At 71.8% G+C, this 55,810-nt stretch carries 54 protein-coding genes and 2 pseudogenes (2 of these 56 running past the window's edge); 24 read left to right on the top strand and 32 right to left on the bottom strand.

Annotation, left to right across the window (positions count from 1 at the left end; translation table 11 throughout):
- A protein-coding gene (locus HNQ79_RS07770; protein WP_185028337.1) for a DUF6895 family protein crosses the window boundary here: on the top strand, positions 1-291 show its final stretch. It extends 984 nt beyond the left edge of the window; 291 of the gene's 1,275 nt are visible here — the last part of the coding sequence; its start codon lies beyond the left edge, outside the window; the stop codon is at positions 289-291.
- Positions 292-338: 47 nt separating this feature from the next.
- Here the strand turns inward: HNQ79_RS07770 and HNQ79_RS07765 are convergent.
- The 4 genes and pseudogenes from HNQ79_RS07765 to HNQ79_RS34430 form a co-directional block, all read right to left on the bottom strand.
- Positions 339-632, bottom strand: a pseudogene (locus tag HNQ79_RS07765) (DUF1990 domain-containing protein); the annotation flags it as partial.
- A gap of 32 nt (positions 633-664) precedes the next feature.
- Positions 665-1,414 (bottom strand): class I SAM-dependent methyltransferase, encoded by a 750-nt coding sequence (locus tag HNQ79_RS07760; RefSeq protein WP_185028763.1) that lies wholly within the window; start codon positions 1,412-1,414, stop codon positions 665-667.
- Between the two features lie 408 nt (positions 1,415-1,822).
- On the bottom strand, positions 1,823-2,221 hold the full coding sequence (locus HNQ79_RS07755; RefSeq protein ID WP_229923331.1) for a hypothetical protein: 399 nt from the start codon (positions 2,219-2,221) through the stop codon (positions 1,823-1,825).
- 8 nt (positions 2,222-2,229) lie between these two features.
- Positions 2,230-3,606: an amidase domain-containing protein gene (locus HNQ79_RS34430; RefSeq protein WP_185028331.1), complete on the bottom strand. Its 1,377-nt coding sequence runs from the start codon at positions 3,604-3,606 to the stop codon at positions 2,230-2,232.
- Between the two features lie 162 nt (positions 3,607-3,768).
- On the opposite strand from HNQ79_RS34430, the gene HNQ79_RS07745 reads away from it, so the two are divergent.
- Complete coding sequence (locus tag HNQ79_RS07745) at positions 3,769-4,284, top strand: RNA polymerase sigma factor (protein ID WP_185028329.1); 516 nt, start codon at positions 3,769-3,771, stop codon at positions 4,282-4,284.
- 289 nt (positions 4,285-4,573) lie between these two features.
- On the opposite strand, the gene HNQ79_RS07740 is transcribed toward HNQ79_RS07745, so the two are convergent.
- The 4 genes from HNQ79_RS07740 to HNQ79_RS07725 form a co-directional block, all read right to left on the bottom strand.
- Positions 4,574-5,785 (bottom strand): GGDEF domain-containing protein, encoded by a 1,212-nt coding sequence (locus tag HNQ79_RS07740; RefSeq protein WP_185028327.1) that lies wholly within the window; start codon positions 5,783-5,785, stop codon positions 4,574-4,576.
- Positions 5,786-5,914: 129 nt separating this feature from the next.
- Positions 5,915-6,727: an enoyl-CoA hydratase/isomerase family protein gene (locus HNQ79_RS07735; protein WP_185028325.1), complete on the bottom strand. Its 813-nt coding sequence runs from the start codon at positions 6,725-6,727 to the stop codon at positions 5,915-5,917.
- Between the two features lie 132 nt (positions 6,728-6,859).
- On the bottom strand, positions 6,860-8,107 hold the full coding sequence (locus tag HNQ79_RS07730; RefSeq protein ID WP_185028323.1) for an adenylate/guanylate cyclase domain-containing protein: 1,248 nt from the start codon (positions 8,105-8,107) through the stop codon (positions 6,860-6,862).
- Positions 8,108-8,515: 408 nt separating this feature from the next.
- On the bottom strand, positions 8,516-9,388 hold the full coding sequence (locus tag HNQ79_RS07725; RefSeq protein ID WP_185028322.1) for a biotin--[acetyl-CoA-carboxylase] ligase: 873 nt from the start codon (positions 9,386-9,388) through the stop codon (positions 8,516-8,518).
- 146 nt (positions 9,389-9,534) lie between these two features.
- On the opposite strand from HNQ79_RS07725, the gene HNQ79_RS07720 reads away from it, so the two are divergent.
- The 4 genes from HNQ79_RS07720 (at position 9,535) to HNQ79_RS07710 (ending at position 12,332) form a co-directional block, all read left to right on the top strand.
- Positions 9,535-11,127 (top strand): acyl-CoA carboxylase subunit beta, encoded by a 1,593-nt coding sequence (locus HNQ79_RS07720; protein ID WP_185028320.1) that lies wholly within the window; start codon positions 9,535-9,537, stop codon positions 11,125-11,127.
- Between the two features lie 38 nt (positions 11,128-11,165).
- Complete coding sequence (locus HNQ79_RS07715; RefSeq protein WP_185028761.1) at positions 11,166-11,372, top strand: acyl-CoA carboxylase epsilon subunit; 207 nt, start codon at positions 11,166-11,168, stop codon at positions 11,370-11,372.
- A gap of 144 nt (positions 11,373-11,516) precedes the next feature.
- A complete protein-coding gene (gene mmpB, locus HNQ79_RS33520; RefSeq protein ID WP_260421530.1) occupies positions 11,517-11,645 on the top strand; it encodes a morphogenic membrane protein MmpB in 129 nt (42 codons plus the stop codon).
- Positions 11,646-11,717: 72 nt separating this feature from the next.
- The gene (locus HNQ79_RS07710) at positions 11,718-12,332 is read left to right on the top strand and encodes a Maf family protein (RefSeq protein ID WP_185028318.1); all 615 of its coding nucleotides are present in this window, start codon (positions 11,718-11,720) and stop codon (positions 12,330-12,332) included.
- Here HNQ79_RS07710 and HNQ79_RS07705 read toward each other — a convergent pair.
- Positions 12,313-12,903 carry a hypothetical protein gene (locus HNQ79_RS07705; RefSeq protein ID WP_185028760.1) on the bottom strand — a complete coding sequence of 197 codons (591 nt, stop codon included), beginning with the start codon at positions 12,901-12,903 and terminating at the stop codon, positions 12,313-12,315. The two genes, HNQ79_RS07710 and HNQ79_RS07705, sit on opposite strands and share 20 nt — an antisense overlap.
- Before the next feature lie 393 nt (positions 12,904-13,296).
- Between HNQ79_RS07705 and HNQ79_RS07700 the strand changes: the two genes are divergently transcribed.
- Together HNQ79_RS07700 and HNQ79_RS07695 are read left to right on the top strand one after the other, a co-directional pair.
- Positions 13,297-15,051, top strand: a complete 1,755-nt coding sequence (locus HNQ79_RS07700) for an acetyl/propionyl/methylcrotonyl-CoA carboxylase subunit alpha (protein WP_185028315.1) — start codon at positions 13,297-13,299, stop codon at positions 15,049-15,051.
- 369 nt (positions 15,052-15,420) lie between these two features.
- Positions 15,421-16,005, top strand: a complete 585-nt coding sequence (locus HNQ79_RS07695) for a TetR/AcrR family transcriptional regulator (RefSeq protein ID WP_185028758.1) — start codon at positions 15,421-15,423, stop codon at positions 16,003-16,005.
- Between the two features lie 132 nt (positions 16,006-16,137).
- Here the strand turns inward: HNQ79_RS07695 and HNQ79_RS07690 are convergent, their stop codons facing one another.
- Positions 16,138-17,118, bottom strand: a complete 981-nt coding sequence (locus HNQ79_RS07690; RefSeq protein ID WP_185028313.1) for a DeoR/GlpR family DNA-binding transcription regulator — start codon at positions 17,116-17,118, stop codon at positions 16,138-16,140.
- 158 nt (positions 17,119-17,276) lie between these two features.
- Positions 17,277-18,716, bottom strand: a complete 1,440-nt coding sequence (locus HNQ79_RS07685; protein ID WP_185028311.1) for an NAD(P)H-quinone dehydrogenase — start codon at positions 18,714-18,716, stop codon at positions 17,277-17,279.
- Between the two features lie 307 nt (positions 18,717-19,023).
- Here HNQ79_RS07685 and HNQ79_RS07680 point away from each other — a divergent pair, with 307 nt between their 5' ends.
- From HNQ79_RS07680 to HNQ79_RS07670, 3 genes are all read left to right on the top strand, one after another.
- Entirely contained in the window at positions 19,024-19,461 is a 438-nt protein-coding gene (locus HNQ79_RS07680) for a gamma-glutamylcyclotransferase family protein (protein WP_185028309.1), read from the top strand.
- A 223-nt stretch (positions 19,462-19,684) separates the two neighbouring features.
- Positions 19,685-20,494, top strand: a complete 810-nt coding sequence (locus HNQ79_RS07675; protein ID WP_185028307.1) for a purine-nucleoside phosphorylase — start codon at positions 19,685-19,687, stop codon at positions 20,492-20,494.
- Positions 20,495-20,934: 440 nt separating this feature from the next.
- Positions 20,935-22,614: a phospho-sugar mutase gene (locus HNQ79_RS07670; protein WP_185028305.1), complete on the top strand. Its 1,680-nt coding sequence runs from the start codon at positions 20,935-20,937 to the stop codon at positions 22,612-22,614.
- A 134-nt stretch (positions 22,615-22,748) separates the two neighbouring features.
- Here HNQ79_RS07670 and HNQ79_RS33515 read toward each other — a convergent pair whose 3' ends face one another.
- Complete coding sequence (locus HNQ79_RS33515) at positions 22,749-22,877, bottom strand: hypothetical protein (RefSeq protein WP_260421529.1); 129 nt, start codon at positions 22,875-22,877, stop codon at positions 22,749-22,751.
- Positions 22,878-22,976: 99 nt separating this feature from the next.
- Here HNQ79_RS33515 and HNQ79_RS07665 point away from each other — a divergent pair, with 99 nt between their 5' ends.
- The gene (locus HNQ79_RS07665; protein WP_185028303.1) at positions 22,977-23,411 is read left to right on the top strand and encodes a VOC family protein; all 435 of its coding nucleotides are present in this window, start codon (positions 22,977-22,979) and stop codon (positions 23,409-23,411) included.
- 168 nt (positions 23,412-23,579) lie between these two features.
- Here HNQ79_RS07665 and HNQ79_RS07660 read toward each other — a convergent pair whose 3' ends face one another.
- Genes HNQ79_RS07660 through deoC form a run of 3 tightly spaced genes read right to left on the bottom strand, consistent with a single transcriptional unit; the run spans position 23,580 to position 26,923 of the window.
- Positions 23,580-24,533 carry an aldehyde dehydrogenase family protein gene (locus HNQ79_RS07660; protein ID WP_185028301.1) on the bottom strand — a complete coding sequence of 318 codons (954 nt, stop codon included), beginning with the start codon at positions 24,531-24,533 and terminating at the stop codon, positions 23,580-23,582.
- The gene (locus HNQ79_RS07655; protein WP_185028299.1) at positions 24,526-25,956 is read right to left on the bottom strand and encodes an aldehyde dehydrogenase family protein; all 1,431 of its coding nucleotides are present in this window, start codon (positions 25,954-25,956) and stop codon (positions 24,526-24,528) included. The genes HNQ79_RS07660 and HNQ79_RS07655 overlap by 8 nt, the downstream gene beginning before the upstream one ends.
- A gap of 4 nt (positions 25,957-25,960) precedes the next feature.
- On the bottom strand, positions 25,961-26,923 hold the full coding sequence (gene deoC / locus HNQ79_RS07650; RefSeq protein WP_185028297.1) for a deoxyribose-phosphate aldolase: 963 nt from the start codon (positions 26,921-26,923) through the stop codon (positions 25,961-25,963).
- A gap of 270 nt (positions 26,924-27,193) precedes the next feature.
- Here deoC and HNQ79_RS07645 point away from each other — a divergent pair, with 270 nt between their 5' ends.
- Positions 27,194-27,877: a PH domain-containing protein gene (locus HNQ79_RS07645; protein ID WP_185028295.1), complete on the top strand. Its 684-nt coding sequence runs from the start codon at positions 27,194-27,196 to the stop codon at positions 27,875-27,877.
- A 70-nt stretch (positions 27,878-27,947) separates the two neighbouring features.
- On the opposite strand, the gene HNQ79_RS07640 is transcribed toward HNQ79_RS07645, so the two are convergent.
- A complete protein-coding gene (locus HNQ79_RS07640) occupies positions 27,948-28,400 on the bottom strand; it encodes a hypothetical protein (protein ID WP_229923332.1) in 453 nt (150 codons plus the stop codon).
- 138 nt (positions 28,401-28,538) lie between these two features.
- On the opposite strand from HNQ79_RS07640, the gene HNQ79_RS07635 reads away from it, so the two are divergent.
- Positions 28,539-29,237, top strand: coding sequence for a uridine kinase family protein (locus tag HNQ79_RS07635; protein ID WP_229923333.1), 699 nt, complete (start codon positions 28,539-28,541; stop codon positions 29,235-29,237).
- Between the two features lie 215 nt (positions 29,238-29,452).
- Here HNQ79_RS07635 and HNQ79_RS07630 read toward each other — a convergent pair whose 3' ends face one another.
- A complete protein-coding gene (locus HNQ79_RS07630) occupies positions 29,453-30,301 on the bottom strand; it encodes a SigE family RNA polymerase sigma factor (RefSeq protein WP_185028291.1) in 849 nt (282 codons plus the stop codon).
- A gap of 192 nt (positions 30,302-30,493) precedes the next feature.
- Here HNQ79_RS07630 and afsQ1 point away from each other — a divergent pair, with 192 nt between their 5' ends.
- The 5 genes from afsQ1 to HNQ79_RS07605 all read left to right on the top strand — a co-directional run bounded on the left by afsQ1 (position 30,494) and on the right by HNQ79_RS07605 (position 34,312).
- The gene (afsQ1, locus tag HNQ79_RS07625) at positions 30,494-31,171 is read left to right on the top strand and encodes a two-component system response regulator AfsQ1 (RefSeq protein ID WP_185028289.1); all 678 of its coding nucleotides are present in this window, start codon (positions 30,494-30,496) and stop codon (positions 31,169-31,171) included.
- Positions 31,168-32,700, top strand: coding sequence for an ATP-binding protein (locus HNQ79_RS07620; protein ID WP_185028287.1), 1,533 nt, complete (start codon positions 31,168-31,170; stop codon positions 32,698-32,700). Before afsQ1 ends, HNQ79_RS07620 begins: the two co-directional genes overlap by 4 nt.
- Positions 32,700-33,317 (top strand): hypothetical protein, encoded by a 618-nt coding sequence (locus HNQ79_RS07615; protein WP_185028285.1) that lies wholly within the window; start codon positions 32,700-32,702, stop codon positions 33,315-33,317. Before HNQ79_RS07620 ends, HNQ79_RS07615 begins: the two co-directional genes overlap by 1 nt.
- A gap of 121 nt (positions 33,318-33,438) precedes the next feature.
- Positions 33,439-34,011: a VanZ family protein gene (locus HNQ79_RS07610; RefSeq protein ID WP_373312508.1), complete on the top strand. Its 573-nt coding sequence runs from the start codon at positions 33,439-33,441 to the stop codon at positions 34,009-34,011.
- Between the two features lie 100 nt (positions 34,012-34,111).
- A complete protein-coding gene (locus HNQ79_RS07605; protein ID WP_185028282.1) occupies positions 34,112-34,312 on the top strand; it encodes a PspC domain-containing protein in 201 nt (66 codons plus the stop codon).
- Positions 34,313-34,410: 98 nt separating this feature from the next.
- On the opposite strand, the gene HNQ79_RS07600 is transcribed toward HNQ79_RS07605, so the two are convergent.
- Both HNQ79_RS07600 and HNQ79_RS07595 read right to left on the bottom strand, forming a co-directional pair.
- Entirely contained in the window at positions 34,411-34,737 is a 327-nt protein-coding gene (locus tag HNQ79_RS07600; protein ID WP_185028280.1) for an ATP-binding protein, read from the bottom strand.
- A gap of 178 nt (positions 34,738-34,915) precedes the next feature.
- On the bottom strand, positions 34,916-36,070 hold the full coding sequence (locus tag HNQ79_RS07595; protein ID WP_185028278.1) for an adenosine deaminase: 1,155 nt from the start codon (positions 36,068-36,070) through the stop codon (positions 34,916-34,918).
- 102 nt (positions 36,071-36,172) lie between these two features.
- Here HNQ79_RS07595 and HNQ79_RS07590 point away from each other — a divergent pair, with 102 nt between their 5' ends.
- Together HNQ79_RS07590 and HNQ79_RS07585 are read left to right on the top strand one after the other, a co-directional pair.
- Complete coding sequence (locus HNQ79_RS07590; RefSeq protein WP_185028276.1) at positions 36,173-36,922, top strand: alpha/beta hydrolase; 750 nt, start codon at positions 36,173-36,175, stop codon at positions 36,920-36,922.
- Positions 36,923-37,003: 81 nt separating this feature from the next.
- Entirely contained in the window at positions 37,004-38,110 is a 1,107-nt protein-coding gene (locus tag HNQ79_RS07585; protein ID WP_185028275.1) for a calcium:cation antiporter, read from the top strand.
- Here the strand turns inward: HNQ79_RS07585 and HNQ79_RS07580 are convergent.
- Positions 38,100-39,116: a LysR family transcriptional regulator gene (locus tag HNQ79_RS07580; RefSeq protein WP_221507450.1), complete on the bottom strand. Its 1,017-nt coding sequence runs from the start codon at positions 39,114-39,116 to the stop codon at positions 38,100-38,102. The genes HNQ79_RS07585 and HNQ79_RS07580 overlap by 11 nt on opposite strands.
- Before the next feature lie 62 nt (positions 39,117-39,178).
- Between HNQ79_RS07580 and HNQ79_RS07575 the strand changes: the two genes are divergently transcribed.
- The 3 genes from HNQ79_RS07575 (at position 39,179) to HNQ79_RS07565 (ending at position 42,578) form a co-directional block, all read left to right on the top strand.
- Positions 39,179-40,513 carry an MFS transporter gene (locus HNQ79_RS07575; RefSeq protein ID WP_185028272.1) on the top strand — a complete coding sequence of 445 codons (1,335 nt, stop codon included), beginning with the start codon at positions 39,179-39,181 and terminating at the stop codon, positions 40,511-40,513.
- Between the two features lie 201 nt (positions 40,514-40,714).
- A complete protein-coding gene (locus HNQ79_RS07570) occupies positions 40,715-41,368 on the top strand; it encodes a L,D-transpeptidase family protein (RefSeq protein ID WP_373312519.1) in 654 nt (217 codons plus the stop codon).
- 76 nt (positions 41,369-41,444) lie between these two features.
- Entirely contained in the window at positions 41,445-42,578 is a 1,134-nt protein-coding gene (locus tag HNQ79_RS07565; protein ID WP_185028268.1) for a sigma-70 family RNA polymerase sigma factor, read from the top strand.
- 39 nt (positions 42,579-42,617) lie between these two features.
- On the opposite strand, the pseudogene HNQ79_RS33510 reads toward HNQ79_RS07565, so the two are convergent.
- The 12 genes and pseudogenes from HNQ79_RS33510 to HNQ79_RS07515 form a co-directional block, all read right to left on the bottom strand.
- Positions 42,618-42,800 (bottom strand): annotated as a pseudogene (locus HNQ79_RS33510) (STAS domain-containing protein); the annotation flags it as partial.
- Between the two features lie 97 nt (positions 42,801-42,897).
- The gene (locus HNQ79_RS07560) at positions 42,898-44,208 is read right to left on the bottom strand and encodes a mannosyltransferase family protein (protein ID WP_185028266.1); all 1,311 of its coding nucleotides are present in this window, start codon (positions 44,206-44,208) and stop codon (positions 42,898-42,900) included.
- 348 nt (positions 44,209-44,556) lie between these two features.
- A complete protein-coding gene (locus HNQ79_RS07555; protein WP_185028264.1) occupies positions 44,557-45,846 on the bottom strand; it encodes a thymidine phosphorylase in 1,290 nt (429 codons plus the stop codon).
- Between the two features lie 103 nt (positions 45,847-45,949).
- A complete protein-coding gene (locus HNQ79_RS07550) occupies positions 45,950-46,366 on the bottom strand; it encodes a cytidine deaminase (RefSeq protein WP_268253549.1) in 417 nt (138 codons plus the stop codon).
- Positions 46,363-47,643: an ABC transporter permease gene (locus tag HNQ79_RS33505; RefSeq protein WP_229923334.1), complete on the bottom strand. Its 1,281-nt coding sequence runs from the start codon at positions 47,641-47,643 to the stop codon at positions 46,363-46,365. Before HNQ79_RS33505 ends, HNQ79_RS07550 begins: the two co-directional genes overlap by 4 nt.
- Positions 47,640-48,752, bottom strand: a complete 1,113-nt coding sequence (locus HNQ79_RS07545) for an ABC transporter permease (protein ID WP_185028262.1) — start codon at positions 48,750-48,752, stop codon at positions 47,640-47,642. The genes HNQ79_RS33505 and HNQ79_RS07545 overlap by 4 nt, the downstream gene beginning before the upstream one ends.
- Positions 48,749-50,368, bottom strand: coding sequence for an ABC transporter ATP-binding protein (locus tag HNQ79_RS07540; protein WP_185028748.1), 1,620 nt, complete (start codon positions 50,366-50,368; stop codon positions 48,749-48,751). Before HNQ79_RS07540 ends, HNQ79_RS07545 begins: the two co-directional genes overlap by 4 nt.
- Positions 50,369-50,643: 275 nt before the next feature.
- Positions 50,644-51,690, bottom strand: coding sequence for a BMP family lipoprotein (locus tag HNQ79_RS07535; protein ID WP_185028260.1), 1,047 nt, complete (start codon positions 51,688-51,690; stop codon positions 50,644-50,646).
- Positions 51,691-51,962: 272 nt separating this feature from the next.
- Positions 51,963-53,195, bottom strand: coding sequence for an amidohydrolase (locus tag HNQ79_RS07530; RefSeq protein ID WP_373312509.1), 1,233 nt, complete (start codon positions 53,193-53,195; stop codon positions 51,963-51,965).
- A gap of 136 nt (positions 53,196-53,331) precedes the next feature.
- Positions 53,332-54,450 (bottom strand): hypothetical protein, encoded by a 1,119-nt coding sequence (locus HNQ79_RS07525; protein WP_185028258.1) that lies wholly within the window; start codon positions 54,448-54,450, stop codon positions 53,332-53,334.
- Positions 54,451-54,455: 5 nt separating this feature from the next.
- Complete coding sequence (locus tag HNQ79_RS07520; protein ID WP_185028256.1) at positions 54,456-55,397, bottom strand: N-acetylneuraminate synthase family protein; 942 nt, start codon at positions 55,395-55,397, stop codon at positions 54,456-54,458.
- 11 nt (positions 55,398-55,408) lie between these two features.
- On the bottom strand, positions 55,409-55,810 hold the end of the coding sequence (locus tag HNQ79_RS07515; RefSeq protein WP_185028254.1) for an acylneuraminate cytidylyltransferase. 984 nt of this gene lie beyond the right edge of the window; 402 of the gene's 1,386 nt are visible here — the last part of the coding sequence; its start codon lies beyond the right edge, outside the window — the gene reads right to left on this strand; it ends in the stop codon at positions 55,409-55,411.

Genomic DNA, 55,810 nt, shown 5'->3' with positions numbered 1-55,810 from the left:
CGAAGGAACCGCCCCCGGGAGCGCACTGCCGCGCACGGCCCGGCTGTGCCGCCCGCCGAGTCCGACCACATGCGGGCCTGGGCGCACGAGGTCACCACCAGCGCTGCTTCCTCCCCGCCCGGCCTGCAAAGGGCATGGGCCGCCCAGCTCGACTCCCTGCTGGTCGTGGCCGCCCAGGACCGCGCCCTGGAACTGCTGGCTGACCTCCTCCACGCCGCCACCGCCCTCGGCCGGGCCGACCGCCCCGTCCCCCGCAGGGCGGCGGAACTCCTCGCCGCCTGGACCCACTGACTCCACCGCGTCCGCCGGGACGGCGACGGCCCCCGCCGACCCGGCAGCTACTCCCCCGTCCGGGCCGCCCCTCGTCGCGCGTCCCGGCGCACCGCGCGCCGCAGCACCCGCCCACAGCGCCGCGCGTACGCGGCCTGGAACAGCGGCACCAGTGGCCCGGCTGCTCGGGCGTACCAGGCGACGGGGCGGCTGAACGCCCGGACGGTCAGCCACACGCTGCCGTCCGCCTGGTCCGTTTCGACGAGGAACACTTCCTCGCCGCACTCGGGGTGGCCGGGCAGCGTCCCGTACCCGAATCCGGCGCGGCGCTCCTCGTCCACCGTCCACACCACCCGGCACGGCGTGCTCCGGCGCCGGCGGGGGTGGTGAAGATCTACCCGTGCACGCGCCGGAACAGGGCCGTCCACAGGAAGCTCTCGCCGAAGTGCGGGGAGTCGGCGGGCTCGTCGCGCATGCGGCGGATCTCGACCTCCTCCAGGCCCGGGACGGCGGCGAAGATGCGACGGAGGGACTCCGCGGAGTAGGCGAGGCCGCCGTGCAGGTGGGGGCGGTCGGCGCGGTAGAGGTCCGCGTCGGGGATCTCGCTGCCCATGCCGCCCTCGCCCGCCGCGAAACAGGTGAGGGAGAAGTACCCGCCGGGCGCCAACAGACGTTCCAGCATGGCGAGATAGCCGATGCGGCGGTGCGGCGGCAGGTGGTGGAAGCAGCCCGAGTCGTGGATGACGTGGTACGGGCCGGACAGGGGGGCGGAGGCCTGGGTGAGCGCGAACGCGTCGCCACAGGTGAAGCTGATCCGGGACGCGATCTCCGGGCCCGCCTCGCGGGCGCGGTCCTCGGCCCAGGCGATGGCCTTCGGGGAGAGGTCGACGGCGTCCACGTCGTAGCCGGCGGCGGCCAGGAGGAGAGCGTTGCGGCCGGGGCCGCAGCCCAGGTCGAGCGCCTCGTCGCCGCGGCCGTGCCCGAAAAGTCCGCCGTGCAGGTACGAGGCCAGGTTCTCGTCGGGCTTCGGGACGAAGAAGGGGACGGGCCGGTCGCGGTCCGCGTAGAAGCCGTCCCACCAGTCGGACGCCCCTTCCGTCCACCGGTCCGTCTCGGGGGCGAACAGCCCGTCGAGGAGGGCCATGACGTCGTCTGCGGTACGTATGGAACGGTTGCGGTCGTGCTTCACCCAGACCCCCGAAGTGTGCGGTGCGGTAGGGGTCAATTCTAAGCCCGCAGCCCGTAAATGCCCAGGTGGGAGGGGGTGTTGGGGTGCGGGGCGGGCTCGCGTACGGAAGGTGGGCGGCCTCCCGTGCGGCACGACCGCCGTACCCCCGGCGGTCGCGGACAACATGCCGCCCCGGCCCGCCCCGGGCCGTTACGGGGCCTTGCTGGGCGGCGGCGCGGTGGATGTTTTCCCGGGTCCGCCGGGAGGGCGGAAGGTCCGGAGTCCAGGAGTCGGCGCTCGGTGCCGGTTCGGCGGCAGGGGGTCCGTCCCCGCCACCGAGAACCACGTGTTCATCGTCCCGAGCGCCAACTCCCCGGCGCCTGCCTACTTTTTCGTGCTGCCGGTCACCGACACGACGAACCGCCCGTCGACCTCAAGGACAGCAAGGTCGGCGATCGGTGCCGATGCGGGTCCGAGGGCGAACCGATGCTCGGCCCCCATCCGGTCCCCGCGGCGCTCACGGACATCGAGCGCGTCCGTACCTCCGGCGGTGTCGAGCTCGGCGACCCATGCGACCGCCTCATCGACGCTCTCGCCCTTCTGGAGGTATCGGCAGACTTCCTCCTCGGACTTGTTCTGGGCCGTCGCCGCACCCAGGAACTGCCGCACTGCCTCCTCGCCGGACTTCGCACCACTCCCGCAGCCGGTCCTTCCGCAGGCCGTTGCCGTTGCCAGCAGGCCCACCGACGCCACGAGGGCGAGCCAAACCGGCAGACGGCCCATGGTCCTGCTCACACCTTGTTTGCCCACCATGTCCTTCCCTTGCTGTTCATCGCGGTGAACGGCTTGTTCTTGGTGTTGGACGTGTGATACGAGAGCAGCGGGACTCCGCGACTGTGCCCGGTGGTCACCATCGAATGCACCATGTTGTTGTAGCTGGTGCTGTTCGCATACTGAAGGATGTCACCGACTCGCAACTGGTAGACGTTCGACCATCCGGTTGCCCGCTTGGACTCGATCCGCGCGAAGCGGAAGAAGTTGGGAGCGCCGGCCCACGTCCACGAAGCACGTATTCCGACGTTCCCGGTGTACCACCAGTTGCCGTCGCTGCGGTACCAGCCCAGGTCGTGCTTCCAGCCTCCCGCTTTGAGCGACTGCGACACGAAGTTGGTGCAGTCCTGCGACCACTCGTGGTACGAGCGGTTGGGGCTCAGTGCGTGTTTCAGGGCGTAGTTCTTCACCTTGGTCCGGTTGGCCGCGCTCAGTGCCCGGGTCTCGAACCCGCCCGGTGTCTCGTCCTTGGCCAACGGCTTCGTCGAGGACGGTGCGACCGCCGGATCGGACGCGGGGACGAGTGGTGCCTTCAGACCGGGGTCGGTGAACTCGGCCGGATCGAACTTCGGCACACTGTCGAAGTCGAGCAGTTCGGCGGGAACCTGATCGAACTGCACTGCTTCACCGTCAACGGCGAAGAACTGGCCCGGCCGCAACGTGCCGAGCGGTGCGTCGATCACCGCGTACGGCTGCAGTTCCTCCCACACCTGGCCGTCGCCCAGTGTCCTTGCGATGTGCAGCGTGACGAACCGGACGCCACCGTCGGTCACCACGCGCTCGATCGACGCGTCGACATCGGTGACCTTGATCCTGCCGTCGGCGTGGAACTCTTCGGCGACATCGCCCATCCTGCTCGCCTCAGCAGCGAGGGAACGGAGCGCGCGAGGTTCAGCGGCGAGCCGTGACACGTCTTTGCCCACGGATCGCTGAAGTCCGGCGGCGGACGTGTTCTGCTTCTCGACGTAGATCTTGCGGTTGATGTGCTCGACGGCGCCGGCGAGGTCGGCCGCTGCCAGCGTGACGCCGCGCGAGTCCCTCAGAGGCTCGGCCGACGCAGTGGAGACAGTGGCCGTCAGCAGCCCAGTGAGCAGCGTCAGCGCGCCTATCAGTGCGACGCCGGCCCTGCCCCTCGGCGCGGCCTCTTCTGCGTGGACCTCGGACTCCTGGGTGTCGCCTCTTCGTGTTCGATTCAATTGCTTCACTTCATCCCCCGTGGGTCGGAGCCCCCCATTCACCTCGATGGGGGTGGCTTCGAACCACCTGATGTCACCGGATCGAAAAATCCCACAGGCCCGGCCGAATGAATCACCGGCTGCGCTGCCGGTTACGAACACCGGTGCGTCGAGGGCTTGTTACGCTGCCGAAGGGGGGAACGCATCCCTGAATGCGGCCTGCCGGTCGGTCTCCCAGGGGCACGTGGCATCCAGGGGGATGCTGCCTCGGCACGGCCTCCTTCAGCGCGATGTGTCAACGGACGCGCTCGGGGGAGGCGCCGGATGAGGGACGTTTTCTATAGCGAGTTCTTCGCAGACATGCTTCCGAAGGTGCACCGTTTCATCCGGGCGAGATTCCCTTCCGGGCTCGCCGAGGACCTGGCCAGCGAAACGATGTTGACCATCTGGCGCAAAGAGGTGCCCGTTCCCACCGACGACGTGGGCTTACGGCAGTTGCGCACCTTGACCTACAAGATCGCTCTGGGGCACATCTCCAACGCGGAGAGGAAGGGTGCCCGAGAATCGGGTGCGCTCCAACAGGGGATGCTCCGATGCATTCCTGGAGTCGACCCCACGTACGAGGCGGTCGTACCGGTGGTCCTGGCCGAGGCGATCGCCCAACTCGACCACAACGACCGCCAGGCGGTGAACCTGATGATCGCCGGGTTCCGTACCGCGGAGATCGCGGAGATCCTCGGGATCACCGAGAAGGCGGCATCCATGCGCCTGGCGCGTGCGCGGAAACGACTTGACCGCAGGCTCGTCACAGGTGAGGGGGAGGGAGAGGGCACCGCATGATCCTGAATGCGGGGGCGGGCCCGCGGACCTGCTGCGGCCCCGAGGCGTGCGGTGCGGTGGGGCGATCCGTCAGCGCGCAGGCCATAGCCGCCTTGGTGAACGGGGCGTTGGGGCGCGGCGTGGGACTCGTACGCTGAGTCAGGCCTCCCCGGCAGGACGACCACCGCACCCCGCGTGAACGAGTCGCGCTGGGCCCGGCGTCCTCGGTCCGGCGCGCGACGCCCGCCGCCCCTTCGCGCGGACCGGGCCGTTCCAGGCCCCGCCGCCCCCGGTACGGACCGCGCCCCGGCTACCGCCCGTCGCGACCCGCCGCGCCGCGGAAACGTCGGCGTTCGCCCGTTCCGCGTTCCTGCGGTGTCTCGGCCAGCGGGATGACCTCGCCGTCGCGCCCCGCCACCACCGGCTTCGCCGAGCGGGCGGCCTTGGCGCGGTACTGGGCGGCGTCCGCCAGTCGGAAGAGGCGGCGGGCGGAGGTGATCTCGCCGATGGGGTCGCCGGTGGAGGCGATGCCGCAGGCGACGCCGTCGCCGAACTCCAGCTCGGCCGCGCGGTGGCAGAGTTCGTCGGCGACCCGGACCACCTCGTCGGCCGTCGGGCCGACGGTCAGGAGGCAGAACTCGTCGCCGCCGAGGCGGGCGGCGAGCGTGCCGGGGAGCATGGCGCCGCAGCGCGAGAGGACGCAGCCGAAACGTTCCAGCAGGCGGTCGCCGGTGGCGTGGCCGAGGGTGTCGTTGACCCATTTGAGGCCGTTCACGTCGCAGACGGCCAGGCTGACGACGGCTCCGGTGTCCCGGTGCGCTTCGAGGGCCTCGTCCAGGCGTATGTCGACGGCTCTGCGGTTGGCGAGACCCGTCAGGGGGTCGGTGAAGGCGAGTTTGCGGACCTCCTCCAGGCGTTCGGTCTGGACGATCCCGGCGGCGATGACCGAGGCGAGCACGGTCGCGAAGTCGGCGTCCGCCCGGTCGAAGACCGGCTCGCCGACGGCGCGGGCCACGTACAGCTCGCCCCACGCCCTGCCGTGCAGCACGACCGGTGCGACGACGCAGCAGCCGCGGCCCCGGCGGCGCAGGGCGGCGACCCTCCCCCACACCCCGAACGGCGCGGGGGACGGCCTCCGGCGTCGGTCTCCCCGGTCGCTGCCCCCGCCCTTTCCGGACCCGGTGTCCGGGTCGCGGTCGCCGTCCGCCGTCTCCACCCACGCGTCCGGCTCGCCGCCCCCCGCCCACTGCTCGTGCAAAAACTCGGTGATCTCGGGGAACTGGTGGACGGGGTACGTCTCGTCCTCGGGAAACTCCTCTTCGCCCGGCGCGCGCTCGCCCTCGTTGACCAGGACCCGCAGCCGGCCCGCCTCCCGTTCCCATACGGAGAGCGCGGCGAAGCTGCCGCTGAGCGCATCCCGTGCCCCCAGCGCGGCCGCCCGCCAGCTCTCGCGGGGCGTGTGGGCGGCCGCCATCGCCTGCGCCAGCGCGACCACGGCCCTCACACGCACGTTTTCACCCATTAGTACAGGTTAGGCATGTTTTGCCTGATCCCCCGCTCGGGAGGGGCGGTCCGGGTCACCAGGAGGCCGTACGGGGGCCACCGAGGACGGGACCGGACCGCACGGGTGCGCGCACGGCCGCCGCGGGCGTCACTCGCCGGGCCACTGCGGCTTCCGCTTCTCGTTGAACGCCGCCACGCCCTCGGCCCGGTCGCCCGAGAACGCCACCGAACGCCACGCCGCGTCCTCCACCTCCAGGCCCGCCCGCAGGTCCAGGCCCTGGCCCAGCCGCATGGCCTTCTTCGCGGCCCGCAGCCCGACGGGGGAGTTGGCGGCGATCCGGGCCGCCAGCGCGAGGGCCTCCTCGCGCGCGTCGCCGCCGTCGGGGGCGAGGACGTCGACCAGGCCCAGCTCCGCGGCCTCCGCCGCCGCCACCCGGCGCGCGGTGAACACCAGCTCCGCCGCCCTCGCCGCACCCACCCGGCGCGGCAGGAGCTGCGTGCCGCCGCCGCCGGGCAGGACGCCCACGGACACCTCGGGAAGCCCGACGACGGCCGACGCGTCGGCGACGATGACGTCACAGGCCAGGGCCAGTTCGTAGCCGCCGCCGAGGGCGAAGCCGTGGACGGCGGCGACGGCGGGCATGGGGAGGTCGAGGACGCCGGTGTACGCGGCGCGGGCGGCCGGGCGCTGGCGGACGAGTTCGGCGTCGGTGAGGGAGTTGCGCTCCTTGAGGTCGGCGCCGACGCAGAAGGCGCGGTCGTTCGAGGAGGTCAGGACGGTCGTACGGACGGTGGGGTCGGCCGCGAGGGCCGCGCACGCCTCGGTGAGGGAGGCGGCCATCGCACTGGACACCGCGTTCATCGCCTTGGGGCGGTCCAGGACCAGCTCGGCGACGTGACCGCCGTCGCCATGACGTCGTACCGCTACGAATTCGCCGTACCGCTGCTCGTCGCCGCTCATGCCGCACCCTCCGGTTAACGATCGTTTCCCGGGGATCTTAGGCGCGCCGTCGGCCGGTCAGGAAGGGGGCGGCCGGGCGCCCGGCGCAGGGCGCGGGCGGGCGGGGCGCGGGCGGCCGGCCGGGGGTGACCGTCAGGAGGGGTCGGGCTTGGCGCGGCGGGCCAGCATCCACGGTTCGACCATGCCGAGGCCGCGGACCGGGCGCTGCCACATCGGCTGGAGGCCGAAGCGGTACGTGGGCGACTCGGTGCCCTCCTTCTCCGCCTTCTCCGCCTCCGCGGCGGCCTCCGCCTCCGAGACGGGGGCGTCACCGGTGCGGGACAGTTCCTCGGCGAGCGCGCCGTCGACCAGGACGGTGTCCTTGGGCGCTATCGAGGTGAGCCGGCTCGCCAGGTTCACGGTGGTGCCGAAGACGTCGCCCATGCGGGTGGTGACCGTGCCGAAGGCGATGCCGACGCGCAGGGCGGGCATCGTCTGGTCGTTGGAGAGGGTCTCGATGAGGCGCAGGGCGATCTCGGCGGCGGTGCCCGCGTCGTCGGCGCAGTAGAGGACCTCGTCGCCGAGGGTCTTGATGAGGCGTCCGCCGTGGGCGGCGACGAGGTCGGCGCACGTGGTCTCGAACGCTTCGACGAGTTCGCCGAGCTCCTCCTCTTCGAGACGGCGGGTGAGACGGGTGAAGCCGACCAGGTCCGCGAAGCCGACGGCCAGACGGCGGTCCACCATCTCGTCGTCGTCGGCGGCCTGCACGACCCGGCCGGTGGCGGCGGCGAGCTGGCGGCGCCACACGTAGACGAGGAACTCCTGAAGTTCCGGGAGGAGCAGCTCGACCAGCGGATACGTCACCTCGGTGCGCGTCATGCCGGGCTCGGGAGGCTCGGTGAGGCCCTCCAGGAAGCTGTCGATCTGCCATTCGGCCAGCCGGGCGGTGGTCTGTCCGGTGGAACGGGCGACCTGAACGGCCATCGGCTCGCTGAGCAGGCCCGCCTCGACGAGGCCGGCCAGGCGGCGCAGGGCGAGAACGTCCGCTTCGGTGAGCGCCTTGGCCTGGCCGATGTCCGGGAAGCCCATGGCGCGCCAGAAACGGGAGGCGAGGTCCATGGAGACACCGGCGGTGCGGGCGGCCTGGAACGCGGTGTAGCGCCGCTCGGCGCCGAGGATGAGCTGCTCCAGGCGGATCGCGAGGGGATCGTCCGAGGGCTCGGCGGTGTGGTCGACCTCGTGGAAGACGGGGGGCGGGGGCGGGGTCTTGTAGACGTCCGGGGGGCGCTGCGGAGTCGCCGGAGTAGGGGACTGAGGGTCCTGGGGACCCCCGGGACTCCGGGGGGCCTCGGGGCCGGAGGGATCCGCGTCCCCGTCGGACGTAGTGCCGTCGACGGTCACCTGCCGCCTCCTGCCCGTTCCCTGCGCACTGCCCGCACTGCCCTACCGCCGCCTGTCGATCTCTCGCGACCCGTCCTGTGGCGCCCGGTCACGGACCGCGTGACGCGGGTCGCCTCAACGATACGGCAGATGTGCCGTGGCTCACTCCCCGCGCGGGGGGCCGGTGGGGCGGGTGTCGTCGGGCGGGGTCGCGGGACCGGCCGTGCGGTTTCCGGCGCCCGCACCGACCGGGCGCGCCCCGCCCGGGGTCCCGCCCCGGGTCCCGGCCTCGTTGCTGACCCCGTCGGCGCCACCGGCCCCGTCACTCGTCCGCTTCCGCTCCCGGCCGCGCTGCCCGTCCCGGCTCCGCTGCTGGTCCCGCCTCCGCCTCTGCTCCCGCTGCCGGTCCCGCCACTCGTCCCGCCTCCGCTACTGGTCCCGCCCCGCGCGCAGGTGCACGATGTCGCCGGCGCCCACCGGCTGCTGCACGCCCTCCGCCGTGCCGATGACCAGCCGGCCGTCCCCGTCCACGGCGACCGCCTCGCCGGTCAGGACGTGGCCGCCCGGGAGTTCCGCGCGGACCGTGCGGCCCAGCGTCGCGCAGCCCGCCGCGTACGCCTCCTGGAGGCGGCACGCCGCCGGGTCGCCGCCGGCGTCGCGCCACTCCCCGTACCACTGCTCGATCGAGCGCAGGACGGCCCGCAGCAGGGTGTCCCGGTCGGTGGAGACCGCCCCGGCGAGGGCGAGCGACCCGGCGGCCGGCACGGGGAGCTCGTCGGCACGCAGGGAGACGTTGAGCCCAACGCCGATCACGACTCCGTCGCCCACGCGTTCCGCGAGGATGCCGCCCGCCTTCCGTTCCTCCCCGTCGACGGTGACCAGGAGGTCGTTGGGCCACTTGAGTGCCGTGTCCACCCCGGCCTCCCGGCTCAGCGCGGCGGCGACGGCGACGCCGGTGAGCAGCGGCAGCCAGCCCCAGCGCTCCCCCGGAACGCCCTCCCCCGGCTTGAGCAGTACGGAGAAGAAGAGTCCCGAGCGGGCGGGCGCCGACCAGGTGCGGTCGAGGCGCCCGCGTCCGTGCGTCTGCTCCTCGGCGACGAGCACCGCGCCCTCCGGGGCGGAATCCCCGCGTCCGGCGAGGTCGCTGTTGGTCGAGCCGGTCGCGGCGACCACGTCGAGCGAGGTCCACAGCCCGCCTTCGCGGACCAGCGCGCGGCGCAGGGCCGGCTCGTTGAGGGGGGGCCGGTCGAGGTTGTTCCAGCGGTCCGGCCGGGGGGTGTCTGAAGCATCGGGAGGCGTCATGCAACCCAGCGTAGGTGTGGCAAACGACGCACTGCCGACCAGCGGTCCCGCGGCTACGCTACGGGTCAGTAGCCGTCCGTACCGTCGCCGTTGACGCCTGGCCCGCTTGGCGCGTCGACGCAGTCGAAGCAGGGAGCCGCATCCCCGTGTCCGCACCGCAAGAGCCGCAGAACGCCGACATCCACACCACCGCGGGAAAGATCGCGGATCTCAGCCGCCGCATCGAAGAGGCCACCCACGCGGGGTCCGAGCGCGCGGTGGAGAAGCAGCACGCCAAGGGCAAGCTGACGGCGCGCGAGCGGATCGCACTGCTCATGGACGAGGGCTCGTTCGTCGAGCTCGACGAGTTCGCCCGGCACCGCTCCACCAACTTCGGCATCGACAGGAACCGCCCGTACGGGGACGGCGTGGTCACCGGTTACGGAACCGTCGACGGCCGCCCGGTGTGCGTGTACTCGCAGGACTTCACGATCTTCGGCGGCTCGCTCGGCGAGGTGTACGGCGAGAAGATCGTCAAGGTCATGGACTTCGCGCTGAAGACCGGCTGTCCGGTCGTCGGGATCAACGACGGCGGCGGCGCCCGCATCCAGGAGGGCGTGGTCGCGCTCGGCCTGTTCGCGGAGATCTTCCGGCGCAACGTCCACGCGTCCGGTGTCGTGCCGCAGATCTCGCTCATCGTCGGCCCGTGCGCGGGCGGCGCGGTGTACTCCCCGGCGATCACCGACTTCACGGTGATGGTCGACCAGACCTCGCACATGTTCATCACGGGTCCCGACGTCATCAAGACGGTGACGGGCGAGGACGTCGGCTTCGAGGACCTGGGCGGCGCGCGCACCCACAACACGACGTCCGGGGTCGCGCACCACATGGCGGGCGACGAGAAGGACGCCATCGAGTACGTCAAGTCGCTGCTCTCCTACCTGCCGTCGAACAACCTCTCCGAGGCCCCCGCCTTCCCCGAGGAGGCCGACCTGGAGACCACGGACGAGGACCGCGCGCTCGACACGCTCATCCCGGACAGCGCCAACCAGCCCTACGACATGCACACGGCGATCGAGCACGTCCTGGACGAGGGCGAGTTCCTGGAGACCCAGGCCCTGTTCGCACCGAACATCCTCACCGGCTTCGGCCGCGTCGAGGGCCACCCGGTGGGTGTCGTCGCCAACCAGCCGATGCAGTACGCCGGTTGCCTGGACATCAACGCGAGCGAGAAGGCCGCGCGGTTCGTCCGCACCTGCGACGCCTTCAACGTGCCCGTGCTGACCTTCGTCGACGTGCCGGGCTTCCTGCCGGGCGTGGACCAGGAGTACGGCGGGATCATCCGGCGCGGCGCGAAGCTCATCTACGCGTACGCGGAGGCGACCGTCCCGCTCATCACCGTCATCACCCGCAAGGCGTTCGGCGGCGCGTACGACGTCATGGGCTCCAAGCACCTCGGCGCGGACCTCAACCTGGCCTGGCCGACCGCGCAGGTCGCCGTCATGGGCGCCCAGGGCGCGGTGAACATCCTGCACCGCCGCACCATCGCCGCCGCCGAGGACCCGGACGCCACCCGCGCCGAACTGATCGCCGACTACGAGGACACCCTCCTCAACCCCTACGTCGCGGCCGAGCGCGGCTACGTCGACGCGGTGATCATGCCGTCCGACACCCGCGCCCACATCGTGCGCGGCCTGCGCCAGCTGCGCACCAAGCGCGAGTCCCTGCCCCCGAAGAAGCACGGCAACATCCCGCTCTAGTAGCTCCGGAAAGGCAGTTGGTGACCATCATGGCCGACATGATCAAGGTCGTACGGGGCAACCCGACCCCGGAGGAGCTGGCCGCCGCACTGGCGGTGGTCCAGGCCCGCGCCGCGGCCTCGGGCACCGCGGCGCCGGGACCGGCCGCCCCCCGCCCCGCCTGGTCCGACCCCTCCCGGGTCGCCGCCCACCGGCTGCCGCAGCCGGGACCCAGCGCGTGGGGACGCACGTACTGGCCGTCCTAGCCGGGGCCCCTCCTGCCGGGCGGCCGGTCCGGCTGGGTGGGGCCGCCCCGCCGGAGGAACCAGGGGGAATTAGTCATTCCGCACCGGGGCGCCTGAGTACACGTACTCAGGCGCCCCGGGCCTCTGCGTCGCACCATCGAAGACATGCTGTGGTCCGACCCGGAGAACGAGCCGCCCGAGGAACTCCGCGACATGCAGGCCATGCTGCGTCGCGCGGGACTGGTCCTGGCGCTGGCGATGGTGGTGGCGATGATCGTGCTCGGTCTGCACTGAGGCCCCGGTAGTCGGCGAGCCGGTGCAAAGGCCTCGTACGGGCCACGACGGCGGCCACGCCCCCCTCGTACGATGACCCGCATGACTGAACAGCGCCGCCGCCTCGTCCTCGGATCCGCCTCCCCCGCCCGGCTGGGACTGCTGCGGCAGGCGGGGCTCGCCCCGGAGGTGATCGTCAGCGGTGTCGACGAGGACGCGCTGAGCGCCCCGACGCCGGGCGAACTGGCCCTCGTCCTGGCAACGGCGAAGGCGGACGTGGTGGCCGCGCTCCCGGAGGCCGCCGGAGCACTGGTGATCGGCTGCGACTCCGTACTGGAACTGGACGGGCAGGCGCTCGGCAAGCCCGACGACGCCGAGGACGCGACGGCCCGGTGGAAGGCGATGCGGGGACGGTCCGGGGTGCTCAGGACCGGGCACTGCGTCATCGACACGGCGAGCGGACGCCGGGCGTCCGCCACCGCGTCGACGGTCGTACATTTCGCGGAACCGTCGGACGCGGAAATCGCCGCGTACGTGGCGAGCGGCGAACCCCTCTACGTGGCGGGCGCCTTCACCCTCGACGGCCGCTCGGCGCCGTTCGTACGTGGCATCGAGGGCGACCCCGGCAACGTCATCGGGCTGTCGCTGCCGCTGCTGCGGAACCTGCTGGCCGAACTGGACGTGGCGATCACGGACCTGTGGGCCTGAGTCCGGGTCCGGCGGGTCCGGGAGGCGCTGCGGGGCCGGTCGGTCCGGGAGGTACCGCGGGGCGGGTCGGTCCGGGCGGTGCCGCGGGGCGGGTCGGTCCGGGAGGTGCCGGCGGTCCCGCGGGCTCCAACTGCCCACCGGGGCGGCTCGGTTCCGGGGGCGCAGCCTGCCCGTCCGGGTCGCGCTGCCCGTACAGCAGCAGGCACAGCACGATCAGCCCCAGCACCGCCATCGTCCAGCCGAACGCCCACCAGCCCACCAGGCCGACCGCCGCCGCGCCCAGCACCCCGTGCGCCACCGCGCAGACGATCAGCAGGATGCGGGCGAGCCGGGCGGGCGCCCGGTCCCGGAGGGCCGCCCGCAGCAGGAACACACCGCAGGCGGCGAGGAAGAGACCGGCGAGGCCGCCCAGAACCCAGGCACCGGCCGCCGTCGCCCGCGGGTCCGTGCCCGCGAGGGACATCGACTGGCCGTCGACGACCCGGCCCAGTACGTAGTGGACGAAGACGACGCCGACCGCCTCCAGGAACAGGACGAGCGCTGTCGCCGCCGCCACCGGCCTGCGTACCATCACGCGACCACCCACTTCCGTACGGGAGTTCTCGAACGCGCACGCTACTCACTGGTAATGCTCACGACAAGGGTCTACGGGCGCCCCCGCACCGGTCTCCGCGGGTACGACCGGACCCCGCTTGCCGCAGGGCAAAGTTTGCGCGACGCCTTCGTAGGGACTCCACAAAGAAACCCCTCCCCCCACTGGCCACCAGAACAGAGACCTTGGCCACATCACGGGGTTACTGTGCGATGAGGTAACCCGTCGTACCGTGGTGCGACAAGGGATTTCGCGACTCGAGTGCACCTCGAATCACGCTCCGTGTGGGCAAGCTCACCATTGGGGACGGGTCGTATGGCCGTGTAGGCAGTCCCTAAACTCAGCTTGTTTCACAAGGAGGAGGGAGTCATCGTGCGCAAGGTGCTCATCGCCAACCGAGGCGAAATCGCTGTCCGCGTCGCCCGAGCCTGTCGGGACGCCGGGATCGGGAGCGTAGCGGTCTACGCCGATCCGGACCGGGACGCTCTGCACGTCCGCGCGGCCGACGAGGCGTTCGCCCTGGGCGGTGACACCCCGGCCGCCAGCTACCTGGACATGGCCAAGGTGCTCCAGGCCGCGAAGGACTCGGGCGCGGACGCCATCCACCCGGGCTACGGATTCCTCTCCGAGAACGCGGAGTTCGCGCAGGCCGTCCTCGACGCGGGCCTGACCTGGATCGGCCCGCCGCCGCAGGCCATCCGCGACCTCGGCGACAAGGTCGCCGCCCGGCACATCGCGCAGCGCGCCGGCGCCCCGCTGGTCGCGGGCACCCCCGACCCGGTCTCCGGCTCGGACGAGGTCGTCACCTTCGCCCGCGAGCACGGCCTGCCCATCGCGATCAAGGCCGCCTTCGGCGGTGGCGGTCGCGGTCTGAAGGTCGCGCGCACGCTGGAGGAAGTGCCGGAGCTGTACGACTCGGCGGTACGCGAGGCGGTCGCCGCCTTCGGCCGTGGCGAGTGCTTCGTGGAGCGCTACCTCGACAAGCCGCGCCACGTCGAGACCCAGTGCCTGGCCGACACCCACGGCAACGTCGTCGTCGTCTCCACCCGTGACTGCTCCCTCCAGCGCCGGCACCAGAAGCTGGTCGAGGAGGCCCCGGCGCCCTTCCTCACCGCCGAGCAGAACGCCGAGCTGTACGCCTCCTCCAAGGCGATCCTGCGCGAGGCCGGTTACGTCGGCGCGGGCACCGTCGAGTTCCTGGTGGGCGCGGACGGCACGATCTCCTTCCTTGAGGTCAACACCCGTCTCCAGGTCGAGCACCCGGTCACCGAAGAGGTCTCCGGCATCGACCTGGTCCGCGAGATGTTCCGCATCGCCGACGGCGAGGCACTGGGCTACGACGACCCGCCGGTGCGCGGACACTCCTTCGAGTTCCGCATCAACGGCGAGGACCCGGGCCGCGGCTTCCTCCCCGCTCCCGGTACGGTCACCAACTTCGCCCCGCCGAGCGGCCCGGGCGTACGCCTGGACGCCGGCGTCGAGTCGGGTTCGGTCATCGGCCCGGCATGGGACTCGCTCCTCGCCAAGCTGATCGTCACCGGTGCGACGCGCGAGCAGGCGCTCCAGCGGGCGGCGCGGGCGCTCGCTGAATTCGAGGTCGAGGGCATGGCCACGGCTATTCCCTTCCACCGCGCGGTGGTTGCGGACCCGGCGTTCACCTCGGACCCGTTCACCGTCCACACCCGGTGGATCGAGACCGAGTTCGTCAACGACATCCCGGCGTTCACCGTGCCGGGATCCGAAGGCGACGAGGACGAGTCCGGTCGCGAGACGATCGTCGTCGAGGTCGGCGGCAAGCGGCTGGAGGTCTCGCTGCCGTCCTCGCTGGGGATGTCGCTGGCCCGTACGGGCCTCGCGGCGGGCGCGAAGCCGAAGCGCCGGGCGGCGAAGAAGTCCGGCTCCGCGGCCTCCGGCGACAGCCTTGCCTCGCCCATGCAGGGCACCATCGTCAAGGTCGCCGTCGAGGAGGGTCAGCAGGTCAACGAGGGTGACCTGATCGTCGTCCTCGAAGCGATGAAGATGGAACAGCCGCTGAACGCGCACCGGTCGGGCACGGTGAAGGGCCTGTCGGCGGAGATCGGCGCTTCCGTCACGTCCGGCGCCCTGATCTGCGAGATCAAGGACTGACCCACCCCCCTCTCCCCACGGCCCGCCCCCACCGCAGGAGGCGGGCCGCCCCCTTCCCCACCCCACCCCCGTAGCCCTCTTGGCCGACGAGAGCCCCCTTGGCCGACGGGGCCGCGCGCCGTAGCCCCCTTGGGCGGCGGGGGCCGCCCCCGGGGGCGGAACGGGCGGGCAAGGGGGCGGCCCCCACCGGACGGTGCCGCCCCCGCCCCGCGCCCTGCCACTCCACGTACGCCCGGGACCCGTACCCCCGGCCCCCCGCACGCCTCACCCCCGCACAACCCCAATGGCATGCTGGACGCCATGGCGACCACCAGTCCCCCCACAACCCCCATCACCGCGACAGCGACAGCGAGCCCCATGCCCCGCCCCATGCGCGCCGACGCCCGTCGCAACCACGACCGGCTGCTCGCCGAAGCCCGCGCCGCCTTCGCCGCGCACGGCACCGACGCCTCCTTGGAGGAGGTCGCCCGCCGCGCAGGCGTGGGGATCGGGACGCTGTACCGCCACTTCCCCACCCGGTACGCCCTGATGGGCGCGGTCTTCCAGGGCGCGGTCGACGAACTCGTCGCGCGCGCCGAGGGCTTGACCCACGCGAGCGCCCCCTGCGAGGCCCTCGTCGCATGGCTGCGCGCCATCATCACTCATGCGGGTGAGTACCGCGGCCTGGCGCGCGCGCTGATGGCGGAGTGCGGCACCGACAATCCCGCCTCGGCGATGGCCTCGTGCAGCATCCCGATGCGGGAGGCGGGTACGGCGCTGCTGGCCCGCGCCCAGCGGTCCGGCGCCGTACGCCCCGACGTCCCCATCCGGGACCTCATGCAGCTCACCAACGCGATCGCGCTGGCAGCCGAACAGTCGCCGGACGACCCCGAGTTGGCCGACCGGTTGCTGTCCCTGGCGCTGCGCGGCCTGCGCCCCCGCACGGAAGAGGACGGGCCGGCGTCACAGCCGTAAGCGGCCTCCGGTACGAGCTACGGCGCCCGCCCCAGCAGCCACCGCGTGAGCAACGCCCGCCCGCACCGCAGCGGACCCGTACCGGCCACGGAGACCCGTACCGGCCACGGCGGCCCCGCACGGGGCAGCCGCTCAGCGCCGACGCATATCGGCCACTCTCGCCCGCTCACCGGCCGCCGCCTGCTGCTCGCCGAGACTCGCAGCACTGCGCAGCGGACCGCCGGGCGCCCCCGGATGCATGCGGCGCTGACCCGGCAGAGGCGTCTCCCGGCGCGGCTGCTGACGCCCCGCCGGGACGCCGTCGCCTCCGGGCGCGGACGCCCCCGCACCGCCCGCTCCCGCGACGGCGATCTGCACGCCCTGGTCGGCGAGCGCCTGCAACTCCGTTGCGGCGCGCTCGTCGTGCGGCGGCGGCTCGTCGGTCACCAGTCGGGTGATCAGGTCGGTGGGCACCGTCTGGAACATGGTGTCGGTGCCCAGCTTGGTGTGGTCGGCGAGGACCACCACCTCCGCCGCCGCCTGGACCAGAGCCCGGTCGACGCTCGCCGAGAGCATGTTGGAGGTGGAGAGGCCGCGTTCCGCGGTGAGGCCACTGCCCGAGAGGAAGGCGCGGGTGACCCGCAGTCCCTGGAGGGACTGTTCGGCACCGCTTCCCACCAGCGCGTAGTTGGAACCCCGCAGGGTTCCGCCGGTCATGACGACTTCGACGCGGTTGGCGTGCGCCAGCGCCTGGGCGACCAGGAGGGAGTTGGTGACGACGGTCAGCCCGGGGACCCGGGCGAGCCGTCTCGCCAGCTCCTGCGTGGTCGTACCGGCGCCGACGACGATGGCCTCCCCCTCCTCCACGAGTCCCGCGGCGAGGTCGGCGATGGCCGTCTTCTCCGCGGTCGCGAGGTGGGATTTCTGCGGGAAGCCGGATTCGCGGGTGAACCCGCCCGGCAGTACCGCACCGCCGTGCCGGCGGTCGAGGAGTCCTTCTGCCTCCAGCGCCCGCACGTCCCGCCGTACGGTCACTTCGGAGGTCTGGACGACGCGGGCGAGCTCACGGAGCGAAACCGCCCCGTTGGCCCGCACCATTTCGAGGATCAATTGGCGACGTTCTGCAGCGAACACGAAACTGACAGTAACCTGAGCGGCCGATAGTTTTCAGCAGTTTGCGCCGATTAACAGAAGTTGGTCACAAAGAGTGCCCGGTAGTGGTATAGGGGTGCGGGCCGGAGCATGTCCCGCCCCGGCCCGCGGCCGTCACCCTGCGCTACCGCCCGTTCGGCCTAGCTGTCGCCCGCCGTCTTGCGGGACTGCAGCTGCCGCGCGACCTCGGCGATCGAACCCGACAGCGACGGGTAGACCGTGAACGCCTTGGCGATCTGCTCGACGGTGAGGTTGTTGTCGACGGCGATCGAGATCGGGTGGATCAGTTCGCTGGCGCGCGGTGCGACGACCACGCCGCCGACGACGATCCCGGTGCCGGGGCGGCAGAACAGCTTCACGAACCCGTCCCGGATGCCCTGCATCTTGGCACGCGGGTTGCGCAGCAGCGGGAGCTTGACGCCGACCGCGTCGATGCGGCCCTCGTCGACGTCGGCCTGGGTGTAGCCGACGGTGGCGATCTCGGGGTCGGTGAAGACGTTGGAGGAGACCGTCTTGAGGTCCAGGGGCGCCACCGCGTCACCGAGGAAGTGGTACATCGCGATACGGCCCTGCATCGCGGCGACGGAGGCGAGCGCGAAGACGCCGGTGACGTCACCGGCCGCGTACACGCCAGGCGCGGAGGTGCGCGACACCCGGTCGGTCCAGATGTGCCCGCTGTCCTTGAGCTTGACCCCGGCCTCCTCCAGGCCCATGCCGGCGGAGTTCGGGATGGCGCCGACGGCCATCAGGCAGTGCGAACCGGAGATGACGCGGCCGTCGGCGAGGGTGACCTCGACGCGGTCGCCGACCCGTTTGGCGGACTGGGCCCGCGAGCGCGCCATGACGTTCATGCCACGCCGGCGGAAGACGTCCTCCAGGACGGCGGCGGCGTCGGGGTCCTCGCCCGGCAGCACGCGGTCGCGGGAGGAGACGAGGGTGACGCGGGAACCGAGGGCCTGGTAGGCGCCCGCGAACTCGGCGCCGGTCACACCGGAGCCGACCACGATCAGCTCGTCGGGGAGTTCGTCGAGGTCGTAGACCTGGGTCCAGTTCAGGATGCGCTCGCCGTCCGGCTGCGCGTCCGGGATCTCGCGCGGGTGCCCGCCGGTGGCGATCAGCACGGCGTCGGCCGTGAGCCGCTCCTCGGTACCGTCCGCCGCCGTCACGACGACGGTGCGCGAGCCGTCGTCGGCCTGCCGGCCCTCCAGACGGCCGTGGCCGCGTACGACCCGGGCACCGGTCCGCGTGACGGACGCGGTGATGTCGTGCGACTGGGCCAGCGCGAGGCGCTTCACCCGTCGGTTGACCTTGCCGAGGTCCACGCCGACGACGCGCGCGGACTGCTCCTCGGGCGGGGTGTCGTCGGCCACGAGGATGCCCAGCTCCTCGTACGAGGAGTCGAAGGTCGTCATCACCTCGGCCGTGGCGATCAGGGTCTTGGACGGTACGCAGTCGGTCAGTACCGACGCCCCGCCGAGTCCGTCGCAGTCGACGACGGTCACCTCTGCGCCGAGCTGGGCGCCCACCAGGGCCGCCTCGTACCCGCCGGGTCCGCCGCCGATGATCACGATCCGGGTCACGAAAAGTCCGCCTCGCGTTCGCTTGAGCCTGAGTCTGGGTGTCGCTGGGGTGCGCTGACTCCGCCCGGCCCGTCCTGCCTGCCCCGGCCGGGGTCCCGGGGGGTCGCCCCGGAGGAGTGCAGTACGTACGTCATTGTCCCGTACCCGGGAGCGGACTTCGCCCCGGGGCCCGCGTACGGGAACCAGGAGGGGCGTACGAGCGTTGTCATGCCCCCCATGTTCACCCCGCGCACGCCCCGGCCCTCCGCCCGGCACGAGATCAGCGGCGTCCGTACGCGAGCGTCGGGCCTCCCGTACCCTCGGAGCCATGTCGCTCTACGCCGCGTACGCCGGCAACCTCGACGCGCGGCTGATGTCCCGCCGCGCACCGCACTCGCCGCTGCGCGGCACCGGCTGGCTCAACGACTGGAGGCTGACCTTCGGCGGGGAGCAGATGGGCTGGGAGGGGTCGCTCGCCACCGTGGTCGAGGCGCCCCGCTCGCAGGTCTTCGTCGCCCTGTACGACCTCGCTCCGATGGACGAGGACTCCATGGACCGGTGGGAGGGCGTCGGCCTGGACATCTACCGCCGGATGCGGGTGCGTGTGCACACGCTGGAGGGCGAGGAAGCCACCTGGATGTACGTCCTCAACGGGTACGAGGGCGGCCTGCCGTCGGCCCGCTACCTGGGCGAGATCGCGGACGCGGCGGAGTCGGCGGGCGCGCCCCACGACTACGTGATGGAACTGCGCAAGCGCCCCTGCTGAGCCGCCCGGCCGGACGGTCCGCGGCACGCGTGCGCCCCGAACCGGGTGTGGCCAACCGCACCCGGACGGCCCAACGCCCTCGACGGCCCCCGATTCCCGGGCGTCGACGCCCCTTCCCGTACGGCCGGGGCGCGCGCTTTCGTACGAATGCACAAGCCTGCCCCGGCAGGTCCGACGAGCAGACATCTACGCGCGTAGGGCCAAAGCGGCTACCCTTCTGCGCGTGAACGCATCTGTTATTTCGGACCCCCAAGCCGCCGCCGACTCCGCGGCCGCGCGCCTGCGTGAGCTCACCGGCGCCGAGACCCATGACGTCGCCCTCGTGATGGGCTCCGGCTGGGCGCCCGCCGTGGACGCGCTCGGCGTCGCCGAGGCCGAGTTCCCGGTCACGGAGCTGCCCGGCTTCCCGCCCCCCGCCGTAGAGGGTCACGGTGGCAAGATCCGCTCGTACAGGATCGGCGACAAGCGCGCGCTGGTCTTCCTCGGGCGTACGCACTACTACGAGGGCCGCGGTGTCGCCGCGGTCGCACACGGTGTCCGCACCGCCGTCGCGGCCGGCTGCAAGACCGTCGTCCTCACCAACGGCTGCGGCGGTCTGCGCGACGGCATGCGCCCCGGCCAGCCGGTCCTCATCAGCGACCACCTCAACCTGACGGCCGCCTCGCCGATCATCGGCGCGAACTTCGTCGACCTGACCGACCTGTACTCGCCGCGTCTGCGGGCCCTGTGCAAGGAGGTGGACGAGACCCTGGAGGAGGGCGTCTACGTCCAGTTCCCCGGCCCGCACTACGAGACCCCGGCCGAGATCAACATGGTCCGTGTCATGGGCGGCGACCTGGTGGGCATGTCCACGGTCCTCGAAGCCATCGCGGCTCGTGAGGCGGGTGCGGAGGTGCTCGGCATCTCCCTGGTCACCAACCTCGCCGCCGGTCTGTCGGGCGAGCCCCTCAACCACGAAGAGGTCCTCCAGGCCGGCCGCGACTCGGCGGCCCGCATGGGCAGCCTGCTGGCGCGGGTGCTGGAGCGCATCTAGCCGGGCCGGGGGCGCGGTTCGCGGGGAATAGTCCTTGCCGGGCCGCACCCCGGGTCCGGCCGCCCCGCCCGGGCCGGACCGGGGCCGGGCCGGGTTCGGGGCCGGTGCGGACCGCTCCTCCGCCTCCGCCGGGCGGCGGGCCGGGCCACCGGCCGTGGGCCGCTCCGCGGGTTCGGCCCCTCCCCGCCCCTTCCCGAAACCGCTCGCCGCGGGTCGGGGGCCCTCTGCGCGGGTCCGTGGTGGCTGGACGCGCAGTTCCCCGCGCGCCTCAAGCGGGCCCGTGCAGAGCGGTGCGTGGCCGTAGTGACCAAACTTCCCCGTCCCGTGGCGAGCGGTCCGGCGGAGGGGCGGGTAGGGGACCGGAACCGACGACCGCCCCGCCCTGTCCCGCCACCGCCCGGTGACCACCGGACTTCCCGTTCTTTCCCGAAAGGCGACCCGTGCTCCAGGACACCCCCTCAGACCTTCTCGCCCGCGCCAGCGCCTGGCTCGCAGAGGACCCCGACCCCGAGACCCGCGAAGAGCTCGCCGAGCTCATCGACACCGGGGACACCGCCGAGCTGGCCGCCCGCTTCTCCGGCACCCTCCAGTTCGGCACCGCCGGGCTGCGCGGCGAGCTCGGCGCGGGGCCCATGCGCATGAACCGTGCCGTCGTCATCCGCGCCGCCGCCGGTCTCGCGGCGTACCTGGCGAAGCAGCCGGGCCATCCCCGCTCGTCCGACGACCTGGTGGTCATCGGGTACGACGCGCGCCACAAGTCCGCCGACTTCGCACGCGACACGGCGGCCGTGATGACGGGCGCGGGCCTGCGCGCCGTACTGCTGCCGCGTCCGCTGCCCACCCCCGTACTGGCCTTCGCCATAAGGCACCTGGGCGCGGTGGCGGGTGTGGAGGTCACCGCCAGCCACAACCCCCCGCGCGACAACGGCTACAAGGTCTACCTGGGCGACGGCTCGCAGATCGTGCCGCCCGCCGACGCGGAGATCGCCGCCGAGATCGACGCCGTCGCCGTCCTCGCCGACGTACCGCGTCCCGACGACGGCTGGACGGTGCTCGACGAGGAGGTCCTGGAGGCGTACCTGGCCCGTACGGACGCGGTCCTGGCCCCCGGTTCGCCGCGCGGCGCCCGTACCGTCTACACGGCCATGCACGGCGTCGGCAAGGACGTCCTGCTGGCCGCCTTCGCCCGCGCGGGCTTCCCCGAGCCGGTCCTCGTCGCCGAACAGGCCGAGCCCGACCCGGACTTCCCGACCGTCGCCTTCCCCAACCCGGAGGAGCCCGGCGCGATGGACCTCGCCTTCGCGACGGCCCGCCGTACCTCCCCCGCCCCCGACCTGGTCATCGCCAACGACCCGGACGCGGACCGCTGTGCGGTGGCCGTTCCGGACGGCTCCGTCGAGGGCGGCTGGCGCATGCTCCGCGGCGACGAGGTCGGCTCGCTCCTCGCCGCCCACCTCGCCCGCAAGGGCGGCCTCGCGCCCGACGCGGTCTTCGCCGAGTCGATCGTCTCCTCCTCCCTCCTGGGCCGCATCGCCGCGCACGCGGGCATCCGCCACGAGGAGACCCTCACCGGCTTCAAGTGGATCGCCCGGGTCGACAACCTGCGGTACGGGTACGAGGAGGCCCTCGGCTACTGCGTGGACCCCGAAGGCGTCCGCGACAAGGACGGCATCACCGCCGCCCTGGCCGTCACCGAACTCGCCTCCGAGCTCAAGGAGCAGGGCCGCACCCTCCTCGACCTGCTCGACGAGCTGGCGGTCACGCACGGCCTGCACGCCACCGACCAGCTCTCGGTACGGGTACAGGACCTGAGCATCATCGCCGACGCGATGACCCGCCTCCGTACGGCTCCCCCGGCCCACCTGGCCGGTCTGCCGGTCGTCTCCGCCGAGGACCTGAGCCGGGGCACGGAGTCGCTCCCGCCGACGGACGGCCTGCGCTACCACCTGACGGGCGCGCGCGTCATCGTCCGGCCGTCCGGCACCGAGCCGAAGCTCAAGTGCTACCTGGAGGTCGTCGTCCCGGTCCCGGACGCAGCCGCTCTCCCGGCGGCCCGCGCCCAGGCGGCCGACATCCTGGCCGCCATCAAGCGCGACCTGTCGGCGGCGGCGGGCATCTGACCTCCTGCCCCGTTCCGCCTCCCGAAGTCCCGCCCACCGGCCCGCACCGGAGGGCGGGACTTCGCGTTTCCCGCGCCCCGGTTCCGGCCCGGATCACCCCCGCGCGACGCACCGTGCGGCTCCCGACCAGGGGGCTACTTCCGGCCCTTGAGCTTGTGGAACAAGAAGATCACTCCCGCCACAACGAGGACCAGGAACAAGAAGACCGACAGAAGGGTCATCACCACTGGCCCCGCGTCGTCGGAACTCTCCGCTGTCGTCATGGAGCCCGGGTACCCCCGGCCCTCCGGCCGAACCGCCGAGAGTCGGCCACCGCGACCGCACCGCGCGGAGCGGCACGAGGGTCCTGTTATCGTGCGCCGATGTCAACGATCAGGCAGATCCAAATCACCTTCGACTGCGCGGAACCCACGCGGCTCGCCGCCTTCTGGTGCGAGGTTCTGGGGTACGTCCTTCCCCCGGTCCCGGAGGGGTTCGCCACCTGGGAGGAGCACCAGCACTCGCTGCCGTTGGAGGAGCGGGAGGTCTACTTCGCGTGCAGCGATCCCTCCGGCGCGGGACCGCGCGTGCTCTTCCAGCGCGTTCCCGAAGGGAAGACGGTGAAGAACCGGCTGCACGTGGACGTACGGGCCGGTATCGGGCTCGTGGGTGACGAGCGTCTGGCCACCCTGGAAGCCGAGTGCGCACGACTCGTCGCGCTCGGCGCGGTGCACCTGTACACGATGCGCGCCGACGGCGAGAACGAGTCCTGCGTCGTGATGCAGGACATCGAGGGCAACGAGTTCTGCCTCGACTGAGGCGCGCGCCCCTCGGGGTGCCCGCACCGCGAGGATCCGTGCGTACGGGGTCCCGCACGCGCGGCCCCGTACGGCGAAAACGAAGCCCCGCTCCCCTGGCGCAGAAGGAGCGGGGCTTCGGCCGTGCGCCGGCGTCCGTACCGGTGCCCCGGAGTCCGGGTCGGACGGTCAGTACGCCGAGCCCGACGCGCCCAGCGAACCCGTCGGGTGCCAGACCGTCTTGGTCTCCAGGAACGCGGTGAGGCGCTCCGTGCCCTGGGGCGCCGTCCAGTCCGTCGCGGACGACGGGCGCAGGACGCGCTTCAGGTTGTCGGCCGCGGCGATCTCCAGGTCGCGTGCCAGGTCGGTGCCCGCGCCCGCTCCCGTGAGGTCGATCGCGTTGACGTCCTGGTGGGCGGCGAGGGAGGGAGCGATTTCCGCGGCCCTGCCGGTGAGGATGTTGACGACGCCGCCGGGGAGGTCGGAGGTCGCCAGGACCTCGCCCAGGGTCAGGGCGGGAAGCGGGGACTTCTCCGAGGCGACGACGACCGTGGTGTTGCCGGTCGCGATCACGGGGGCGAGCACGGACACCAGGCCCAGGAACGACGAGTCCTGGGGGGCGACGACCGCGACCACGCCGGTCGGCTCCGGGGTGGAGAGGTTGAAGTACGGGCCCGCCACCGGGTTCCCGCCGCCCGCGATCTGGGCGATCTTGTCGGTCCAGCCCGCGTACCAGACCCAGCGGTCGACGGCCGCGTCCACCACGGCCGCGGCCCTGGACTTCGAGAGGCCCTCGGCGTCGGCCACGTCGCGCACGAACTGGTCGCGGCGGCCTTCGAGCATCTCCGCGATGCGGTAGAGGATCTGGCCGCGGTTGTAGGCGGTCGCACCGGACCACGGGCCGAAGGCCTTGCGGGCGGCGACGACCGCGTCCCGGGCGTCCTTGCGGGAGGAGAGGGGGGCGTTGGCCAGCCACGTCCCCTTGCTGTCTTGCACTTCGTACACCCGGCCGCTCTCGGAACGCGGGAACTTCCCGCCCACGTACAGCTTGTAGGTCTTGAAGACGCTCAGACGCCTCGCGTCGGACTGCTTCGCGTCGGACTGCTTCGCGTCGGACTGCTTCACGTCGGTCGACTCAGACATCGAGGTACGCCTCCAGGCCGTGGCGACCGCCCTCGCGGCCGTAACCCGACTCCTTGTAGCCGCCGAACGGCGACGTGGGGTCGAACTTGTTGAATGTGTTGGCCCAGACGACGCCCGCCCGGAGCTTGTTCGCGACCGCGAGGATGCGCGAGCCCTTCTCCGTCCAGATGCCCGCGGAGAGGCCGTACTGGGTGTTGTTGGCCTTGGCCACCGCCTCGTCCGGGGTCCGGAAGGACAGGACGGACAGCACCGGGCCGAAGATCTCGTCGCGGGCGACCGTGTGCGCCTGGGTGACGTTCGTGAAGAGCGTCGGCGCGAACCAGTAGCCGGAGGACGGGAGTTCGCAGGGCGCGGACCAGCGCTCGGCGCCCTCCGCCTCGCCCGTGTCGGCGACGGCCTTGATACGGGCGAGCTGCTCGGCGGAGTTGATCGCGCCGATGTCGGTGTTCTTGTCGAGCGGGTCGCCCAGCCGCAGGGTGGACAGCCGGCGCTTCAGCGCGTCCAGCAGCTCGTCCTGGATCGACTCCTGGACCAGGAGGCGCGAGCCCGCGCAGCAGACCTGGCCCTGGTTGAAGAAGATGCCGGTGACGATGCCCTCGACGGCCTGATCGATCGGCGCGTCGTCGAAGACGATGTTCGCGCCCTTGCCGCCCAGTTCGAGGGTGACCTTCTTGTTCGTGCCCGCGACCGAGCGGGCGATGCCCTTGCCGACGGCGGTCGAGCCGGTGAAGGCGACCTTGTTGACGTCCGGGTGGCCGACCAGGGCCGCACCCGTGTCGCCGTAGCCCGGAATGATGTTGACGACGCCGCGCGGCAGACCCGCCTGGCGGCAGATGTCCGCGAAGAAGAGCGCGGACAGCGGGGTGGTCTCGGCGGGCTTCAGGACGACCGTGTTGCCGGTGGCGAGCGCCGGGGCGATCTTCCACGCGAGCATCAGCAGCGGGAAGTTCCAGGGGATGACCTGGCCGGCGACGCCGAGGGGGCGCGGGTTCGCGCCGTAACCGGCGTGGTCGAGCTTGTCGGCCCAGCCCGCGTAGTAGAAGAAGTGCGCGGCGACCAGGGGGAGGTCGGCGTCCCGGGTCTCCTTGATCGGCTTGCCGTTGTCCAGCGTCTCCAGGACGGCCAGCTCGCGGCTGCGCTCCTGGATGATGCGGGCGATGCGGAAGAGGTACTTGGCGCGCTCGGAGCCCGGCAGCGCGGACCACTTCTGGAAGGCCCTGCGGGCGGCCCGGACCGCGCGGTCCACGTCCTCCTGGCCCGCGAGGGCCACCTCGGACAGGACCTCTTCGGTGGAGGGGGACACGGTCTTGAAGACCTTGCCGTCCGTGGCCTCGACGAACTCGCCGTCGATGAACAGGCCGTAGCTCGGCGCGATGTCGACGACCGCGCGGGACTCCGGCGCGGGTGCGTACTCGAAGGTCATGGGATCAGTCCACCGTCACGTAGTCGGGGCCGGAGTAGCGGCCCGTGCTGAGCTTCTGACGCTGCATCAGCAGGTCGTTGAGGAGGCTGGAGGCGCCGAAGCGGAACCAGTGGTTGTCCAGCCAGTCCGCGCCCACGGTCTCGTTGACCAGTACCAGGAACTTGATCGCGTCCTTGGTGGAGCGGATGCCGCCGGCCGGCTTCACGCCGATCTGGATGCCGGTCTGCGCGCGGTAGTCCCGTACGGCTTCCAGCATCAGCAGCGTGTTGGGCGGGGTGGCGTTGACCGCGACCTTGCCCGTGGAGGTCTTGATGAAGTCCGCGCCGGCCAGCATGCCGAGCCAGGAGGCGCGGCGGATGTTGTCGTACGTGGACAGCTCACCGGTCTCGAAGATCACCTTGAGCCGGGCGCGGTCCCCGCACTCGGCCTTCACGGCGACGATCTCCTCGTACACCTTCAGGTAGTGCCCGGCGAGGAAGGCTCCCCGGTCGATCACCATGTCGATCTCGTCCGCGCCCGCCTCGACGGCGTCGCGCACGTCGGCCAGCTTGACCGGGAGGGCGGCGCGGCCCGCCGGGAAGGCGGTCGCGACGGAGGCGACCTTGATACCGGTTCCGGCCAGGGCCTCCTTGGCGGTGGCCGCCATGTCCGGGTAGACGCAGATCGCGGCGACCCTCGGGGTCGTGCGGTCGGTGGGGTCCGGGTGGGCGCCCTTGGCGCACAGCGCCCGGACCTTGCCGGGGGTGTCCGCGCCTTCGAGCGTGGTCAGGTCGATCATCGAGATGGCCAGGTCGATGGCGTACGCCTTGGCCGTGGTCTTGATCGAGCGCGTACCGAGCGCGGCGGCGCGGGCCTCCAGGCCGACGGCGTCGACGCCGGGCAGCCCGTGCAGGAAGCGGCGCAGTGCGCTGTCGGACGCGGTCGCGTCGACAAATGCGGATGCGGGAGCGGATGCAGAGGTGGGCATGGTCACCACTGGAGCATATCTACGCGCGTAGCGACCTGTACACCCCGTAGGGAAAGGAGGTGCCACCCCGTAGGGAAAGGAGGTGCCACCCCATGGGCCGAGAAGGTGTCACCCCGCAGGGAGAAGAGGCGCCGCCCCGGAGGGAACGCGGTGTGGCCCGAAGGGAAGGCGGTCCTCACCGCCCCGCGAGCGCACGCCCGCCCCGGGCCGCACCGTGACCGGAGACACAGGAGCTTCGGCCTCGAACGGACGTCAGGCAGAATCGGCCCCATGACAAGCAGCGGTCCCTCTCCCTCCCCCGGCAGCTCCGGCGGCTCCGGCGGCTCCGGCGGCTCCGACGAGTCGACGGGCTACGCCGACCGCGTCTTCCGTTCGGGTGCCAACGTCTTCTGGGGCGTCCTGATGCTCGCTGTCGCCGCCTGGCTCTCCGTCGACGCGATGCTCAAGACGGACGCGCACACGATGGGGGCCGTGCTCGCGGGGCTGGCGTTCGCGGTTCCGCTTGTCGTGGCGTTCCTGCTGCGCCCGGCCGTGTACGCCAACGAGGACCGGCTCCGGATCCGCAACCCGTTCCGGACGATCGTGCTGCCGTGGGGGGCCGTCGACGCGATCCGTACCGGTTACACCAGTGAGGTGCTGGCAGGCGGCGCGAAGTACCAGCTGTGGGCCGTCCCGGTGTCGCTCCGGCAGCGCAAGAGGGCGGTCCGCACCCAGGCGAAGGCCACCGCATCCGGGGAGCTGCACACCGGCCGCGCGCCGCTCGGCCGGCCCTCGCGGGGCGGCGACAGCCACGTCGCGTCGAGCGACCAGCGGGTCATCGACCTCCAGGACCTCGCCGAGCGCAACGCCGCCCGCCCGTCCGCGCAGGGCGAGGCATCGGTGCGCTGGGCGTACGAGATCATGGGGCCGTGCCTGGCGGGGCTGATCGCGCTGGTCGTGCTGCTCGCCGTCTGACGGACGGGGTGCGCGCCTGCCCCTGACCCCACGCGGGGCCAACCCCGGCGGCGGCCCCGTCCTCTCCCGCTCAGCCCGGCAGAAGGCCCAGGGCCCGGCCCGCCACCGGCAGGTCCTTCGTTGCGCCGCCGTTCGCCAGCGGGGCCGTCACGAGCCCCGTATGGACCGGCCGGAAGTCGGCGAGCTGGGTGCCGATCGTATTGTTCAGCGGGTCGGCGCTGGTGCCCGCCAGCGGGTCGAGCTGCACGTTCTTGGCGGGTCCGAGGCCGCCGGCCGCGGAGTGGGTGAGCGCGCCCACCAGAGCCTGACCGGCGGTCGGGGCGGCCTCGGTGCCGTCGGCCGGCTGGCCGACCCCGGCGGGCAGCGCCGCGTCTGGGGCCGCCTGGGCCGCGCCCGCCCCGGCCGCCAGGGCCGCGCCGACCGCGGCCACGGTGAGTCCGGCCCGCAGGAGGGAGCGGCGCGGCGGTCGCGGGGCTGCGTGACGTGGTGCCTGTGCCATGAGTGAGTCGCCCGTCTGCGTCATGGATCGAGTTCCGGAGCGGCACCGGAACGAAGATCAAGTGATCATCTGCGTACGCAGAGTAGTTGACGAGCGGTGCGGTGCACCAACGACTCCGCCCGGGGAGACCTCCACGGGGCTCATGCCGCACACTTGTCTCCCGTGAGCTCTTCTCCTCCGACGGCCCGCGTCGTCCTCCTCGCGGGTCCCTCCGGCTCCGGGAAGTCGTCCCTCGCCGCACGCGCCGGTCTGCCCGTACTGCGCCTGGACGACTTCTACAAGGAGCACGACGACCCGACGCTTCCGCAGGTCGAGGGCAGTACGGACATCGACTGGGACTCCCCGCTGTCGTGGGACGCGGACGTGGCGGTGGCCGCGATCCTGGAACTGTGCCGTACGGGCCGGACGACCGTCCCGGTGTACGACATCGCCACCAGCGCACGGGTGTCCGAGGAAGCGCTCGACATCGCCCGCACGCCCCTGTTCGTGGCGGAGGGCATCTTCGCGGCGGACATCGTGGCGAGGTGCCGCGAACTGGGCGTCCTGGCGGACGCGCTGTGTCTGCGGGGGCGGCCCTTCACGACGTTCCGGCGGCGGCTGCTGCGGGACGTGCGGGAGGGGCGCAAGTCGGTGCCGTTCCTCGTGCGCCGCGGGTGGCGGCTGATGCGGGCCGAGCCGGGGATCGTGGCGCGGCACGTGGCGCTGGGCGCGCATGCCTGCGGCAAGGACGAGGCGCTGGGGCGGCTGGCGGGAGCGGCGGCGGGCCGCTGCCCCGGCGCCGGACGGGCGAGCGTGGTCCCGGACGCGGCGAGCCAGGCCCCGGGGGCGGGCGTCGGCACGCTGGCGGAGCCGACGGCGTAGCACCGCCGCGCACAGGCTCCGACACCGGCCGGTCCCCCCAGAGCCCCGCTGTCGAAAGCACTGCGGGCACGCGAAAGCGGGACCGCGTCGGACCCCCCGGCCGACGTGGCCCCGCTTCGCTCTCCCGCACCCCCGTGCTCTCGCCGTCTCCCCCGAAACGACGACCCCCGTCGTGCCCTCGGCGACCCGTTCGCGCCGTGGGGCACCTCGTGCCCTCAGGCGACCAGTTCGCCGAAGGACTCTTCCTCGTCACGGCCGAAGCTGAGGACCTCGTCCTCGCGCATCCGGCGCAGGGAGCGCCAGATGCTGGACTTCACCGTGCCGACACTGATGTCGAGGATGTCCGCGATCTCGGGATCGGTACGGCCCTCGTAGTAGCGCAGGACGAGCATCGTGCGCTGGAGTTCGGGGAGCCGGGCCAGGGCCTGCCACAGGACGGCGCGCAGTTCGGTGCCGCGCATGGCGTCCGTGTCGCCGACCGTCTCCGGCAGCTCCTCCGTCGGGTACTCGTTCAGCTTGCGGCGGCGCCACGCGCTGATGTGCAGGTTGGTCATGGTGCGGCGGAGGTAGCCCCCGACCGCCGCCTTGTCACTGATCCTGTCCCAGGCGCGGTACGTCGAGAAGAGGGCGCTCTGCAGCAGGTCCTCGGCCTCGAAGCGGTCGCCGGTCAGGTGGTAGGCGGTTGCGTACAGGGAGGCGCGGCGCTCCTGGACGTAGGCGGTGAACTCCGCCTCCGCCGCCGTCGCGGGTACCCGCTCCCCCGTGCCCTCCCCGTACGTCGCCCGTGCCGCTGCCGGCGCTCCCCCGAACGCCCCCCCGGCAGCCGCTCCCCCGTTCCCCCCGTTGGTTCCCCCCTTGGTCCCCCCGTCGGTCCCCCCCGGGCCCGACGTTCCCCCCGGCACGTCCACGGTCGTCATGTACTGGCTGTACGACGACGTCCGCGAACGCCCGGCACCACGACCACACCCCCGAACGGTCACGGCGCCGGACTTCTCGACGCTCCGTACGACGTCGTGGAGACGCGTGACAACTGCGCTTGAGTTGGTGCTGTGCAGTGCGTTCATCTCGCGCCCCCCGTCGGTGGAGTCCGTAGCGGTCCGTGTGAGAAAGAGCTTGCCCGTGCAGTTTCATCGGGCTGTCCGGCGACTGTCACAGGCGCGTCACAGGGGCGGTCATGACGAGTGGCGTTACCACCCGTGGCGATGGGAGCGCTCCAACTGTCGAAGTCCTGCGCCCGGATGGGCCAGAATGAGCGCGTGCCCTTCCTGTTGCTGATCGAGGACGACGACGCCATCCGTACGGCGCTTGAGCTGTCGCTCACCCGCCAAGGACACCGTGTTGCCACGGCGGCAACCGGTGAGGACGGCCTGAAGCTGCTGCGCGAGCAGCGGCCCGACCTGATCGTGCTGGATGTGATGCTGCCAGGGATCGACGGCTTCGAGGTGTGCCGGAGGATCAGACGCACCGATCAGCTGCCGATCATCCTGCTCACCGCGCGCAGTGACGACATCGACGTGGTGGTCGGTCTGGAGTCCGGGGCCGACGACTACGTCGTGAAGCCGGTGCAGGGGCGGGTGCTCGACGCGCGGATCCGGGCCGTGCTGCGGCGCGGCGAACGGGAGGCCAACGACGCCGCCTCGTTCGGGTCCTTGGTGATCGACCGGTCGGCGATGACGGTGACGAAGAACGGCGAGGACCTGCAACTGACGCCGACCGAGCTGCGGCTGCTGCTCGAACTGAGCCGACGGCCGGGTCAGGCGCTGTCCCGGCAGCAGTTGCTGAGGCTGGTGTGGGAGCACGACTACCTGGGCGACTCCCGGCTGGTCGACGCGTGCGTGCAGCGGTTGCGGGCGAAGGTCGAGGACGTGCCGTCGTCGCCGACGCTCATCCGTACGGTCCGTGGTGTGGGCTACCGGCTGGACAGTCCTTCGTGAGTACGGCTCTCAAGCGTGCCCTGCTGGCCGGGCTGCGCTGGACCAGTTTGCGGCTGCGGCTGGTGGTGGTGTTCGCGCTGGTGGCGCTGACGGCCGCGGTGTCGGTGGCGGGGATCGCCTATTGGCTGAACCGCGAGGCCGTACTGACGCGCACCCAGGACAGTGCCCTCGACGACTTCCGGCAGTCCATGCAGAGCCGCGTCGCGTCCCTGCCCCTCAACCCCACCCAGGCCGAACTGCAGCGCACCGCCGAGCAGATGTCGGCGCTGAGCGCGCGTCCCGGGTACAGCGTGCTGCTGGTGGACAGCCGTGACGACGGCAAGCCCGTGGTCGGCTACTCCGACCTCGACGAGTTCACCCTCGACAACGTGCCGCCCAAGCTCCAGGAGCAGGTGAACAGGGAACAGCCGGTGTCCGGCGGCAATGCGCACCCGTACCACCTCTTCTGGATGCGTACGCAGCTGGACGGGGCGCCGTACCTGGTGGGCGGGGCGAAGGTCATCGGGGGCGGGCCGACCGGGTACATGCTGACCTCGCTCAAGCAGGAGCGGGACGATCTGAACTCGCTGGCCTGGTCGCTGGGGATCGCGACCGGTCTCGCCCTGCTCGGCTCGGCGCTGCTCGCCCAGGCCGCCGCCACGACCGTACTGAAGCCCGTGCAGCGGCTCGGGGACGCGGCGCGGCGGCTCGGGGAGGGCAAGCTGGACACCCGGCTGCGGGTCTCCGGTACCGATGAACTGGCCGACCTCTCACGGACGTTCAACCGGACGGCCGCGCAGCTGGAGAAGAAGGTCGCGGACATGAGCGCCCGGGAGGAGGCGAGCCGTCGCTTCGTCGCGGACATGTCGCACGAATTGCGGACGCCGCTGACCGCGATCACGGCGGTGGCGGAGGTGCTGGAGGACGAGGCGGACAGCCTCGACCCGATGATCGCTCCCGCCGTGCACCTGGTGGTGAGCGAGACCCGGCGGCTCAACGACCTCGTCGAGAACCTGATGGAGGTCACCCGCTTCGACGCGGGCACGGCGCGGCTGGTCGTCGACGACGTGGACGTGGTCGACCAGCTCACGGCCTGCCTGGACGCGCGTGCCTGGCTGGACGCCGTCGAGCTGGACGCGACGCGGGGGCTGATGGCACGGCTCGACCCGCGCCGGCTCGATGTCATCCTGGCGAACCTGGTCGGCAACGCCCTCAAGCACGGCGGTTCACCCGTCGGGGTCTCGGTGCGGGCCGACGACGGCGAGCTGGTGATCGAGGTACGGGACCACGGCCCCGGCATCCCGGCGGAGGTCCTCCCGCATGTCTTCGACCGCTTCTACAAGGCGAGCGCCTCGCGGCCCCGGTCCGAGGGCAGCGGGCTCGGCCTGTCCATCGCGATGGAGAACGCGCTCATCCACGGCGGCACCATCACGGCCGCCAACTGCCCGGACGGCGGCGCGAAGTTCACGCTCCGGCTGCCCCGGGACGTGTCGCCGGAGCCCGGACCGGACTCCGGTCCGGACACCGCTGCGGTACGGGAGGGAAGCTGATGGCGCGGTCGGCAGGGGTCGGAGCACGGGTACGGCGGGCGTCGGCGTTGGCGGGCACGGCCCTCGCCTTCGCGGTGGCGGCGTCGGGGTGCGGGATCCGGAGCACGCAGGTGCCGGTGAACGCGGGGCCCGCGCCGTCCCGGGTGTCCTGCGACGTCCCCTCGAAAGCGGCGTCCGCACCGTCGGAGGCGGGGTCCACGGTACGGGTGTTCCTGGTGTGCGGGGCCGGGCTGGTGTCCGTGCAGCGGGTGGTGGGGGTGTCCGCCGAGACGATGACGGCCGACCGGATGCGGGCCGCGCACGCGCTCCTCGACGAGTTGCAGAAGGACCCGTCGCACGAGGAGAAGCAGGCCGGTTTCAGTACGGACGTACGCGGGTCGCTGACGGTCTCCGCGGGCCGACGCGGGGACCCGCCGGGAGCGCTGCGGCTCAGCCGCGAACCCGACGACCTGCCGCCGCACGCGCTCGCCCAGATCGTGTGCACGTACTCGGGCAGCGCGGCCGACGACGGGGGCGGCTCCGTGGAACTGGGCGGCCCCGCCGAGGACCCGCCCCGCAAGTACCAGTGCACGGCGGCGCTGAAGGCCCGCCCGGAAGCGGCCCCGGACCCGCGGTGACCGGGCGGGGGCCGGGCCGGCCCACGGGCCCGGCCGAGCTGCACCGCCCCCGGTGACCGTGCGCCGCGTGCCACACCCGTGGCAGGGAACCGTTCCCCGTGCGCCCCGCGTCTTGGGGGTCGTGCGTCCAGCTCCGATCGGCAGTGCCGTCACCCGCTTCCGCGCGACGGGGAGACTCCTCCTCCTCGCGCATCTGCTCTTCGTCGCCTGGGTCGCCCTGCGTCCCCTCGACGACGTGCTGTGGGTGACCGCACCCAATCTGCAGCCGCTGGCCGGCATCCGGGCCGATCTCGCGCTGGGCCCCGTCGAGGGGGCCCGCCGGATCGGCGAGGGCCTGCTGCTGCTCGCCCCGCTCGGCGTACTGCTGCCGATGGCGGGCGGCCGCCTCCAGGTCCCGCCGTTCGTGTCCCTCGTGCGTACGGTCGCGGCCGGGGCGTTCCTGTCGCTCGGCATCGAGCTGTGGCAGACCGGGGTGCCGGGCCGGGTCGTGGACGTCGACTCGCTGCTGCTGAACACCGCCGGCATCGCGCTCGCCCACCTCGCCGTCGTACCGCTGACCCGGGCCAGGCTGCGGCGCAGGTGGGAGGCGGCCCGGGGGGCGGCTCGTACCCGGGTAGGGGGTGCGCCCCTGACGGGGGAGGACGCGGGGGCAGGGACGACCCCGAGGATTCCCAGGGTCCACGTCGCCCCGTAGAGCGATGCCCGGAGAGTGCGCGGGCAGGAGTATGGAGACATCGGGAGCACTTACCGCGCTCCCCCGCTCTGCACCTACGAAGCTCGTTAAGGAGCCCGCCATGACCGCACTTGCCCGACCCCGCGACGGCCGTGTGATCGGTGGAGTGTGCGCAGCGCTGGCCCGGCGTTTCGGCACCTCCTCGACCACGATGCGCGTGATCTTCCTGGCCTCGTGCCTGCTGCCGGGGCCGCAGTTCCTGCTCTACCTGGCACTGTGGATCTTCCTGCCGGCCGAGCGGACCTCGAAGACCGCCTGGTGACGAGGGCCGCCCGGTGACACCGGCCCGCCCGGTCATGCCGAAGGGGCGCGCCCCCCATTGCGGGAGGCGCGCCCCTTCGTCGTGTCGCGTGCGCCGGATCAGCCGCCGAGACCCGGCAGGCCGCCGGTGGGCAGCGCGCTGGTGGGCAGACCGCCGAGGAGACCCTTGCCCGGGATGGCGCTGTCGCTGACCGCGGCGGTGGGCTTGCCGAGCGCGTTCGTGCCTGCCTTCAGCGCTTCGGGGCCGCCGGCGGGAAGCGTACTCGCGGCCTGCTCCACGGGGAGGGCGGCGGTGACGGTGGACAACGTGCCGGCGGCGTCGGGGAGCGCGGGGGCGGCAGCCGCGGTGGCAGAACCGGCGGCGGCGGCGACGAAGGCGGCACCGAGGGCGGCGGCACCGATGCTCTTGGCAGCAGACTGCTTCATGAAAACAACGTCCTCAGGGGAATTCGGGGAGTTGAGCGGCTCTGCAAGCTAGTCAGAGGTCCTGTCGCCCCGCAAACACCCCGCGGCCGGGGGTTGATATCCCCGGCCGCTTGTGCGAGACGTCTGCGCTCCTTTGTTCCGCACAGGAAAGCCGCTGTTCACCGCGGTCGTTCGGGGCCTACTGGAAGAGCCACTGCGACTTCAGTTCGGCATATCCGGGCTTGATGACGTCGCTGATCATGGCGAGACGTTCATCGAAAGGAATGAAGGCGCTCTTCATCGCATTGACGGTCGTCCACAGCATGTCGTCGAGCGTGTACCCGAAAGCACCGATCAGGTGCTCGAACTCGCGGCTCATGCTGGTGCCGGACATCAGACGGTTGTCGGTGTTGACCGTCACCCGGAACTGGAGCTTGCGCAGCAGGCCGAAGGGGTGATCGGCGTACGAGGTCGCCGCGCCCGTCTGCAGGTTGGAGGTGGGGCACATCTCCAGCGGGATGCGCTTGTCCCGTACGTACGCGGCCAGGCGGCCCAGCTTGACGCTGCCGTCCGTCTCGTCGACCTCGATGTCGTCGATGATGCGGACGCCGTGGCCGAGGCGGTCGGCGCCGCACCACTGGAGCGCCTGCCAGATCGACGGCAGGCCGAAGGCCTCGCCCGCGTGGATGGTGAAGTGGTTGTTCTCGCGCTTGAGGTACTCGAAGGCGTCGAGGTGGCGGGTGGGAGGGAAGCCCGCCTCGGCGCCCGCGATGTCGAAGCCGACGACGCCGGTGTCCCGGTAGCGGTTGGCGAGTTCGGCGATCTCCAGGGCGCGCGCGGCGTGCCGCATCGCGGTGAGGAGGGCGCCGACGCGGATGCGGTGGCCGTTGGCGCGGGCCCGGCGCTCGCCCTCGCGGAAACCGTCGTTGACCGCTTCGACGACCTCTTCGAGGGTGAGGCCGTTCTCCAGGTGCTGCTCGGGCGCGTACCGGACCTCCGCGTACACGACGCCGTCCTCGGCGAGGTCCTCGGCGCACTCGGCGGCCACCCGGAAGAGGGCGTCGCGGGTCTGCATGACGGCGCAGGTGTGCGCGAAGGTCTCCAGGTAGCGCTCCAGCGAACCGGAGTCCGCGGCCTCGCGGAACCAGATGCCGAGCTTGTCGGCGTCCGTCTCGGGGAGGTTCTCGTAACCCGTCTCGCGGGCGAGCTCGACGATCGTGGCGGGGCGGAGGCCGCCGTCGAGGTGGTCGTGGAGCAGCACCTTCGGTGCCCGGCGGATCTGGTCCGCGGTGGGCGTGTTGAGGGGCTGTCCCGCCGTCTGCTGCGTGGTCTGCTTCGTGGTCTGGCTCGTCATTGAGGCACTGTAGCCCCTACGCGCGTAGACAGCACCGGTCGATACGTAACAGTGACCGTGCGGGCGGGTGGTCCCGGACGCCGGTTCTGAGACTGTTCTGTCATGACACAGCAAGTCGCGCCGGGGCCGACCCCCCGGCTGGGGCGGGCCGTCGGGGCGCCCGGGGTGCCGGGCGGAACCGTGGGCGGCGTCGTTCTCGTACTTCCCGCGGGCGCGCCGGAGTCCTCGCGGGGGCCGTCCGCCCGGGCCTACGCGGCGGCCCGCCCGCTCGCCCGCCGGGTCGCCGGGGCCGGGGCCGCGGACGGGCTCGTCGCCCATGTGGTGCGGTACCGGGGACGCGGATGGAACGGGGAGGCGGCCCGGCTCGCGGCGGACGCCCGGTGGGCGGTGGAGGAGGCGGTACGGCGCTACGGCGACGTGCCGGTGTGCCTGGCGGGGCTCCACATGGGCGGCCGGGCGGCCCTGCGGGCGGCCGGTCACCCGGCGGTCACCTCGGTGGTGGCGCTGGCCCCCTGGCTGCCGGACGGCGGCGAGGAGGATCCGGTGCGGCAGCTCGCCGGGCGGCGGGTGCTGATCGCGCACGGGACGGACGACGGGCGGGCCGACCCCGAGCTGTCGTTCCGGCTGGCGGCGCGGGCGAAGAAGGCGAACCGCGACGTGTGCCGGTTCGAGGTCCACTCGGACGGGCACGGCATGCGGCAGCACCGGGCGGAGGTGCGGGCGCTCGTCGCGGACTTCGCGGTGGGCTCGCTCTTCGGACGGCCGTACGCCCGGCCGCTGGCGGACGCACTGGCGGCCCCGCCGCCGCTGGGGCTGCGGATGCCGCTGGCGCTGGGCTTCGGGCAGAGGTAGGGCCGGCGCCCCGTCCGACTCCTGGGGCCTGCCCGGCCCTCCGACGCGCACCGCCCGCGCCCTTCTGCCACTGTCGGATCCATGAGCAGCACCTCAGCCCGCCTCCGCGTCCCCCACTGGTCCGGCGTCGTCCCCGTCCTGGCCGTTGTCCTGCTCGCGTTCTCCTGGGGGCGCGAGGGCATGGCGGGTCCCGTCGTCGCGCTCCTGGCCTGCTTCCTGGGCGGGGCCGTCCTCGCCGCCGTGCACCACGCGGAGGTGGTGGCGCACCGCGTCGGCGAGCCCTTCGGGTCGCTCGTACTGGCCGTCGCCGTGACCATCATCGAGGTCGCGCTGATCGTCACCCTGATGGCCGACGGCGGCGACAAGAGCGCCTCACTCGCCCGGGACACGGTCTTCGCCGCCCTGATGATCACCCTGAACGGCATCGTGGGCATCTCGCTGCTGGTGGGCGCCCTCAAACGGCGGGTCGCGGTCTTCAATCCGGAGGGGACGGTGGCCGCCTTCGGGGCGGTGGCCACCCTCGCCGGGCTGAGCCTCGCCCTGCCGACGTTCACGACGAGCACGCCGAAGGCCGAGTTCTCGACGACGCAGCTGGTCTTCGCGGCACTGGCCGCCGTGGTGCTGTACGGGTTGTTCGTCGTGACCCAGACCGTGCGGCACCGCGACTACTTCCTCCCCGTCACCCACGAGGGCAAGGTCATCGCGGAGGACGAGCACGCCTCCCCGCCGGCCGCCAGGACCGCGATGCTCAGCCTCGGGCTGCTCGCGGTGTCCCTCGTCGCGGTGGTCGGGCTGGCCAAGGGCGTGTCGCCCACCATCGAGTCCGGGGTGGCCGCCGCCGGGCTGCCCGCGTCCGTGGTCGGCGTCGTCATCGCGCTGCTGGTGCTGCTGCCGGAGAGCATCGCGGCGGTACGGGCGGCCAGGCGCGACCGGGTGCAGACCAGCCTCAACCTCGGTCTCGGGTCGGCGATGGCCAGCATCGGGCTGACCATTCCGGCGGTCGCGATCGCGTCGATCTGGATGGAAGGGCCGCTGCTGCTGGGACTCGGGCCGACGCACATGGTGCTGCTGGCGCTGACCGTGGCGGTGGGCACGCTGACCTTCGTACCGGGGCGGGCGACACCGTTGCAGGGCGGCGTGCACCTGTCGCTGTTCGCGGCCTACCTGGTGCTGGCGGTCAGTCCGTAGCGGCCCCCGCCGGGCCCGTCGCGGGCTCGGGTGCGGTCGCGGGTTCGGGCGCGGCCTCCGGCAGCAGGCGTCCGCGCCGCGACAGCAGGAAGCGTTTGAACGCGGCGACGGGCGGGGTGTCCGGGTGCCCGTCCAGCCAGGCGACGCCGATCTCGCGGGCGGCGCGCGGGGCGGTGACGGTGAGCTCCACGACCCCGGGGCGGGCGACCGCCGGAGGTGGCAGCAGCGCCACGCCGAGCCCGGCGGCGACCAGGCCGCGCAGGGTCTCCGCCTCCTCGCCCTCGAAGGCGACCCGGGGGCGGAAGCCCGCCTGCGCGCACAGGTCGTCGGTGATGCGGCGCAGCCCGTAGCCCGGTTCGAGGGTGACGAAGGTTTCGTCGGCGGCCTCGGCGAGGCGGACGCGCTTGCGGACGGCGAGGCGGTGGTCGTCGGGCACGACGAGACGCAGCCGCTGTTCGTCGAGGCGGCGGGCCACCAGGTCGGGGGCCTCGGGGACGGGCGAGGTGAGGCAGAGGTCGAGGTCACCGGCGCGCAGCCGTTCCAGCATCGCCTCGCCGTAGTTCTGGACGAGCTGGAAGCGGATGTGCGGGTGGTCGGCACGGAACGCGCGGATCAGGGCGGGGACCGTTTCGGAGCCCATGGTGTGCAGGAACCCGAAGGCGATCTTCCCCGAGGTGGGGTCGGCGTCGGCGCGTACGGACTCGGCCGCCTTCTCGACCTCGGCGAGGGCGCGTTCGACCGTGGTGAGGAAGGTGCGGCCGGCCGGGGTGAGGGAGACGGTGCGGCCCTTGCGGGCGAACAGAGTGACGTCCAGGTCCTGTTCGAGCCGGACCATCGCGCGCGAGAGGGTCGACTGCGGGACGCCCAGCTCGTGCGCGGCGCGGGTGACGTGCTCGTGACGGGCGACCGCGGCGAACTGCGCGAGGCGCGGGGCAAGTACCTGCTGGATGTCTTCTTCGTTACTGTTCGGTGACACCCGACTCTGTGAGCTCGGCTTATGCAACATGGCATGAAGTATCGCGTGTTTGTGCATTGGACGCATGAGAAGGCACGATCTAGGTTTCAGGCATGCCTTCCGCCAGTAGTACGGCGTCCATACCTGTGGTTGTGGGCGCCGATCCTTCCGTTTCCTTTGATTCCTCTGCACAGAGGGGGTCGAGCGAGCCCGTGGACCCGCGGCTCGCTCCCTCCTCCCCCGGTTTCCGCAGGATGAGCTTCGCGCTCTTCGCGGCCGGGATGGCGGCCTTCGCGCTGCTCTACTCCACGCAGGCGCTGCTGCCCGCGATCTCCGCCGATCTGAACGTGACCGCTGCGCAGGCGAGTTGGACGGTGTCGGCGGCCACCGGCGCGCTCGCTCTGTTCGTACTGCCGCTCAGTGCGCTCTCCGAGCGGTTCGGGCGGCGGACCGTGATGACGTACGCCCTGGTGGTGGCCGTCGTGGTGGCGCTGGTGATCCCCTTCGCGCCGGACGTCGAGTGGCTGATCGCGCTGCGCGCGGTGCAGGGTGCGGCGCTGGCCGGGCTGCCCGCTTCCGCGATGGCCTACCTGGCGGAGGAGGTACGGCCGAAGGCGCTGGTGGCGGCGATCGGGCTGTTCGTGGCGGGCAACTCGCTCGGCGGGATGAGCGGGCGGATCGTGACCGGCTGGGCCGCCCAGCTGTGGGGCTGGCGGGCCGCGCTGGCCGCCGTGGGACTGATGGCACTGGTGTGCGCGGTGGTGTTCCGGCTGCTGCTGCCGAAGGCGCGCAACTTCCGCCCCGGCAGCCTCGACCCGCGGGCACTGGCCAAGACCGTCGGCACGCACCTCTCCGATCCGCTGCTGCGCAGGCTTTACGCGATCGGCGCGCTCTTCATGACCGTCTTCGGCGCCGTCTACACGGTGATCGGCTACCGGCTGGCCGAGGCGCCCTTCAGCCTCCCGCAGGGCGTCGTCGGCTCGGTCTTCCTGGTCTACCTGGTGGGAACGGCGTCCTCGGCGGGCGCCGGCACGCTGGTGGCGCGCACCGGGCGGCGCGGGGCGCTGTACCTGGCGGTGTCCACCACGGCGGTGGGGCTGCTGCTGTCGCTCTCGCACTCCCTGGCGGGCGTGCTGGCGGGGCTGGTGCTCATCACGGCGGGCTTCTTCGCCGGGCACGCGGTCGCCTCCTCCTCGGTGAGCCGCACCGCGAAGACCGGCCGCGCGCAGGCGTCGGCGCTCTACCAGTCGGCGTACTACCTCGGTTCCAGCGTCGGCGGCACCCTCGGCGCGGTGGCGTTCCACGCGGGCGGCTGGGAGGCCACCGTCGGCCTCGGCCTGCTGGCCGTCGTCGGCGTCGCCTCGATCACGCTGTACGGGACGCGCTGCGCGCGGGTGGAGCGGCGCTCCCTCGTGGTGGCCGGACGGAGCGCTGTCACGAATTCGTGACACTTCAACTCCCTTGTCGGTACAACGCATTGGCTTCCCCGCCCGTCTGAACGGGCAGGAAACGTGCAGTACGGCACGCACGCGCGTGCTGCACGACAGGGGAGAGGGAAGTCCATGGGGGACAACAACGGAAGAGTCGGCACCGTACGGCTGCGGCACGCGCTCCGCACCCGGACGGGCATCGCCGCGGGGATCGCCGCGATGGTGGTCCCGGTGGCACTGACGGTGGGGGCCGCCGCCCCCGCCCAGGCGGCGCCGTCCTGCACGGCGGGCACGGGGCCGTACCAGAAGCAGGTGGAGCGGTTCCTGGGGCTGAAGGCGGACGGCAGGCAGTCCGCCGCCGACTGCCGTGCGATACGGGCCTTCCAGTCCAAGCACGGCATCACGCCCACCGCCGGGTACGCGGGCTCCGTGACCTGGGGCGCGATGGACTTGATGAACAAGCAGAAGGCCGCCGGGCGCAACCCGAACGCGGCCGGCAGGTGTCCGACCAACAAGGGCCGCATCGCCTGCGTCGACCTGACACGGCAGCTGTCCTGGATCCAGGACGGCAAGAAGCTCACGTACGGCCCGGTCCCGGTGCGCACCGGCCGCGACGGCAACGAGACCAGGACCGGGTCGAAGCGGATCTACCAGCGGACCCTGAACCACTGGTCGTCGCTGTACAAGGTGTGGATGCCGTACTCGCAGTTCTTCGACGGCGGGATCGCCTTCCACTCGGTGACCAAGTCCATGTGGAACCCGCCGGGATCGCGCGGCTGCGTCAACATGCGGCCGGGCGACGCGAAGGCGTACTGGAACCTGCTGAAGCGCGGTGACGACGTCTTCGTGTACGGGCGCAAGCCGGGTACGTGACAGGGCGGTTCACCGCATTCGGCAGCCGCTGTCAGACCCCTCCCGTAGAGTTTCACCACACAGCAGTGGTGGGTGGATGAACGGGTGGGGTGGACCTGTGAGTGATGTTGCGACGCCAGGAGTGGAAGCACAACTGGAGGACTACCGGACCGAGTTGACCGGTTACTGCTACCGGATGCTCGGCTCCGCCTTCGAGGCGGAGGACGCCGTGCAGGACACGATGGTGCGCGCGTGGCGCAGTCAGGACCGGTTCGAGGGGCGTTCCTCGCTGCGGTCCTGGCTGTACCGGATCGCCACCAACGTATGTCTGGACATGCTCGGCAGCAGCAAGAAACGGGCCCGCCCGATGGACTTCTCCGATCCCAAGCCGCTCGCCCAGGCGCAGCTGAACCCGCAGCCGGAGGCGGCGTGGCTGGAGCCGGTCCCCGACGGGCGGGTACTGAGCCCCGTCGCGGACCCGGCGGAGACCGCCGTGGCCCGCGAGTCCGTACGGCTGGCCTTCGTGGCGGCCCTCCAGCACCTGCCGCCCAAGCAGCGCGCGGTGCTGATCCTGCGCGAGGTGCTCGCGTGGAAGGCGAGCGAGGTCGCGGAACTTCTGGAGACGAGCGTCGCCTCGGTCAACTCCGCGCTCCAGCGGGCACGTGCCACGCTCGCCGAGTCGAAGACGGGCGAGTCGGACACCGCCAAGCCGATGGACGAGGAACAGCAGAAACTCCTCGAACGGTATGTGGCGGCCTTCGAGGGCTACGACATGAAGACGCTGACGGCGCTGCTCCACGAGGACGCCGTGCTCTCCATGCCCCCGTTCGACCTGTGGCTGGTCGGCGCCGCGGACATCACCGGCTTCATGCTCACGCACGGTGCGGCGTGCAACGGCTCGCGGATGCTGGCCACGGTGGCCAACGGCACGCCCGCGTTCGCCCAGTACCACCCGACGCCCGCCGGACACTTCGAGCCGTGGGCGCTCCAGGTCATCGAGATCTCAGACGGCCGGATCTCCCACATCAACACGTTCCTCGACACCAAGCGGTGGTTCCCGCTGTTCGACCTCCCGGCCAGGATCGAGGCCGACGGCACTCCGGGTCCGCCCGCCGTCCCCGGGGGGATCTCCGGATTCGAGGCCGCCGCCGCGGCTGCTGCCGGGGGCGGTGCTGCCGGTGGCGCCGGTGCTGCCGGTGGCGTCGAAGGTGAGGCCGACGAGGTCCAGTAGGCCGGTCAGTTCACGGCTGGGGTGCGCCAGATGGAAGCGGCACCCCAGCCTCCGGGCGGTCAGCCGCATCCGGGTCAGCGCCTCCACGGCGGCCAGCCCGGGGTCGGTGAGGGCGGAGACGTCGCAGTGCAGTTCCGTCGCGCCGGTGACCAGGAGGTGTGCGCGCAGCCGCTCGCACAGGTGCGGTACGTCGGCCCTGGTCACCGGCCCGACGAGCGCCATGGGGTGATGCGTCGATGAGTCTTCCACGGGGGTAGGACCGGGCGGACGGCCAAAACTCATCGGCAGGAGCGGACCGGCGTCCACCCGGGTGGACCTGTCAGCCCGTCCAGCGGCCCGACAGGTACGACACGGCGAAGATCATCATGAGCGGCGCCGCCACCATCACGTACGCCGTCTTCACCCGCGGACTGCGCACGCTCCACGCGGCGAGCAGCGTCCACAGCGGCCACCACAGGAGGGTGGCTCGGGGCACGGACGTGAACCAGTACGAGGTGCCGAGCGCCCACAGGCTGAGGGCGAGGTACACGGCCTCGGGCCAGCGGCGCAGCCACAGCAGCACCCCGAGCAGGACGAGGCCGACGACCATGGCGAGCAGTTCCGCCTGCCACATGTAGGCGTACCCGGTGGGGTAAGCGCCGTCGAACGCGGCCCGCCAGGTGGTGGCCCAGGACTCCCAGGGGGCGTGGAACTGGCGGTACCAGCCGCGTTCCTGGGCGTGCTTCCAGGCCATCCAGTCGCCGGTGTGCGCATACAGGTAGGCGCTGTAGAGCAGGGCGGGCAGGGCGGGCAGCAGCGTCCAGGGCAGCGGCCGCCAGGCCCTCGCGGAGCGGGCCCGCCACGCGGTGATCAGGAAGTGCACGCCGATGGCCGCGGCGACGAAGAGCCCGGAGATCCGCACGCCGGTGGCGAGTGCGGTGAGCAGCCCGGCCATCGCCCACTGGTGGCGCTGCGCGGCCAGCCAGGCGGGCAGCGCGAACGCGAGGAAGAGCGCCTCGGTGTACCCGGCGGCGAGGAACACCGCGCAGGGCGAGAGCAGCAGGAAGAGCACGGCCCGCTGTCCGGCGGGCGACGGGGAGTCGGAGGAACCGGAGCGCTGCACCGGGCCGGGGGCGGTCTGCTCGCCCGGCAGGTGCAGCCTCGCTATTCGGGCCAGCGCCAGGACCACGACCGCGCCCGACACGAAGGAGATCAGCAGCCCGGCGAGGGTCCAGTCCGGGACGACGGTGTGGACGGCGCGCAGCACCAGCGGAAAGCCGGGGAAGAAGGCCTCCCGGTTGTCCCAGTCCGGTGTGCCGGGGCCGGCACCCTCGGGGAAGTACCCGGCCTGGGCGATGTGCAGGAAGTGCGTCCAGTCCCACTGCGCCCACCGCGAGAGCGCCGAGGGCGCGTCCTTCGCGTCGCCGTTGCCCGGGAAGAGCCAGGCCACGCTGTACGAGGTGACCCACAGCCCGACCCGGGTGAGCAGGTACAGCCACAGGACGTCCCGGTCCGCGCCGTGGAGCGCCGGCTTCCACCGGGGAACGCGCAGCCGGCGCCCGTCACCGGACTCCGGTGTGCCGGGTGCGGGGTGCGGGCCGGGCGGCGTGGGCTGTTGCGCGGTCCGCTGCGGCGGGGGCGCGACGGTCATGGTCCGGCTCTCCTGGGCGTTCGAGGGGCTTGGTGGTTCCCCGGCTCCTGACGAACCAGGGGGTGGGTGCGCGGCCGAAGCGGCCGGTGGACGAAACGACGTCGGTCGTACATGCGTACGCCAAGCGCGCCTCGTACGGAAGACGGCCGCGGCGCGGCGTCGCGTTCCCGCATGCGCCGAAAGGTTTCCGCACTCCCGTACCGGGCGTGTCCTCCCGCACTCCCGTACCGGGCGCGTTCCCCCGCACACGCATCGCGGGGGACCCCGCACACGACACGGGACCGGCGGGGCGCGATACCCCACCGGCCCCGTGCGTCACAGAGCTTGGCACTCCCAGAGTGCCCCGGCTCAGGCGATCCGGTCCAGCACGATCGGTGCCGGAACGAAGTCGGCCGCCGCCGCGGAGTGCGCGTCGGCGGTCAGCACGCCGCCGTCCAGCGCCTCGATGGCGTACGCGAACTTCTCCGGGGTGTCGGTGTGCAGCGTCATCAGCGGCTGGCCCGCGACGACCCTGTCACCGGGCTTGGCGTGCAGTTCGATGCCCGCGCCGGCCTGGACGACGTCCTCCTTGCGGGCCCGGCCCGCGCCGAGCCGCCAGGCTGCGACGCCCACCGCGTAGGCGTCCAGCCTGGTCAGCACCCCGCTGGAGGAGGCGTTGATCACATGCTGCTCGCGGGCCACCGGAAGCTCCGCGTCCGGGTCGCCGCCCTGCGCCTGGATCATGCGGCGCCACACGTCCATCGCGGACCCGTCGCGCAGCGCCTTCTCCGGGTCGGCGTCCGGCAGGCCCGCCGCGTCCAGCATCTCGCGGGCCAGTGCGAGGGTCAGCTCCACGACGTCGGCGGGGCCGCCGCCGGCCAGGACCTCGACGGACTCCCGTACCTCCAGGGCGTTGCCCGCGGTCAGGCCGAGCGGGGTCGCCATGTCGGTCAGCAGCGCCACGGTCTTCACCCCGTGGTCGGTGCCCAGGCCGACCATCGTGGAGGCCAGCTCGCGGGCGTCCTCGATGGTCTTCATGAAGGCGCCGGAGCCGACCTTGACGTCCAGCACCAGCGAGCCGGTGCCTTCGGCGATCTTCTTGGACATGATCGAGGAGGCGATCAGCGGGATGGCCTCGACGGTGCCGGTCACGTCGCGCAGCGCGTACAGCTTCTTGTCGGCGGGGGCCAGACCGTCACCGGCGGCGCAGATGACCGCGCCGGTGGATTCCAGGACGTCGAGCATCTCGGCATTGGACAGCAGCGCGCGCCAGCCGGGGATGGACTCCAGCTTGTCGAGGGTGCCGCCGGTGTGGCCCAGGCCCCGGCCGGAGAGCTGCGGCACGGCCGCACCGCAGGCCGCGACCAGCGGGGCCAGCGGGAGGGTGATCTTGTCGCCGACGCCGCCGGTGGAGTGCTTGTCGGCGGTCGGGCGGGACAGCTGGTCGAAGTTCATGCGCTCGCCGGAGGCGATCATGGCGGCGGTCCAGCGGGCGATCTCGGTCCGGTTCATGCCGTTCAGCAGGATCGCCATGGCCAGGGCCGACATCTGCTCGTCGGCGACCGCTCCGCGCGTGTACGCGTCGATGACCCAGTCGATCTGCTCGGGGCTCAGCTCGCCGCGGTCGCGCTTGGTGCGGATGACGGAGATGACGTCCATGGGGTTCCTTCCGGTCGTACGACTGGGTGCGAATCTACGCGCGTTGCGCTGGGAAAGGGGTGCGGCCCCGCCACCGGGAAACGATGACGGGGCCGCGAACGTACTACTTGAGGTGCTGCGGGCCAAAGGCGTCCGGCAGCATCTCGCCGAGGGTGCGGACCCCGGACGAGGTCTCCATCAGGAGCTCCGGACCGCCGAACTCGTACAGCAGCTGACGGCAACGGCCGCACGGCATCAGGTTCTCGCCCCGGCCGTCGACGCAGGTGAAGTGCGTCAGCCGGCCGCCGCCGCTCGCCTGGAGCGCGGACACCAGCCCGCACTCGGCGCACAGCGACAGCCCGTACGAGGCGTTCTCCACGTTGCAGCCGGCCACGGTGCGGACCGTGCCGCTGCCGTCGTCGGCCAGCGCCGCCGCGCCGACCGGGTACTTCGAGTACGGGACGTACGCCCGGGACATCGCGTCCCTGGCCGCCTCCCGGAGCAGCTCCCAGTCGACCGCCGCGGCGTCGGGGGCGGTCACTTGCCCTGCCCCTTGCGGTAGCGCATGCCGTCGGCCTTGGGCATCCGCAGCCGCTGCGCGGACAGCGAGAGCACCAGGAGGGTGACCACGTACGGGGTCGCGCTCACGAACTCGGTGGGCACGGTGTCCGTACCGAGGTACCAGACCAGCACGCCCGCCGCGATCACGGCGCAGATGGCAGCAGCGACGAACGCCTTCCTGTATGCCTTCCACAGCGCCAGGCCCACCAGCAGGACGACCAGGAGCAGCAACAGCGCGTGCACCGAGGTGCCGCCGTTGCGCAGCTGGAGCGCGTCGGCGAAGCCGAAGAGGCCCGCGCCCATGGCGAGGCCGCCCGGACGCCAGTTGCCGAAGATCATCGCGGCGAGGCCGATGTAGCCGCGGCCGCCGGTCTGGCCCTCGTTGTAGATGTGCGAGGTGACCAGGGACAGGAACGCGCCGCCGAGGCCGGCCATGCCGCCCGAGACGATCACGGCGATGTACTTGTACTTGTAGACGTTGACGCCCAGCGACTCGGCGGCGATCGGGTTCTCGCCCGCGGAGCGCAGGCGCAGCCCGAACGGGGTCTTCCAGAGCACCCAGAACGTCAGCACGAACAGCAGCACGGCGACGATCGTCAGCAGCGACACCTTGGTGACCAGGCCGCCGAGGATGCCCGCGACGTCCGAGACGAAGAACCAGTGGTGCTTCTCCACCGAGTACAGCCAGTCGGAGACCCCGGGCAGGCTCAGCGTGTCGATCGACTCGGCGGGCGGGGACTGCTTGGGGCTGCCGCCCTTGGCCGCGGCCTCGGGGCTGTTGAACCAGAGCTTCGCGAAGTACGAGGTGACACCGAGCGCCAGGATGTTGATCGCGATGCCGGAGATGATGTGGTCGACGCCGAAGCTCACGGTGGCGACCGCGTGCAGCAGACCGCCGAACATCCCGCCGAGCACACCGGCCAGCACGCCGATCCACGGGTTGGTCTGCCAGCCCGCCCAGGCGCCGAAGAAGGTGCCGAGGATCATCATGCCTTCGAGGCCGATGTTGACGACGCCCGCGCGCTCCGCCCACAGGCCGCCGAGACCGGCGAGGCCGATCGGCACGGCCATGGACAGCGCCGCGCCGATCTGGCCGGACGCGGTGATGTCCTGCGCGCCGGTGATGGCGCGCACCGCCGACAGGGCGATCAGCGCGCCCGCGACGATGAGCAGGACGACCGGGAGGGAGAGGCGGCGCTTGCCCGCCTTCTTGCCCGCCGGGGACTTGGCCGCCGGGGCGGTGGTCGCCGTACTCACGCCGACACCTCCTGCTTCTTGGAGTTCTTGGCCTGGGCGGCGAGCTTCTCGCCGACCTGCCGCTGCTGGCGCTTGAGGCCGTAACGGCGGACGACCTCGTAGGCGATGACGACGGACAGGACGATCACGCCCTGGATGACGCCGACGATCTCCCGGTCGTACCCCTCGAATTCGAGCTTTCCGGAACCGCGTTCCAGGAAGCCCCACAGGAGTGCGCCCAGGGCGATGCCGACGGGGTGGTTGCGGCCCAGGAGGGCGATGGCAATGCCGGTGAAGCCGATGCCGGTGGGGAAGTCGCCGCCGTACTCGAAGGAGTCGTTGAGCAGCGTCGGCATGCCGACCAGACCGGCCACCAGACCGGAGATCAGCATCGAGGTGATGATCATCTTCTTGACGTTGACGCCACTGGCGTCGGCCGCCGACTCGGACTGGCCCACGGTGCGCAGGTCGAAGCCGAAGCGGGTGCGCGACAGGATGAACCAGTACGCGACACCGGCCAGTGCGGCGACGACGATGAAGCCCCACACCTGGTCCGGCACGGTCGGGAAGACGAAGAAGTGCGAGGACTCCGGCAGCGGCTTGGTGGAGACCTTGGTTCCCGCGCTGTCCAGCTGGCCGAGCCGGCCGTCCTGGAGGAGGTAGCCGATGATCGCGGTGGCGATCATGTTGAGCATGATCGTCGAGACGACCTCGGAGACGCCCCGGGTGACCTTGAGGACACCGGCGATACCGGCCCACATGGCGCCGACGATCATCGCGGTGAGGATGATCAGCGGGATCTGGAGGAAGCCGGGCAGGGTCAGCGCGCCGCCGAGGGCGGCGGCGAAGAAGGCGGCCAGGCGGTACTGGCCGTCGACGCCGATGTTGAAGAGGTTCATCCGGAAGCCGACGGCGACCGCGAGACCTGCCAGGTAATAGGTGGTGGCCTTGTTCAGGATGTAGACCTGGCTGTCCGACTTCATGCCGTAGTCGAACATGATGCCGAACGCGCTGAACGGCTCCTTGCCGGTGGCCACCAGCACCACGGCGGTGACCAGGAACGCGGCCACGATCGCGAGCAGCGGGGCCGCGATGCCCAGGAGCAACCGCTCCTTGTCGAACTTCTTCATCGGTCCTCTCCCCCAGTCCGGGGGTCGGTCTCGGCCGGGGCGCCGTGCGCCTCCAGGTGTCCGGTGGCGGCGCCCGTCATGGCCGAGCCCAGCTCTTCGGGGGTGATGGTGGCGGGGTCCGCGTCGGCGACCAGACGGCCGCGGAACATCACCCGCAGGGTGTCGGAGAGCCCGATCAGCTCGTCCAGGTCCGCCGAGATCAGCAGTACGGCCAGGCCTTCGCGGCGCGCCTCGCGGATCTGGTCCCAGATCTGCGCCTGCGCGCCGACGTCCACGCCACGGGTGGGGTGGGCGGCGATCAGCAGCTTGGGGGCGTGGCTCATCTCGCGGCCGACGATCAGCTTCTGCTGGTTGCCGCCGGACAGGGAGGCCGCCGTGACGTCGATGCCGGGCGTGCGGACGTCGTACTCGCGCACGATCCGCTGGGTGTCGGCGCGGGCCGCCTTGAGGTCCAGGAGGCCCTTGTTGCTGTTGGGCTTCTCGGAGACGTGACCGAGGATGCGGTTCTCCCACAGCGGGGATTCGAGGAGCAGGCCGTGCTTGTGGCGGTCCTCGGGGATGTACCCGATGCCGTCCTCGCGCCGCTTGCGGGTGGGGACCGACGAGATGTCGACGCCGTCGAGGGTGAGCGCTCCGGCGTCCGGGGTGCGCATGCCCATGATGGCTTCGACGAGTTCGGCCTGGCCGTTGCCCTCGACGCCGGCGATGCCCAGGACCTCGCCCTTGTGGATGGTGAACGCGATGTCGTCCAGTACGGAACGCACGACGCCGTCCGGGTCGACGGCGCTGAGCCGCAGGTCCGAGACGCTCAGCATGGGGACGTCCGTGACGGTGGACTCGCGGGTCTCGGGCGAGGGGAGTTCGCTGCCGACCATCAGCTCGGCGAGCTGCTTGGGCGTGGTGTTCGCCGGGTCGGCGGTGCCGACCGTGGTGCCGCGCCGGATGACGGTGATGTCGTCGGCCACCGACAGCACCTCGCCGAGCTTGTGCGAGATGAAGATGACGGTGAGGCCCTCGGCCTTGAGCTCCCGCAGGTTCGCGAAGAGCGCGTCCACCTCCTGGGGCACGAGCACCGCGGTCGGCTCGTCGAGGATGAGCGTGCGGGCACCGCGGTAGAGGACCTTGAGGATCTCCACGCGCTGGCGGTCGGCGACGCCGAGGTCCTCGACCACCGCGTCCGGGCGCACGTTCAGGCCGTACGCCTCGGAGATCTCCTTGATCCGGGCGCGGGCCCGGTCGCCGATGCCGTGCAGCTTCTCCGAGCCGAGCACCACGTTTTCGAGGACGGTGAGGTAGTCCGCGAGCATGAAGTGCTGGTGCACCATGCCGATGCCGCGCGCGATGGCGTCACCGGGGCTGTTGAAGGTCACCTGCTGCCCGTCGACCGCGATGGTGCCCTCGTCCGGCTTCTGCATGCCGTAGAGGATCTTCATCAGGGTGGACTTGCCCGCGCCGTTCTCACCGACGAGGGCGTGCACGGTGCCGCGGCGCACGGTGATGGCGATGTCGTGGTTGGCCACGACACCGGGGAACCGCTTGGTGATCCCGTGCAGTTCGACAGCGGGGCTGCCGTCCGCGGCTCGGGATGCGGCGTGGGGACTGCTGGACGCTTTGATGGCGCACTCTCCTAGGCAGGAGGCGGAGGAGCTGAGGCGGAAGGTAGGGAGGGTACGGCTGCTACGACGGCGGCGTGCGGCGAGATGACTGTGGCGGAAAAGTACCGCGCACCACGGAAGCTACGCGCGTAGCTGCCGCAAATTGTGAAGCAGCCCGGCCCAAAAGTGAAGCGGGGCGAGGCTGTCGGAAGAGTCACTCCGGGCGGGACCGCACAGGAAGCGGGGCCCGAAGATCAGCGCGAGCTTCTCTTCGGGCCCCGGCTCCGCAGAGCGGATCAGAGGGTGGACTTGACCTTGATGGCGCCGTCCACGATCTTCTTCTTCGCCTCGTCCAGCTTGGCCTGGATGTCCTTGAGGTGGTCACCCGTGGTGGTCAGCGTGACGCCGTTCTCCGCGAGGGAGTAGGTCGTGGTACCGGTGCGCGGCTTGCCGTCCTTGACGGACTTGGCGAGGTCGAAGACGCCCGCGTCCACGTTCTTCACGACGGAGGTGAGGATCGACGCCTTGTACTTCGACAGCGACGGGTCCTTGGCCTGGTCGGAGTCGACGCCGATCGCCCAGGCGCCCTTCTTGCCCGCCACCGCCTCGATCGCGCCGGCGCCCGAGCCGCCCGCGGCCGTGTAGACGACGTCGATGCCCTTGTCGAGCATGCCCTTGGCGGCTGCCTTGCCCTTGTCGGGGCTGGAGAAGCCGGAGGTGTCCTGGCCGGTGCCCAGGTACTGGATCGTCACCTCGACCTTGGAGTCCGTCTCCTTGGCGCCCTGCTGGAAGCCCGCGGCGAACTTCTTGATCAGCGGGTTGTCCACGGCGCCGATGAAGCCGACCTCGCCGCTCTTGGACTTGAGGGCGGCGGCGACACCGGCGAGGTAGGAGCCCTGCTCCTCGGTGAAGACGATGTTGTTGACGTTCTTCACGTCGGAGACCGAGTCGACCAGGCCGAACGTCACGTTCGGGTGCTTCTTGGCGACCTTGTCGACCGACTCCTTGTACGCGAAACCGACGGCCAGGATCGGGTTGTAGCCGCTCTCGGCGAGCTGGGACAGGCGCTGCTCGCGGTCGGCCGGGGTCTCACCGTTCTTCGCGGTGAGCTCCTTGGTCTCGGCGCCCAGCTCCGCCTTGGCCTTGTCCAGGCCGCGCGCGGCGGAGTCGTTGAACGAGTTGTCGCCACGGCCGCCGACGTCGTAGGCCATGCCGATCTTGAGCTTGCCGCCACTCTCGGAGCTCGAAGAGCTACCGGTGGAGGACTCGCCACACGCGGTGGCGGTGAAAGCGAGGGCCGCAGTGGCGATGCTCGCAGCAGCGATCTTGGATACCCGGCGCACGGGACGCTCCTTCAACCTGACCGAAGCGCCTCTGAGCGGCGCTGGTTTCGCGGCGATCGTAACGCGCGTAGATGCCGGTAAAAGACCCGTTCATGAGTCGTTATCGGATCGACGCGCGTTCGATTCGCCGATGGACGACGAACATAAGCAATGTACATACTCACAACGGACATAGCGACTACTACTGGAGGAAGACACAAAGGAAATGCGGGAGGGGCGCCCCCGGCCCGCCTCCCGGCCACCGCGAACGCCCCCTTCCCCGCCGGTCGGCGCTAAGCCCGGACGTCCAGCAGCGCAGCCGCGGTGAACAGCTCCACCCCCACCGTGATCGCGCTCTCGTCGGCGTCGAAGTCGCCGCGGTGCAGGTCGCGCTTGGTGGTGTCGCCCGGAGTGCGGACGCCGAGACGGGCCATCGCGCCCGGCACGTGCTCCAGGTACCAGGAGAAGTCCTCGCCGCCCAGGCTCTGTTCGGTGTCCTCGATGGAGTGCGCGCCGCGGCGGGCGGCCATCGCTTCGGCCATCAGCTCGACCACCGCCTGGTCGTTGACGACCGGCGGGACGCCCCGGATGTAGTTGATCTGCGACTTCGCACCGTGCAGGTCGGCGATGCCGGCGACGGCCGCGTGGATGAGGTCGGGGGCGTCGCGCCAAGCGTCCAGGTCCAGACAGCGGACCGTGCCCGCCAGCTCGGCCCGCATCGGGATGACGTTGCAGGCGTGCCCGGACTCGATGCGGCCCCAGGTCACGGACAGCCCGGAGCGGGCGTCGACCCGCCGCGAGATCACCGCCGGCACCTCGGTGGCCACCTTGGCCACGGCCGTCACGAGGTCTGTGGTCAGGTGCGGGCGGGCGGTGTGGCCGCCGGGTCCGTCAAGGGCGATTTCCAGCCGGTCGCAGGCCGAAGTGATCGCGCCGGTACGGAGGCCGATACGCCCCGCGTCGACCTTGGGGTCGCAGTGCACGGCGATCATCCTGCCGACCCCGTCCAGCGCTCCGCACTTGATGGCGTCGGCGGCCCCGCCGGGCAGCACTTCCTCCGCGGGCTGGAACAGCAGCCGCACCGGGCGTGGCAGCCGGCCCTGCCTGTGCAGCTCGGCGAGGACCAGTCCCGCGCCCAGCACCACCGTCGTGTGCACGTCGTGCCCGCAGGCGTGCGCGCGGTCCGGGACGGTGGAGCGGTACGGGACGCCGACCTTCGCGTCCGGAATGGGCAGCGCGTCGATGTCCGCCCGCATCCCGAGCATCGGCACCCCGCCGTCCCACTCGCCGATGTCGCAGATGAGCCCGGTTCCGGAGGCGAGCACGCGCGGCGCGAGTCCGGCCTGCTCCAGGCGGGCCTTGATCGCGGCGGTGGTGCGGAACTCCTGGTTGCCCAGCTCGGGGTGCATGTGCAAGTCCCGCCGGAAGGCGATCAGTTCGGCACGCAGCTCGTCGGAGAGCGTGCCGGGGAGATCGTCTCCGGCGTCGGGACCGGCTTCGGACACGAGGGAGATCAACTGGTTCACCCCGTCAACGGTAGGCGCACTCCACCCCCAACTGCCTACCCATCAACAAAACTTCCGCCCGATAGGTGTAAGAAAAATGGCGAAGTGAGGTGTGCCCGCAATGTGAGACGGGTATCAAAGGGGGTTGCCCCACGCGCTACGTCACCGGCAGAACCCGGAGTTTCCGCACGTCACGGGCGGTGGTGGCGACTCCGGCGAGGAATCCGGGGGCGCGCGGCGAGGCATTGGCCGAAAGCCATGCGGGGTCGATGTCACACACCGCGACTTTCACATCCGTTCCCACGAGTGCCTTCGGGAGCGTGTGTACGACAGTGGAGGGGAAGCTCAGGATCGTACGCCCGATGGGGCCGCGGCGGGCTATCACTTCCAGGGGAAGATCCGGGCGTACCACCTCCAGTCCCGTCTCGACGGCCAGCCGGTGCAGCTTGTCGGAGCTCTCGCGTCGGTGGGCGAAGTACCGGGTGGCCCCGTGCCCCCGGGTGAGGGAACGGACCGCGCGCAGGTAGTGGTCGGGGTCCAGCACACCCGTCTCCACCAGCGAGGTGCCGACCAGGTCGGCGCTGCGGGTGATGCGCGGCGGGCCGAACCGGGAACGGGTCCAGGTGAGCTCGTTGGCGGTGACGGTGATGCCGGGCAGCGCCTCGGCGAGCAGGGCCTCGTCGACGGGCATCGCGGTGAAGAGTTCCACGGAGCGCCGGGGCGTCGGGGCGAGGCGGCGGCGGGCGGAGGTGGTGACGGGGGCGAGGAGGAGCTCGCGCGCCCCCGGCCGGCCGCCGCGCCGGTGCCAGCGCACCAGGCGTTCCCCGCGCGCCAGCTGCCCGGCGAACTCCATGGTGGCCGTTCCGTCGTCGACGACCACCAGCGCGGGCGCCCGTACGAAGGTCAGCAGCAGTTGCACGTAGCGGGAGAAGGGATCCCCTATGACGACCCGGTCCGCCCTGCGGAGTGCGCCGGCCAGTCCGCCGACGGTGCGCAGCGGCGCCCCCGCCCCGTCCCTGGCGTCCTCCCAGCGCACCTCGCATCCCTCGTCGCGGGCCAGCTCGGCCATCCGGCGGAGCTGGCCGCGGGACATGGGGTCGACGGGCGAGAGGACGACGACCATCACGTCGGTCATGTCGTACGTGGTGGTGTGCGCCCACTCCAGGACGTTGAGGAGCTGGACGGGGCTCTCGACGAAGGCGAGGGTGCCGGGTGTCCTGGAGGACCGGGGTGCCCGGGGGGCCGCCCGGCGGACGCCGCTGCTGGCTGTGGCCATGGCCGTCAGACCCCCGCCGGTGCTGCCGTCTCGGCGTCCGTGCCCGCCTGCGCGACGACGCCCGGCACGCGGCGCAGCTTGCGCATCGGCGCGAGCTCCGACTCGTACACCCTCTTGACGCCGTCGCCGAGGGACGCCTCGATCGTGCGGATGTCGCGGACGAGGCGGGTGAGGCCGCCGGGCTCGACGGACGCGGCCTGGTCGGAGCCCCACATGGCGCGGTCCAGGGTGATGTGCCGCTCGACGAAGGCGGCGCCGAGGGCGACGGCGGCGAGGGTGGTCTGGAGGCCGGTCTCGTGGCCGCTGTAGCCGATGGGGACGTTGGGGTACTCGGCCTGGAGGGTGTTGATCACCCGCAGGTTCAGTTCGTCGGCCACGGCCGGGTAGGTGGAGGTGGCGTGGCACAGCAGGATGTTGGCGCTGCCCAGCACCTCGACCGCGTGGCGGATCTGCGCCGGGGTGGACATGCCGGTGGAGAGGATGACGGTACGGCCGGTGGTGCGCAGTTCGCGCAGCAGCTCGTCGTCGGTCAGCGACGCGGAGGCCACCTTGTGGGCGGGCACGTCGAACTTCTCCAGGAAGGCGACGGCCTCGGTGTCCCACGGGGAGGCGAACCAGTCGATGCCGCGCTGACGGCAGTGGGCGTCGATCGCCCGGTACTCGTCCTCGCCGAACTCCACGCGGTGGCGGTAGTCGATGTACGTCATGCGGCCCCACGGGGTGTCGCGCTCGATGTCCCACTGGTCGCGCGGGGTGCAGATCTCCGGGGTGCGCTTCTGGAACTTCACGGCGTCGCAGCCGGCGTCGGCGGCGGCGTCGACCAGGGCCAGGGCCTTGTCGAGGTCGCCGTTGTGGTTGATGCCGATCTCGCCGGTGATGTAGACGGGGTGGCCGGGCCCTGCGGTCTTGGAGCCGAGGGTGCGCAGGCGGGAGTTGACGTTGCTCATCTTGCTCGTCCTTAAAGGGTGTGGAGGGGTGCGGAAGTGCTGTGCGCCGTGGGCACGGGGTGGGGTGCAGGGGTGCTGAGCGGGGGTGTGGGGTTGCTGAGGAGGGGTTCGGGGGTGTGCAGGAGGGGTGTCGGGGTGTTGAGGTCCGGGCCGAGGAGCCAGGTGGCGACCTCGCGGACGGCTCCGCTGCCGCCGGGGGTGCGGGTCGTGGCGCGGGCGGCGGCACGGACGCTGCCGTGGGCGTCGGCCACGGCGACGGGCCAGCCCGCGAGGGCGAAGCAGGGCAGGTCGTTGACGTCGTTGCCGACGTACAGGACGCGGGAGGGGTCGACGGACTGTTCCTCGCACCACTCCTTGAGCGCGAGGTCCTTGCGGTCGACGCCGTGCAGGACGGGGATGCGGAGCTTGCGGGC

The organism is Streptomyces candidus, assembly GCF_014207445.1.
Classification (GTDB): Bacteria; Actinomycetota; Actinomycetes; order Streptomycetales; family Streptomycetaceae; genus Streptomyces; species Streptomyces candidus.
The sequence above is the reverse complement of the archived record's forward strand: the minus strand, read 5'-3'. Positions and strand labels throughout refer to the sequence as shown.

Bases quoted from the DNA above. Each gene is read 5' to 3' on its own strand.
- HNQ79_RS07760 (WP_185028763.1), bottom strand. From the start codon at position 1,414: ATGGCCCTCCTCGACGGGCTGTTCGCCCCCGAGACGGACCGGTGGACG.
- HNQ79_RS07755 (WP_229923331.1), bottom strand. From the start codon at position 2,221: ATGGGCCGTCTGCCGGTTTGGCTCGCCCTCGTGGCGTCGGTGGGCCTG.
- HNQ79_RS07745 (WP_185028329.1), top strand. From the start codon at position 3,769: ATGAGGGACGTTTTCTATAGCGAGTTCTTCGCAGACATGCTTCCGAAG.
- HNQ79_RS07740 (WP_185028327.1), bottom strand. From the start codon at position 5,785: ATGGGTGAAAACGTGCGTGTGAGGGCCGTGGTCGCGCTGGCGCAGGCG.
- HNQ79_RS07735 (WP_185028325.1), bottom strand. From the start codon at position 6,727: ATGAGCGGCGACGAGCAGCGGTACGGCGAATTCGTAGCGGTACGACGT.
- HNQ79_RS07725 (WP_185028322.1), bottom strand. From the start codon at position 9,388: ATGACGCCTCCCGATGCTTCAGACACCCCCCGGCCGGACCGCTGGAAC.
- HNQ79_RS07715 (WP_185028761.1), top strand. From the start codon at position 11,166: ATGATCAAGGTCGTACGGGGCAACCCGACCCCGGAGGAGCTGGCCGCC.
- mmpB (WP_260421530.1), top strand. From the start codon at position 11,517: ATGCTGTGGTCCGACCCGGAGAACGAGCCGCCCGAGGAACTCCGCGAC.
- HNQ79_RS07710 (WP_185028318.1), top strand. From the start codon at position 11,718: ATGACCCGCATGACTGAACAGCGCCGCCGCCTCGTCCTCGGATCCGCC.
- HNQ79_RS07705 (WP_185028760.1), bottom strand. From the start codon at position 12,903: ATGGTACGCAGGCCGGTGGCGGCGGCGACAGCGCTCGTCCTGTTCCTG.
- HNQ79_RS07695 (WP_185028758.1), top strand. From the start codon at position 15,421: ATGCGCGCCGACGCCCGTCGCAACCACGACCGGCTGCTCGCCGAAGCC.
- HNQ79_RS07680 (WP_185028309.1), top strand. From the start codon at position 19,024: ATGTCGCTCTACGCCGCGTACGCCGGCAACCTCGACGCGCGGCTGATG.
- HNQ79_RS33515 (WP_260421529.1), bottom strand. From the start codon at position 22,877: ATGACGACAGCGGAGAGTTCCGACGACGCGGGGCCAGTGGTGATGACC.
- HNQ79_RS07665 (WP_185028303.1), top strand. From the start codon at position 22,977: ATGTCAACGATCAGGCAGATCCAAATCACCTTCGACTGCGCGGAACCC.
- HNQ79_RS07660 (WP_185028301.1), bottom strand. From the start codon at position 24,533: ATGTCTGAGTCGACCGACGTGAAGCAGTCCGACGCGAAGCAGTCCGAC.
- HNQ79_RS07655 (WP_185028299.1), bottom strand. From the start codon at position 25,956: ATGACCTTCGAGTACGCACCCGCGCCGGAGTCCCGCGCGGTCGTCGAC.
- deoC (WP_185028297.1), bottom strand. From the start codon at position 26,923: ATGCCCACCTCTGCATCCGCTCCCGCATCCGCATTTGTCGACGCGACC.
- HNQ79_RS07645 (WP_185028295.1), top strand. From the start codon at position 27,194: ATGACAAGCAGCGGTCCCTCTCCCTCCCCCGGCAGCTCCGGCGGCTCC.
- HNQ79_RS07640 (WP_229923332.1), bottom strand. From the start codon at position 28,400: ATGACGCAGACGGGCGACTCACTCATGGCACAGGCACCACGTCACGCA.
- HNQ79_RS07630 (WP_185028291.1), bottom strand. From the start codon at position 30,301: ATGAACGCACTGCACAGCACCAACTCAAGCGCAGTTGTCACGCGTCTC.
- HNQ79_RS07615 (WP_185028285.1), top strand. From the start codon at position 32,700: ATGGCGCGGTCGGCAGGGGTCGGAGCACGGGTACGGCGGGCGTCGGCG.
- HNQ79_RS07605 (WP_185028282.1), top strand. From the start codon at position 34,112: ATGACCGCACTTGCCCGACCCCGCGACGGCCGTGTGATCGGTGGAGTG.
- HNQ79_RS07600 (WP_185028280.1), bottom strand. From the start codon at position 34,737: ATGAAGCAGTCTGCTGCCAAGAGCATCGGTGCCGCCGCCCTCGGTGCC.
- HNQ79_RS07595 (WP_185028278.1), bottom strand. From the start codon at position 36,070: ATGACGAGCCAGACCACGAAGCAGACCACGCAGCAGACGGCGGGACAG.
- HNQ79_RS07590 (WP_185028276.1), top strand. From the start codon at position 36,173: ATGACACAGCAAGTCGCGCCGGGGCCGACCCCCCGGCTGGGGCGGGCC.
- HNQ79_RS07585 (WP_185028275.1), top strand. From the start codon at position 37,004: ATGAGCAGCACCTCAGCCCGCCTCCGCGTCCCCCACTGGTCCGGCGTC.
- HNQ79_RS07580 (WP_221507450.1), bottom strand. From the start codon at position 39,116: ATGTTGCATAAGCCGAGCTCACAGAGTCGGGTGTCACCGAACAGTAAC.
- HNQ79_RS07575 (WP_185028272.1), top strand. From the start codon at position 39,179: ATGCCTTCCGCCAGTAGTACGGCGTCCATACCTGTGGTTGTGGGCGCC.
- HNQ79_RS07570 (WP_373312519.1), top strand. From the start codon at position 40,715: ATGGTGGTCCCGGTGGCACTGACGGTGGGGGCCGCCGCCCCCGCCCAG.
- HNQ79_RS07565 (WP_185028268.1), top strand. From the start codon at position 41,445: ATGAACGGGTGGGGTGGACCTGTGAGTGATGTTGCGACGCCAGGAGTG.
- HNQ79_RS07560 (WP_185028266.1), bottom strand. From the start codon at position 44,208: ATGACCGTCGCGCCCCCGCCGCAGCGGACCGCGCAACAGCCCACGCCG.
- HNQ79_RS07555 (WP_185028264.1), bottom strand. From the start codon at position 45,846: ATGGACGTCATCTCCGTCATCCGCACCAAGCGCGACCGCGGCGAGCTG.
- HNQ79_RS07545 (WP_185028262.1), bottom strand. From the start codon at position 48,752: ATGAAGAAGTTCGACAAGGAGCGGTTGCTCCTGGGCATCGCGGCCCCG.
- HNQ79_RS07525 (WP_185028258.1), bottom strand. From the start codon at position 54,450: ATGGCCACAGCCAGCAGCGGCGTCCGCCGGGCGGCCCCCCGGGCACCC.
- HNQ79_RS07520 (WP_185028256.1), bottom strand. From the start codon at position 55,397: ATGAGCAACGTCAACTCCCGCCTGCGCACCCTCGGCTCCAAGACCGCA.